The sequence below is a fragment of the Inquilinus sp. CA228 genome (assembly GCF_052078665.1).
GTDB lineage: Bacteria > Pseudomonadota > Alphaproteobacteria > DSM-16000 > Inquilinaceae > Inquilinus.
On sequence record NZ_JBQJIK010000052.1, the window covers coordinates 1 to 56,254 of the forward strand.

Sequence of the window (56,254 nt, forward strand, 5' to 3'; positions counted from 1 at the left end):
TGCTGCGGATCGTCGGCCCGGCCTGGACGCCGGGGCCGGGGGATCGCGGGATCGACGTGGGCCTTGGCGGCGTGGCGGCCGACTGGCTGGCCGGGGCGGTGCCGGCCGGCTCGGCCGTGCTTCTGACCCTGGGACGGCAGGAGGTGGCACCGTTCAAGCGCTGCCCGGAGCTGCGCTTCGTGCTGCGCTCGATCGAGCCGCCGGCGGCAGAGGACCTGCCGGCCGACTGCCTGCTGCTGAGCGAGCGCGGGCGGTTCACGCTGGACGGCGAGCGGGCCCTGATCGCCAGGCACGGCATCCGCGCCGTCGTCGCCAAGAATGCCGGCGGCGACGCCACGGCGGCGAAGCTGGCGGCGGCGCGCGAGGCGGCGATCCCGGTGGTCATGATCCGGCGCCCGGCGCCCCCGGCAATGTCGGACGCCACTGGGGCGGTGGCCGACATCGCCGGGGCGCTGGACTGGCTCAGCCGGCCGCGATGACCACGCCGGCCACGGCAATGGCGGCGCCCAGCGCGCGCTCCACCGGGGCGAAGCGCAGCCGGTTCAGGCCCAGCGCCGCGCCGATGCCGATGCCGTGCAGGATCGCGGTCGCGGCGATGAAGCCGAGTCCGTAGGTCACGGCCGAGGCGTCCGGGTGCATCTCGGCGCCATGGGCGTAGCCGTGGAACACGGCGAAGACTCCGGTCACCGCCATGCCGAGCCAGGCCACCGGCCGCACTGCCAGGGCGATCAGCGCGCCGAAGACGATGATCGACCCGGCGATGCCGAGCTCGACCATCGGCAGACCCAGGCCCTGGATGCCGGCGATGCCGCCCACCGCCATCAGGGTCAGGAAGGCCAGCGGCGCCTGCCAGATGTAGCGGCCGCCGACCTGGCCGGCCCAGATGCCGACCGCGACCATGGCGAGGATGTGGTCCAGGCCGGAGAACGGGTGCTCGAAGCCGGCGGTGAAGCCGGTGACGTCGTGTCCCGGATGGGCATAGGCGGCCACCGGCAGCAGGGTCGCCAGGGCGGTCAAAGCGAGGGTCTTGGCAAGTCTCATCGCGGGGTCTCCAGGGTCAGAGTGTCGATCTACGCAGAAGCAACTTTCGTGCCGCGCTTCGGGCGCAGCACATGGACATGCGCCGGGTCGTAGAGGGCGCTGTCGGTGAATTCGGTGTCGCCCAGCACACGGCCGACCAGGATCAGGGCGGTGCGGGTGATCTTCGCCTCGCGCACCTTGGCGCCGATATCGGCCAGGGTGCCGCGGATGATCTGCTGGTCCGGCCAGGTGACGCGGTAGACCACCACCACCGGGCAGCCGGCGCCGTAATGCGGCTCCAGCGCCCGCCGCACCGCCGGGATGTTGCGGATCGAGAGATGGATCGCCAGCGTCGCGCCGGAGCGGCCGAGCGTCTCCAGCTCCTCACCCGGCGGCATGGCCGAGGCCTTCATCGTCGTCCGGGTCAGGATCACGGTCTGGCTGACGTCCGGCAGGGTCAGCTCGGTGCCCAGCGCGGCGGCAGCGGCCGCGAAAGCCGGCACGCCGGGGGTGATGGTGTAGGGGATGCCCAGCGCCTTCAGCCGGCGGATCTGCTCGGCGATCGCGCCGTACAGCGACGGGTCGCCGGAATGCACCCGGGCGAGGTCCTGGCCCTGGGCGTGGGCGGCTTCGATCTCGGCGATGATCTGGTCGAGATGCAGCGGCGCGGTGTCGATCACCCGCGCGTCCGCCGGCGCATGCGCCACCACCGCCTCCGGCACCAGCGAGCCGGCGTAGAGACAGACCGGGCAGCGGGCGATCAGGTCGCGGCCCCGCAGGGTCAGCAGGTCCGGGTCGCCGGGGCCGGCGCCGATGAAATGCACGGTCATGCCCGCTGCGCCTCCGGCTTGTCGCCATAGCCGCGCGGCGTGTAGACACGCGGGGTGCCGTCGCCGAGCACCAGCGCCCGGCTTTCCGAGGAGCCGACCAGCACCAGGGTCAGCATGTCGACCATGTCGACGGTCAGGTCGCCGAGCGTGGTGACGGTGAGCGTCTCGCCCTCGCGGCCGAGATTGCGGCCCAGCACCACCGGCGTCGCCGCCGGGCGATGCGCCAGCAGGATCTCGCGGGCCCGCGCCAGCTGGCTGCGGCGGCGCTGCGACACCGGGTTGTAGAAGGCGACGACGAAGTCGCCCTGCGCCGCTGCCGCGATCCGCCGCTCGATCGCCGGCCAGGGCGTCATCAGGTCGGACAGCGAGATGGCGCAGAAATCATGGCCCAGCGGCGCGCCGATCCGGGACGCGGCTGCCTGCATCGCCGAGATGCCGGGCACGGTGGTGACCTCGACCCGCCGCCAGTCCGGCCGGCCGCCGCGCTCGATCAGCTCCCATAGCAGGCTGCCCATGGCGTAGATGCCGGCGTCGCCGGAGCAGATCAGGGCGACGTCCCGCCCCTCCGCCGCCAGGTCCAGCGCCGCGCCCACCCGCAGCTCCTCCTCGCCCAGCTTGTAGTCGTGCCGCGCCTTGCCGGCGGCGGTCGGGCCGAGCAGGTCGATGTACAGGCTGTAGCCGACCAGGTCGGTGGCGCGAGCGATCAACCGGTCAGCCTCCGGCGCCCGCCAGTCGGCCCGGCCCGGGCCCATGCCGATCAGCGCCAGCGTGCCGCGCTTGCGGCCGATCCGGTCGGGGTCGAGGATGGCCGGCGCTTCGGCGACGGCACAGGTGGCGCGGCGCGACTTGTGCTTCTCGACGATGAGACGACCCTCGGATCCGGACGCGGCCAGCGCCGCCGCCTCGGCCACGCCGTGGCAGCCGATCTCGCGGAACACGATTTCGGACGGGTTGGCGAGGCGCGGCGTCTCGGCCTCCAGCGTCGCCGGATCGAACACCCGCAGTTCCAGGCCGAGCGCCCGCGCCGCCGCCTGCAGCCCGGCCTCGTCGGCCTTGAGGTCGACCGAGACCAGGGCCGCCACGGCTTCCAGCGCCAGCCCGGCGCCGGCCAGGGTGTCGCGGATCAGCGTCTCGATCTCCGCTGCCTCGGCGCCGCGCTCGCAGCCGATTCCGACCGCCAGCGTCGCCGGATGGAACACCAGCCGGTCGGGATCGGCCGGCAGGACCCGGATGTCGGCAGCAATCACCTTGCGCGCGGTCGGGTCGAGCGGGAGATCGGCCTCCGCCAGCCAGGGCAGGTCGCCGTCGAGGCGCACGGACTCGCCGGCCAGAAGATCGGCGGCGAAGCTCTTGTAATCGCTGGACTCCGACAGCCGCCAGCCGACCGGCGGATCGTCCAGCGCCACACCGAAGCGCAGGTCGCCGGCGGTGGTGATCGCCGGGGCGATGCCGAGGATCTGCGCCACCTGCCGGGCCAGGTCGTTGGCGCCGTGATGGCCGCCGAGCAGCGGCACCACGGCGCTGCCATCCTCCGCCACCGCCAGCACCGGCGGCTCGGTGCGCTTGTCGGACAGCAGCGGCGCCAGGATGCGGATCAGGGCGCCGGCGGCGCAGAGGCCGATGATCGGCTCGCCCGCCGCGAACAGGGTTCGCAGATGGTCGGCCAGCTTGCCGAAGGCGATGTCGGCGCCGGTGACGCGGCAGGACGGCGCGTGGATCGCCGCGCCCGGCAGCAGCGGCTTGAGCCGCTGGGCGGTGGCGAGCCCGCCCGAGGTCAGGGTGATCAGCGCCGTCATCGCCACGCCGCCCCGCGCCGATGCGCCAGGATCATCGAGAAATAGGGCACGGTGTCGGGATCGACCTCGCTCAGCTTCAGCACGCGCTGATGGCCGAGCGTGGCCCGTTCGACGTAGCGCGCGCTGTCGTACAATCCAGTTTCTTCAAGCAATTGCGATATCTTCTTGAAGTGTCGGCTGAGCTTCATGATCGCCACGGCATCGGCGGCCTGCAGCCGCGGCCGCAATTCCTCCTCCGGCAGCGGCGCCGGCAGCACCGTCAGCACGTCGTTGCGGGCGGCCAGCGGCAGGCCGGTGGCGGCGGCGCAGGCGGTCAGCGAGGAGACGCCGGGCACCACCTCGACCCGGTGGCGCTCCGCCAGCCGGCCGAACAGATACATGAAGGAGCCGTAGAAGAACGGGTCGCCCTCGCACAGCACCGCCACGTCGCGGCCGGCCTCGAGATGGCCGGCAATCTCGATCGCCGCGGCGTCGTAGACCGCCTGGGCCGGGGCCGGATCGATCCGCATCGGCACGCGGATGGCGATCTCCACCTGGCCGCCCTGGAGATGCGGCGCCACGATCGAGCGGGCGAAGCTGTCGCCGACATCCGGCGCCGGATAGGCCAGGACCGGCGCGGCCCGCAGCAGGCGCAGCGCCTTCAGCGTGACCAGCTCCGGATCGCCCGGCCCGACGCCGAGACCGTAGAGGGTGCCGCTCATGCCGGCCCCCAGGGCTTCACCGCGGCCCATTGCGTCACCGGCATCAGCGGGCGCCAGCCGTGATAGCCGCCGATCGGCTCGGCCCGCGACACGGCGATGCGGGACAGGCTGCCGCCGAGCCGGGCCTGGTGGCCGATCACGACCGCCTCGCCCTCCGCCGTCACCACATTGGCGACCAGTCGGCCACCCGGCGGCAGCGCCGCCCAGCAGGCCTCGACCAATCCTTCGACGGTGATGCCGCCGCCGATGAACACCGCGTCCGGCCGCGGCAGGTCGCCCGCCAGCGCGGCCGGCGCCTCGCCGCGCACCACCTTGAGGAAGGGCGTGCCCAGCGCCGCCGCGTTCTGGGCGATCAGCGCCAGGCGGCCGTCGTCGCGCTCGACCGCCACGGCCCGGCAGCGCGGGTCGCTGCGCATCCATTCGATCGCGATCGAGCCGCAACCGGCGCCGACATCCCACAGCACCTTCCCGGGCGACGGCGCCAGCGCCGCCAGGGTCATGGCCCGGACCTCGCGCTTGGTCAGCTGGCCGTCATGGGCGAAGGCATCGTCCGGCAGGCCGGGCACGGCCGGCAGCACGCGCGTCTCCGGCCCGGCGACGCAGTCGATGGCAATGGTGTTGAGGTCGTCGACCTCGCGATCGTCCCACTCCGCGGTGGTGGCCCGGGCGATACGCTCGCCCTCCCCGCCCATCCGCTCCAGCACCGCGAAGCCGCTGCGGCCCCAGCCGGTGCGGCGCAGCAGCTCGGCCAGACGGGCCGGCGTGGTGCGGTCGGCGCTGAGCACCAGGATCTTCGCCCCGGGCTGCAGATGCGGCACCACCAGCTCCAGCGGCCGTCCGTGCAGCGTCACCATGCGGGCCTCGACCAGCGGCCAGCCCAGCCGGGCGCAGGCCAGGCTGAAGGCCGAGGGCGCCGGCAGCACCACCATCTCCGCGATCGGGATGCGGCGCGACAGGGTGACGCCGACGCCGAAGCACATCGGGTCGCCGCTGGCCAGGACGCAGACGCGGTGGCCGCGCAGCGCCTCGATCTCGGGCACGAGCTCCATCAGCTGCGGGGGCCAGGGAATGCGGCGGCGGCCATCCTCCGGCACCATCGCCAGATGCCGCTTGCCGCCGACCACGATCTCGGCGGCATCGTAGAGGGCGCGGGCGGAAGGTGACAGGCCGTCCAGACCGTCCTCGCCGATGCCGATGACGCTGAGCCACGGGGTCATCAGATACCCTCCCGCGCCAGGGCGTTGACCGCGGCCGAGGCCATGGCGCTGCCGCCGCGCCGGCCCGGCAGGGTCAGGAACGGCACGTCGCTTTCGGCCAGCGCCGCCTTGGATTCGGCGGCGCCGACGAAGCCGACCGGGAAGCCCAGGATGGCGGCGGGTTGCGGCGCCCCCTCCTCCAGCAGCTCCAGCAGCCGGAACAGGGCGGTCGGGGCATTGCCGATCACCACCACCGCATCCTCCAGCCGGTCGCGCCACAGCTCGACCATCGCCGCCGAGCGGGTGGTGCCAAGGCGGCGGGCCAGGTCCGGCAGCGACGGATCGCCGATCAGCGATATGACCTCGTTCTGAGCCGGCAGGCGCGAGCGGATGATGCCGACCTCGACCATGCGGCAATCGACCAGCACCGGCGCGCCGGCGGCCAGGGCAGCCCGGCCGCGCGCGGCGACGTCGGGGGTGAAGAGCAGGTCGTCGACCACCTCGACCATGCCGCAGGCATGCGCCACCCGCACCGCGAGCCCGGCGACGTCCGGCGGAAACCGTTCCAGCCGCGCCTCGGCCCGGATGGTGGCGAAGGACTGGCGGTAGATCGCCTCCGGGTCGCGGAGATAGGCGTGCGCCATCCCTGCCCTCACCCGGCCTTCTTCAGGCTCTTTGGCCCCAGCGGATGGTCGGCATGGGGATAGGGATGGTGGTGATGGCCATGCTCGTGACTGTGCCCGTGATCGTGGCCATGGCCGTGCGCATGATCGTGATGATGGTGATCGTCGCCATGAAGATGGTCGTGATCGCCATGGTGGTGATGATCGTGCCCATGGTGGTGATCGTGGCCGTGGTCGTGGTGCTCATGCGCCGCCCCGCCGCCGATTCCCTCGACATGGTGGTGGTGGCTTTCCTGCGGCAGGCCGACCTCGGCCTCGAAGCCCAGCACCTGCATCCGGTACTTGCACATCTGGCAGTTCATGTTGCCGGTGCCGCCGAGGATCTCGGCGATCCGCTCCTCCAGCGTCTCCAGCACCAGCGGGTGGTCGTTCAGGTAGCGTGCCTTGACGAACTCGATGCCCGGATGGCGGGTGGCGACGGCGTCGGTGGCGTCGTAGATCCGGTCGACCAGGATGCCGGTGAACAGGAAATACGGGAACACGACGATGCGGCGGTAGCCCAGCTTCGCCGCATGCTCCAGCGCCGGCTCGACCAGCGGGAAGGTGACGCCGGAATAGGCGGTCTCGCCCCAGCCGAAGCCGATGCCCTCCCACAGCATCCGCATGACCTTGGCGACGTTGGAGTTGGCGTCGGGGTCCGAGGCGCCGCGGCCGACCACGACCAGCATGGTCTCGTGCAGCGGCACCGGTCCGTCCTCACGCCGCGCGTCGGCGATCTCCACCGCCTCCTGCACCCGCTCGCCGGCGGCGCGCAGCATCTTGACGTCGATGCCCAGCTCGCGGCCGTAGCGGATGGTCAGGCCCGGATGCTGCGCCTGGTAGGTGTTCAGCACCGAGGGGATGTCGTTCTTGGCGTGGCCGGCGGCGAACAGCATGCCCGGGATCGCCAGCACCTCGGTCACGCCCTTGGCACGCAGCCGGTCCAGCCCGTCGCGGATGATCGGCCGGGCGAATTCGAGATAGCCGTAATCGACCTCGTAATGCGGCAGGCGGCGGCGCAACTGCAGGGACACGGCGGCGAACTCGTCCACGGCCCCCTGATCCCGGCTGCCATGGCCGCAGATCATCACGCCCAGCTTGCCCGCCATCATGCCCTCCTGGCTCCACGCCATGCCGGCACGGCCGGGACGGATCCCGGCAGCGGACGGTGGGCGGCACGCGCGGATATCGCTTGGATCTATCCGTCCGATGGAACCCCGTCGCAGATGCGTTCCGGGGGCGTCGCGGGACGCACCGTCGACGTCCCGGCCGGCACATTGCTATACGCTTCCCCTGGAAGGCAACAGCGACGCGACATCCCATGCACGATCTGCGACCTGGCCGGCTCTTCGTCTTCGGCCTCGGCTACAGCATGACCCGGCTGGCGCGGCGGCTGCGCGACCTCGGCTGGCAGGTCGCCGGCACCACGCGTGATGCCGACCGGCTGGAGCGGCTGCACGATGAGGGATTCGAGGCCCACGCCTTCGGCCCGGACCAGCCGCTGGACACAACCGCCCTGGCGGGAACCACGCATCTGATCCAGTCGATCTCGCCGGAGGACTCGGGCGACCCGGTTGTGCCGGCGCTGGCGGAGGCGCTGCGGGCGCTGCCGCAGCTGCGCTGGGTCGGCTACCTGTCGACTCCCTCGGTCTATGGCGACCGTGACGGCGCCTGGATCGACGAAAGCGCCGACCCGACTCCGGGCTCGCCGCGCGGCTGGAAGCGGCTGGAGGCGGAGCGCGCCTGGTTCGGTGCGTTCCAGAGCACCGGCGTGGCGGTGCAGGTGTTCCGCCTGGCCGGAATCTACGGGCCCGGGCGCTGTGCCCTCGACCAGCTGCGGCACGGCCGGGCCCGCCGCATCGACAGGCCGGGCCAGGTGTTCAACCGCATCCATGTCGACGACATCGGCTCTGTGCTGATGGCGTCGATGCGCCAGCCCAGGTGCGATCTACAACGTCGCCGACGGCCACCCGTCCAGCCCGAACGACCCGATCGAGCATGCCGCCCGGCTGCTCGGCATCGATCCGCCGCCGTTGATTCCGTTCGAGCAGGCCGGCCTGTCGCCGCTGGGCCGCGAATTCTATTCCGAGTGCAAGCGGCTGAAGGTCGACCGGATCATCGACGAGCTGGGGGTCCATCTCGCCTATCCGGGCTACCGCGAAGGCTTGGACGCGATTTGGGCGGAGGAGCAGGCCTGAGCCTGCTCCCCACGAGCCCTCAAGCCGCGTCGGCCAGGCCGCGCTTCTTCAGCAGCGCCGCCGGGTCCGGCGGCCGGCCGCGGAAGGCGCGGTAGGCCTCGGCCGGGTCGCGGCGGTAGCCGGCGGAATAGACGAACTCCGCCAGCCGGCTCGACACCGCCGGGTCGAAGATGTCGCCCGCCTCCTCGAAGGCGCCGAAGCCGTCCGCGTCCAGCACCTCGGACCACAGGTAGCTGTAGTAGCCGGCGGAATAGCCGCTGCCGGCGAAGACATGCTGGAAATGCGGCGGCCGGTGCCGCATCACGATCGCCGACGGCATGCCGATCCGCTGCAGCGTCGCCCGCTCGAACGCCGCCGGGTCGGAGGCATCGGCGCCCGCGGCGTGGAAGTCGAGATCGGCCAGGGCGGAGGCGATGAACTCGACCGTGGAAAAGCCCTGGTTGAAGGTGCGCGCCGCCAGCACCCGTTGCAGCAGTTCCTCCGGCATCGGCTCGCCGGTGCGGTAGTGCAGCGCGTGGCGGCGCAGGATCTCCGGCCGCTCCAGCCAATGCTCGTACAACTGCGACGGGAACTCGACGAAGTCGCGCGCCACATTGGTGCCGGCGATCGCCGGATAGGTCAGGTCCGACATCAGCCCGTGCAGGGCGTGGCCGAACTCATGGAACAGGGTGCGGGCGTCGTCGAAGCTGAGCAGGCTCCCCTCCGCCGCCTTGGCGAAGTTCATGACATTGACGACGATCGGGCGCACCTCGCCGTCGAGATTCTCCTGCTCCCGGATCGGCTCCATCCAGGCGCCGCTGCGCTTCGACGGCCGGGCGAAGTAGTCGCCGTAGAACAGGCCGACGAAGCGGCCGTGCCGGCCCGTCACCTCCCAGGCCCGGACGTCGGGATGCCAGACCGGCACGTCTGGCCGCTCCTTGAAGGACAGGCCGAACAGGCGATGCGCCGTGTCGAAGGCGGCCTCGATGATGCGCTCGAGTTGCAGATAGGGCTTGAGCTCGCTCTCGTCGAGGTCGAATTCCTGCTTGCGCTGCTGCTCGGCGTAGTGGCGCCAGTCCCAGGCGGCGACCTCGAAATTGCCGCCTTCCGCCGCGACCAGAGCCTGCAGCTTGTCCTGCTCGCGCAGGGCGCGAGCCCGGGCCGGGGTCCAGACCGAGTTCAGCAGGCCCAGCGCCGCCTCGGGCGTCTTGGCCATGGTGTCGGCCAGGCGGAAATGGGCGTAGCTGGGATAGCCCAGCAGCCGCGCCTGCTCGGCCCGCAGCGCCACGGTCTCGGCGATGATCGGCCGGTTGTCGGCGGCCGCGCTCTCGCCGCGGGCGAGCCAGGCCTTGAACACCGTCTCGCGCAGGTCGCGCCGGGCGGAGAACTGCAGGAACGGCTCGACGCTGGAGCGGCCGAGCGTGATCGCATGCTTGTCGGGCTGGCCACGATCGGCCGCGGCGGCCGCCGCCGCATCGCGCAGCTCCTGCGGCAGGCCGGCCAGGTCGGCCTCGCCGTCCAGCACCAGGGCATAGGCCTTCTCGTCGGCCAGCACGTTCTGGCCGAAGCTGGTGCCGAGCGTGGCCAGGCGCTCGACGATCTCGGACAGGCGGCGCTTCGCCGCCTCGTCGAGGCCGGCGCCGCTGCGGGTGAAGCCGAGATGGTAGCGCTCCAGCACCCGGTCCTGCTCCGGGGTCAGGCCGGGCTCGGCGCGGCGGGCGAACAGGGCGTCGACCCGGCGGAACAGCGCCGGGTGCTGCTGGATCGCGTTGTGGTGCCGGGCCAGCAGCGGCGCGACGTCCCGCTCCACCGCCTCCAACTCGTCACTGCTGTGCGCCGAGGTCAGGTTGAAGAAGGCGGCGGCGACCCGGCGCAGCGCGCGGCCGCTGCGCTCCAGCGCCGCGACGGTGTTGTCGAAGCTCGGCTCGGCCGGGTCGCCGGCGATCGCCTCGATCTCGCGGAGGTGCTCGGCCAGCGCGGCGTCGAAGGCCGGGCGGAAATGCCGGACCGCGATCCGCTGCCAGGGCGGGCTGCCGAACGGCGTGTCCCAGTCCGCGAGCAGCGGGTTGGCGGAAGTCTGCGTCTCGGAGCTCATCATGGCACCGCTGTGATCTGGATCCTTGGCCGCCAGACTAGCCAGGATCGCCTCCCCATGTCAGCAGCCGTGTCGCCGACCTGGGCAGGCAGGATTGCCGAGCCGCCTCTGGCTTCAGAAGGTTTAAAATCTGATAAATTTTGCATTGCAACAAAATATCCGAGATTTTGAATCTTGGTCATAAAGATTTAACGGCAGGATTACTGCATTCGCGATGGCGATTCCTGATCGGCCTCGCTAGCATACCCCCGTATTCCAGACCAAAGCCCCGGATGGCCGGGGCCAGGAGGGGTTCGCAGATGACGACGCTGACGGTTGCGCCGAACGGCATCAATGGCGCCGGGTTTTCCTTCGACGCCCTGGGGCAGCTCGATTTCGACAATCCAAGGGTGACCTCCCTCACCTCCACTGCCGGGCACATCAATTTCGACGGCGTGTCGGTCGACCTCACCGGCACCGGCCTCGGCGTCGGCCTGTTCGGCATCACCGGCATCGTGACCGGGCTGGTGCTGTCGCAGAACGGTGTCGCCATCGCCACCATCACCGGCACCTCGCTCAGCGCCGCGACCACCTACTCGCAGATCAGCAACGGCGACTTCACCGGCCTCGCCAACAGCCTGTTCGCCGGCAATGACAGCCAGACCGGGTCACAGAAGGGCGATGCGCTGTACGGCCTGGCCGGCAACGACACCCTCAGCGGCCTTGCCGGCAACGACACGCTCGAGGGCCGTGTCGGCAACGACGTGCTGCGCGGAGGCGCCGGGGCCGATGTGCTGGACGGCGGCGCTGGCATCGACACGGCGAGCTACTACACCAGCTCGGTCAGGGTCTCGGTCAGCCTGACCACCGGCATGGGCAGCGGCGGCGAAGCGCAGGGCGACACCCTCTCCGGTATCGAGAACCTCTCCGGCAGCCAGGGCAGCGACACCCTCACCGGCAACAGCCGGGCCAATGTGCTGCAGGGCTGGAACGGCAACGACGCCCTCACCGGGGCCGGCGGGACCGACATGCTGACCGGCGGCGCCGGCGCCGACCGCTTCGTCTACAGCAGCGTGGCGCAGAGCCCGACCGGGTCCGGCGCCGACCGGATCACCGATTTCAGCCACGCCCAGGGCGACCGCATCGACCTGTCGGGGATCGACGCCAATGCCGAAATCTCCGGCAACCAGGCCTTCCGCTTCATCGGCACCGGCCTCTACACCCACCATGCCGGCGAGCTGCGCGCCGCCGTCACCAGCCCAGGCGTCACCACCATCGCCGGCGATGTCGACGGCGACGGCACCTCGGACTTCCACATCCTGCTGACCGGGGCGGTCCACCTGGTTGCTAGCGACTTCGTGCTGTAGCGGCACGAGGGGGGCGGACGTCAGAGACCGTCTGAGAGTGCGCTGGCGTGAGTCGGCTGGTGGTGGTTTCGAGAACCGGCGCGCAGCGGACGTTTGAGTCCGTGAGCACCGGAAGCGCAGAAACCGCCATCAGACGGCCGCGCCAGTAGCGCTATCACACGGTCTCTCAGCAGCCGGTCAGGCGCGGCGTCCGCTCGACCTCCAGCCCGAAGGCCGGCCGCAGATACGTGCCGGCGACATTGCCGAAGAAGGCGGCGACCAGCCACAGCCAGCCATGCAGGCTGCCGGAGGCGATGCCGGAGAAATAGGCGCCGATGTTGCAGCCATAGGCCAGCCGGGCGCCGTAGCCGAGCAGCAGCCCGCCGACCACGGCGGCGGCGACCTGGCGGGCGGGAATGCGCCAGACCGGCGCGAAGCGCCCGGCCAGGCCGGCGGCCAGCAGCGCGCCGACAACGATGCCGATATCCATCACCGAGGTGACGTCGGTCAGGATGCTGCCGTTCAGGGCCGCGGCGCTGGCCGGCTTCGACCAGTAGGGCCAGCTGGCTGGATCGAATCCGACCAGCGCCGCCGCCTTGGAGCCCCAGAGGGCGAAGGCCGAGGTGATGCCCCAGGGCCGCCCGGCCAGGGCCAGGGTGACGAAGTTCAGCACCGCCAGGGCGACGCCGCCCCAGACCAGCGGCCAGGGGCCGCGCAGGAGGCGCTGCAGGCCGCGCGTCGCCGGCGTCTCGGGCGCCACCAGGGCCCCATGTACGCGGCGCTCCCGCAGCACGGTCAGGCCGGCGATCGCGGCGAAGACGGCGAGGTTGAGCAGCAGCGCCGGCCACAGCCCGAGGCTGGTGACCAGCGATACGGCGGGCAGCGAGGGCTGCGCCGTCCACCAGTGCAGATGGGCCGCGCCGATCGCCGAGCCGGCGATGAAGAAGACCAGGGTCAGCACCATGCGGGTGGAGCCGCCGCCGACCGTGTAGAGCGTGCCGGAGGCGCAGCCGCCGCCGAGCTGCATGCCGATGCCGAAGAGGAAGGCGCCGACCACCACCGAGATGCCGAGCGGCGAGATGTTGCCGCTGACCGGCTGGCCGAACAGCGTGCCGGCCGACAGCGCCGGGAAGAACAGCAGGACCGCGACCGCCAGCATCACCATCTGCGCCCGCAGCCCGGCGCCGCGGCCATCGGCGATGAAGACGCGCCAGGCCGAGGTGAAGCCGAAGGCGGCGTGGTACAGCACCACACCGAGCGCCGCGCCCAGGGTGTAGAGCGCCGCCTGGCGGGCATCGATCACCGCGGAGAGCAGCAGCACGCCGGCGAGCAGCACCAGCCCGGCCAGGCCGGCGACGCGCAGGTTGATCGCCGGGGCAAGGCGGGAAGCGGCGGGCGTCGGCCCGCCGGGAAGGGTAACCGTCGACATCGCGTGAATCCGGCAGCGGCCGCCGCGATGGCGGCCCGGTACGGAACACATAGTCGTGTAGTACAAGATGTCAATTCGATGAAAATTACATATTCAGATCGATAAATCTGGCGCGCGCTGCCCGCAGCCGCACGACCGCACGCAAGTGCCATTGTGAAGGATCGCCATCCGAGCCAGATTGATCTCCATGATTTCAGATGACGATTTGGACGGGTGAATTCATGCATCGCTTCATCAGGATCTTGGCGCGCGGGCTGGCGTTTGCGGTCCTGCTGGGCGGCTTCTCCAGCACGGCCCAGGCCGAGACGGTCTTCAACAAGGGCAATGGCGCCGACCCCACGACCTTCGATCCGCAGCAGATGGCGGTCTTTGCGGAAGCCGTCGTCGCGGTGGATCTGTTCGAAGGGTTAATGACCTATGGCGCCAACGGCAACGCCGTGCCGGGCGCGGCGGAAAGCTGGGCGGTCTCCGATGATGGCCTGACCTATAGCTTCAGGCTGCGCGCGGACGGAAAATGGTCGGACGGCACGCCGGTCATCGCGGCCGATTTCGTCTTCGGCTGGCAGCGCCTGGTCGATCCGAAGACTAGCTCGCCCTATGCCGCCAATCTGGACGCGGTGGTGAATGCCAGGGACATCCGGACCGGCGCCCGACGGCCCGCGGATCTCGGCGTCCGTGCGATCGACGCCCACATCATCGAGGTGACGCTGGCCGCGCCGACGCCATACTTTGTCGCATCTCTTGCTCACCACGCCACCTCGGCGGTCAGCCGCGCCAATGTCGACAGGTTCGGGGCCGATGCCTTCAAGCCCGGCCACCTCGTCTCGAACGGCGCCTACAGCCTGGCCGAGGCGATGCCGCGGGATCACGTCAAGCTGACCCGGAACCCGTATTTCCATGATGCTGCGTCGATCCGGATCGACACGGTCATGCTCTATCCGACCGTGGACACCGAGGCGGAACTGCGCCGCTTCCGAACGGGCAGGCTGGACATGACCTATGATCTGCCGGGGCAGGAGATCCAGGCGCTGCAAGAGGCGATCCCGGACCAGATTCACGTCACGCCGTATCGCGGCACCTACTACTATGCCTACAACCTGACGCATGAGCCGTGGCGCAGCAGCCCGGAGCTGCGCCAGGCCCTGTCGCTGGCGATCGACCGTGACATGCTGGTCAGGAACGCCACGCGCTCCCACGAACTGCCGGCCTACACCTTCGTGCCGCCGGGCACCCTCGACTTCCCAGGCTGGCAACCGGATGCCGCCAGGCTGACCCAGGCCCAGCGCGACGCAAAGGCGAGGGAGCTGTTCGCCAGGGCAGGCTATGGTCCCGACAAGCCCCTGAAGCTGGAGCTCATCTACAACGTCAGCGAGAACCACGAGCGGATCGCCCGCGTGATCGCCGAGATGTGGAAGAAGAAGCTGGGGGTCGTTGTCGACTTCCGCACCGAGGAATGGGGGCCTTTCCAGGCCACGCTCGATGGTCGGAGATTTTCCGACATCGCGCGGAACGGCTGGCTCGGCGACTACGACGATGCCTATAATTTCCTGCAGCTGGAGCCGGGCGGATCAGGCCCCTTGAACGCGACGGGCTATGCCAATCCGAAGTATCGCGCCCTGATGGCCCGGGCGGCACGGGAGACCGACCCTGCAACGCGCGGCCGGCTGATGCAGCAGGCCGAACGGATCATGATCGACGACATGCCGCTGATCCCGATCTACCGCTACATGAGCAGGCACGCAGTCTCGCCGGCGGTGAAGGGCTGGGTGGACAACGTGCAGGATGTCCACCTGACACGCTGGCTGTCGATCGAGCGCTGAGCGCCGCCCCGCCGGGCCGGCGGACCCGACGCCCAAGCCCGGCCCATCCCTCACCCGATCGTCATCAAGCTGGCATTGCCGCCCGCCGCGGCGGTGTTGTTGCTGACCGACCGCTCCAGCAGCAGCCATTCCAGCGCATAGCCGGCGCGGCCCTCGGCGAGGTCGGCGCGGGTCACGCCCTGGACCGGCACCAGCGGGCCCGGCCGGGCCGCGACCGCCTGGTTGACCGCATGCAGCGCGTCGCTGTCACCCTCGAACAGCACCGCGTCGGCCGGCGCCGCGGCCCAGTCGTCGGCGCGGGACAGCAGCGGCTTCAGCGACGGAGGCACGGCGCCGAGCAGGGCATCGGCGACCTCCTTCGGGGCCGACAGCACCGCTTTGTTGCCGGTCGCCAGCGCCGCGCCGATCTGCAGCGCCGCGCCGGCCGCGGTCTGGGCCAGGCACAGCACGGTGCCGCGCGGCTCCACGCTGTAGCTGTTCCTCTCGCCGACCGGGCCGGGCAGCTCGAGCGTCACGCCGAGCGGGCTGCGCGCCTCGAAGGCGGCGACGCGGTCGGCCTCCGCCGTCCGGCCGGCCTTGCGCAGGGCGGCCGCCCAGTCGCGCAGCGGTTGGAAGCGCTTGTCGCCCGCGTCGGCATCGGGCGCCACCGGTCCGACCTCGGGCCGGACCGAGAGCAGCCGGTACAGGTACATCGGGCCGCCGGCCTTGGGGCCCGTGCCGGACAGGCCGTGGCCGCCGAAGGGCTGCACCCCGACCACGGCGCCGATCAGGTTGCGGTTGACGTAGACATTGCCGGCCGTGGCGCGGTGCGAGACGCGGGCGATGGTCTCGTCGATCCGGGTGTGGACGCCGAAGGTCAGGCCGTAGCCGGTGGCGTTGATCGCGTCCAGCAGCTGGTCCAGCTGGCTGCGGCGCCAGCGCAGCACATGCAGCACCGGCCCGAACACCTCGCGCTTCAGCTCGGCGATCGAGTCGAGCTCGATCAGAGTCGGCGGCACGAAGGTGCCGTGCTTCGCCGCCTCGGGCAGCGGCAGGGCCTGGACCTTGCGGCCCTTGGCCTGCATCGCCTCGATGTGCGCGGCTATGATCCCCCGCGCCTCGTCGGTGATCACCGGGCCGACATCGGTGGCCAGCCGGTCCGGGTTGCCGACGGCCAGCTCCGCCATCGCGCCCTTCAGCATGGTCAGGACGCGGTCGGCCACATCCTCCTGGATGCACAGGATGCGCAGCGCCGAGCAGCGCTGGCCGGCGCTGTCGAAGGCCGAGGCCAGCACGTCGCCCACCACCTGCTCGGGCAGGGCCGACGAGTCGACGATCAGCGCGTTCTGGCCGCCGGTCTCGGCGATCAGCGGGATCGGCCGGCCCTCGGGGTCGAGGCGGTCGGCCAGCACCTTCTGGATGATCTTGGCGACCTCGGTCGAGCCGGTGAACATGACGCCGCGGGTGCGGCCGTCGGCGACGAGGCGCGCCCCGACCGGGCCTGCGCCCGGCACCAGCTGCACCGCGCCGGCCGGCACCCCGGCCTCGCGCAGCAGCCGCACCGCGGTCGCGGCGATCAGCGGCGTCTCCTCCGCCGGCTTGGCCAGCACGGTGTTGCCGGCGGCCAGCGCCGCCGCCACCTGGCCGGTGAAGATCGCCAGCGGGAAGTTCCAGGGGCTGATGCAGACCACGGGGCCGAGCGGCCGGTGGGTGTCGTTGGAGAAGCCGTCGCGCACCTGGGCCGCGTAGTAGCGCAGGAAGTCGACCGCCTCGCGCACCTCGCCGATCGCGTTCGACAGGGTCTTGCCGGCCTCGCGGATGATGGTGCCCAGCAGGGCCGGCATCCGTGCCTCCATCAGGTCGGCGGCGCGCAGCAGGCAGGCGGCGCGGTCGGAAGGCGGGGTGGACTGCCAGATCGGCGCGGCCGCGGCGGCCTGGGCCATCGCCTCGTCGACCTGCTCGACGGTGGCCTCGACCACCTGCCCGACCACGTCGCGCCGGTCGGCCGGGTTGCGGATCTCCCGCGCCGGGCCGTCGCGGTCGCCATCGCCCAGCATCGGCACGGCGCGGACCACCACGTCGACGCCGCCGAGCAGCGCGGCGGAGAGCGAGGCCAAGCGCTGCTCGTTCGACAGGTCGATGCCGGCGGAGTTGTCGCGGCTGTCGCCGAACAGGGCGCGCGGCTGAGCGATCTTGGCGTGCGGGGCGCCGAGCGGCTGCACCTTGCGCGCCGCCTCGACCGGATCGGCGATCAGCTCGTCGATCGAGACATCGGGGTCGCCGATGCGGTTGACGAAGGAGGTGTTGGCCCCGTTCTCCAGCAGGCGCCGGACCAGATAGGCCAGAAGCGTCTCATGGGTGCCGACCGGGGCGTAGATCCGGCACGGCCGGTCCAGCTTGTCGCGGCCGACCACCTCCTCATACAGCCCCTCGCCCATGCCGTGCAGGCACTGGAACTCGTACTGGCCGCGATAGTAGTTCTCGCCGGCCATCTTGTAGATGGTCGCCAGGGTCTGGGCGTTGTGGGTGGCGAATTGCGGGAACACCGCGTCCGGCGCCGCCAGCAGCTTGCGGGCGCAGGCCAGGAAGGAGACGTCGGTGTAGATCTTGCGGGTGTAGACCGGGAAGCCTTCAAGGCCGTCGACCTGGGCGCGCTTGATCTCGCTGTCCCAATAGGCGCCCTTGACCAGCCGCACCATCACCCGGTGGCCGCTGCGCCGGGCCAGGTCGATGACATAGTCGATCACGAAGGGGCAGCGCTTCTGATAGGCCTGGACGACGAAGCCGATGCCGTTCCAGCCGGACAGCGCCGGGTCGAAGCACAGCGCCTCCAGCAGGTCGAGCGACAGCTCCAGCCGGTCGGCCTCCTCGGCGTCGATGTTGAGGCCGATATCGTAGCTGCGGGCCAACACCGCCAGGGCCGTCAGCCGCGGCAGCAGCTCGCTTTTCACCCGGTCGGCCTGGGCCCGGGAATAGCGCGGATGCAGGGCCGACAGCTTGATCGAGATGCCCGGCCCCTCATAGATGCCGCGCCGCTCCCCGGCCTTGCCGATGGCGTGGATCGCCTGCTCGTAGTCGCGGTAGTAGCGGTCGGCGTCGGCCCCGGTCGTGGCCGCCTCGCCGAGCATGTCGTAGGAGTAGCGGAAGCCCTTGGCTTCGAGCTTGCGGCCGTTGGCCAGCGCCTCGGAGATGGTCTGGCCGGAGACGAACTGCTCGCCCATCATCCGCATCGCCATGTCGACGCCCTTGCGGATCAAGGGCTCGCCGCCGCGGCCGATCAGCCGGGTCAGGGCGGCGGACAGGCCGGCCTCGCTGTTGGTGGTCACCAGCTTGCCGGTCACCACCAGGCCCCAGGCGGCGGCGTTGACGAACATCGACGGGCTCTGGCCGACATGGGACTGCCAGTCGCCGGACGAGATCTTGTCGCGGATCAGCGCGTCGCGGGTGGCGCGGTCGGGGATGCGCAGCAGCGCCTCGGCCAGGCACATCAGGGCGACGCCCTCATGGCTCGACAGCGAGAATTCCTGGATCAGCCCCTCGACGCCGGCGCCGACGCCCTTGGCGCGCAGCGCCTCGACCAGCGAGCGGGCGATGCCCCGCGCCCCGTCGGTCACCGGCTTCGGCAGGGTGGCGCCGGCCAGGATGAAGGGCAGGCACTCCTCCTCCGGCCGGCGGTAGGCGGCGGTGATCTTGGCGCGCAGCACGGTCTGCGGCTGCACCGACTGGGCGAATTCGAGGAAGGGCTGCGGCCCGGATTCCTCGGCGGCCGGGCCGTCGACGAGATCGACGCCCTCGGCTTCATCCGGGCCGCCGAAGCTCTCGCCGCGCTCGACCCGGTCGAGCATCGCCAGCATGGCCTGCTTGACCAGCCAGTGCGGGGTGCGGCCTTGCTTCTCCGCCGCCGCCTTCAGCCGCGCCCGCAGCTCGTCATCGATCTTCACGCCGAACGTCGTGCTGCCCATGGCCCTGCCCCCCGCGAGTTTGTATCGCGGGAGTAGTACCACCAGAGGGGCGATAGGTGCAACCCGATCCAAAAAAGGTTGCACCTCTCTTGATCATTCGAGCGGCATGAAAAATTGACCGGTTTGCTCCGAGATCCCATGGCGAGGCCGCAGCGCCATGAGCACGAAGGATGTGATTTTAGCAAAGTTGTTGATTGCGCTTGAATGGGCGCCGATTCCGAATTATTGAATCATTTGTAGTATTATATTACAATAAAATAATATGTATTACCTCGAAATAGTTGATCGTCTTCCAATTTTTAGTCCAAGCTTTGATGGCTTGTAAAAAGCTTTGGTTTAAACGCGCCTGCCCAACTCGATTTCAGAGGCGCCGTGGCAAACAGTTTGGTTTGAAACGCATATGGGGGGCGGGGAAATCAATGCTCCATCGTCTGACCACTGCCCGCGGCGCCGCCCTGATCTCCGGACTGGGGGTCGCCCTGATCGCAGGCGCTGCGACCGGGGCGGAGAATGCGGCCGGTATTTACCTGCTGGGCTTTCGCGGCCCCCTGGCCGGCGTCACCCCGCCGCCGGGCATCTATGTCGAGAACGATCTCTACATTTATGACGGCAGCGTCGGGGGCGGGCGCCGGCTGCTCCTTGGCGGAACCCTGGCCGCCAATGTCGACGGCGAGGCGCAGCTCGACGCCCCGTCGGTGATCTGGGTGACCCCGGCGCAGCTGCTGGGCGGCCAGCTTGGCCTCACCGTCACCTGGCCGCTCGGCCGCACCTATGCCGCTGCAGGGACGACCCTCGACTCGCCGATCTTCGGCCGCAACAGCGGCTTCATCAGCGACGAGACCAATGCCATCGGCGACCCGCTGCTGTCCGGCTTCCTGGGCTGGAGCGCGGGCAAGTTCCACTGGCAGGCGGTGGCGATCCTGAACATCCCGGTCGGCGACTACCGCAAGGATGCGCTCAGCAACGTCGCCTTCCACCGCTGGGCCGGCGACCTGACCGGCACCGTGACCTGGCTGGACCCGGAGTCCGGCATCGACCTGTCCGCCGCGGCCGGCTTTACCTTCAACGGTGAGAACCCGGAGACCGACTACTGGACCGGCACCGAGTTCCACATCGAATGGGCCGCGAGCAAGAGCTTCGGCAAGTTCTCGCTCGGCCTCGTCGGCTACCACTACCAGCAGGTCACCGGCGACGGCGGTCCCGGCGCGACGCTGGGCGATTTCGAGGGGCAGGTCACCGCGCTCGGCGGCACGGTCGCCTACAACTTCAACCTCGGCACCACGCCGCTGACCGCCCGGCTCAAGGTCTATCGCGAATTCGCGGCGGAGAACCGCCTGGAAGGGACCTCGGCGCTCCTCACGCTCTCGCTGCCGCTGAGCATCAACGCCCCTCACGCGGAATGAGCGCGATGTCCGGCTGCTGCAGCGCCCACACCCCTTCGACCGAGGAGCCATCGGGTCGTCAGGCCCGCCCGGGCATGGTCTGGATCCGCGGCGGCGAGTTCGCCATGGGCTCGGACCGGCACTATCCGGAGGAGGCGCCGGTCCACAGGGTGCAGGTCGACGGCTTCTGGATCGACGAGACGCCCGTCACCAATGCGCAGTTCCGGGCCTTCGTCGAGGCGACAGGCTACGTGACCTTCGCCGAGATCCCGCCCGATCCGAAGGACTATCCGGGCGCCAAGCCGCATATGCTGCGGGCAGGATCGGTGATCTTTGCGCCGCCCAACCGGCCGGTCGACCTGCGCGGGCCGCCGCAATGGTGGGCCTTCCGTTTCGGCGCCGACTGGCGCCACCCTTACGGCTCCGGCAGCAGCATCGACGGGCTCGAAGACCATCCCGTGGTCCAGCTCGCCTACCAGGACGTGCTCGCCTATGCCGCCTGGGCGGGCAAGGAGGTGCCGACCGAGGCCGAGTGGGAGTTCGCGGCCCGCGGCGGGCTGGACGGCGCCGAATTCGCCTGGGGCGATGAGTTCACGCCCGGCGGCCGCCACATGGCCAACACCTGGCAGGGCCGGTTCCCGCACGAGAACCTGATTTTCGACGGCTATCCCCGGACCTCGCCGGCGCGGGCCTTTCCGGCCAATGGCTACGGCCTTTGTGACATGATCGGCAATGTCTGGGAATGGACCGCCGACTTCTGGTCCAGCCGCCATCCGCCCGCCGCCGGCAAGGCCTGCTGCGTGGCCCGGAACCCGCGCGTCGCGGCGGAGCAGGACAGCTTCGACCCTGGCCAGCCGCAAATTCAAATCCCCCGACGTGTGGTCAAGGGCGGGTCCCATCTCTGCGCCCCGAACTACTGCCGGCGCTATCGCCCGGCGGCCCGGCACGCCCAGCCGGTCGACACCTCGATGAGCCATATCGGCTTCCGCTGCGTGGTGCGCGGCGGCGGCTCCCCCGTTTCATCGCAAGCGTAATGAGGAGGCATTCTGATGCAGAATATGGACTCCCCGCAGGCCCCGGTCCCCGGCGCGAAGGCCGACTCCGGTGTCAGCCGGCGCCGGCTGTTGTCGGGAACGGCTGTCGCAGCGGCAGCGGCGGCGATGGGGATCGCGTCGCCCTCGTCGCCGGCCGCGGCCCAGACCGCTGCTCCCGCGGCTCAGCCGACGGCCGGCGGCAAGCCGAACATTCTCGTGATCTTCGGCGACGACATCGGCATCGCGAACATCAGCGCCTATTCGAACGGCCTGATGGGCTACCAGACGCCGAACATCGACCGCATCGCCCGCGAGGGCGTCAAGTTCCAGCATTACTATGCCGAGCAGTCCTGCACCGCAGGCCGCGCCGCGTTCCTCACCGGCCAGCACGGTATTCGCACAGGTTTGACCAAGGTGGGCTTCCCTGGCGCCCCAATGGGCATGAGCCAGCTTGACCCCTCGATTGGGGGCTTGCTCAAAAATCTCGGCTATGCCACCGGGCAGTTCGGCAAGAACCATGTCGGCGACCGCAACGAGTCGCTGCCGACGGTGAACGGCTTCGACGAGTTCTTCGGAAACCTCTACCACCTCAATGCCGAGGAAGAGCCGGAACTGCCGGACTATCCGAAGGATCCCGCGTACTTTGCCAAGTTCGGACCGCGTGGCGTGCTGAGATGCAAGGCAACCGACGTCGACGACCCGACGGAAGACCCGCGCTTCGGCAAGATCGGCAAGCAGACCATCGAGGACACCGGCGCGCTGACCAAGAAGCGCATGGAGACGGTCGACGACGAAACCTCGGCCGCAGCCATCGACTTCATGACGCGGCAACAGGCAGCGGGCAAGCCGTTCTTCTGCTGGTTCAACTCGACCCGCATGCATTTGCGCACGCATGTCCGCTCCTCCCATCGCGGTCGCTACACGCATGGCGACAGCGAATATATCGACGGCATGATGGAACACGACGATACCATCGGCACCATCCTCAAGGCGCTGGACGACATGGGCATCGCGGACAACACCATCGTCGTCTACACGACCGACAACGGCCCACACATGAACACCTGGCCGGACGGCGCCATGACCTGGTTCCGCTCGGAGAAGAACACCAATTGGGAGGGCGCCTTCCGCGTGCCCTGCTTCGTGCGCTGGCCGGGCGTGATCCAACCCGGCACGATGACCAACGAGCTGATGAGCCACAATGACTGGGTGCCGACGCTCTGCTCGATCGCCGGCGAGCCGGAAATCGTGGAGAAGCTGAAGCAGGGCTACAGGGCAAACGGCCTCGACTACAAGGTGCATCTGGACGGCTACGACCAGTCGCAGCTCCTGCGCACGTTCCGCGGCACGGCCACGGTCAACAATGGCGTGAAGAGCGCCCGCGACAAGTTCTTCTACTCCGACGACGACGGATTGCTCGTCGGCATGCGGCAGGGCGACTACAAATACGTGTTCTCGGAGCAGCGCATGGAAGGCACCTTGGGCCTCTGGGCCGAGCCGTTCACGACGCTGCGGCTGCAGAAGATCTTCAACCTGTTCCAGGATCCGTTCGAGCGAGCCGACATCACCTCCAACACCTACTGGGACTGGAACCTCAACCATGTCGGCGCCGCCTACGGGATGATGGACGAGGTGTTCCAGTTCGTGGCGACGTTCAAGGATTTCCCGCCGCGTTCGTTCCCGCCGAGCTTCAACCCGGCCAACATCATGGAATCGACGTTGGACGCCATAAAGCGGCGGGAGGCTTTCAGGGAGAATCTCGATCTCGACAAGGTTCGTGGCGCCTTGGACAGAATGATCCACCAACAGTTGCAGAGTGGCGGTCAATAATATCCAGCCCCTGGCAGCCGGCCGGTTGCGGCGGCTGCCAGGGTGGTTGCCGCCCAAAGCCGTCTGCGGCGGCGGTCGTGATGTTGGGTCCCTTGGCAGGGAGAGCGCGAATGACCCTGATCTCTCAGAGAAGTATCCGGCTGCTGTTTGGCTGCGGTTGGCGATCAGGTCGCCAATTGCTGTCGATGCTGCGGATCGCGGTCATCCTTTTCTTCGCGTTCACTATGAGCGCCCTCGCACAAGACTCGCTGCCCTCATGGAACGATGGCGCGGCGAAGCGGGCGATCGTCGACTTTGTGACGCGCGTGACCACGCCGGGCGGGCCGGACTTCGTGCCGGTCGAAGAGCGGATCGCGACCTTCGACAATGACGGCACGCTGTGGGCCGAGCAGCCCATGTATTTCCAGATCGCCTTCGCCATGGATGAGGTCCGGGCGCAGGCGGAGAAGCACACCGGATGGCGGACCACGCAGCCGTTCAAGGCAGTGCTGGAGAACGACAGGGCGGCCTTGGCCAAGCTTGGAGAGCAGGGCCTTCTCGAAATCATGGCGGCGACCCATGCCGGCATGACGGTCGACCAGTTCACCGAGACCGTGTCCCAGTGGATGCGAACGGCGCGCCATCCGCGCTTCGACAGACCATACAACGAACTCGTCTACCAGCCGATGATCGAGCTCCTGGCCTATCTCCGCGCCAACGGCTTCAAGACCTTCATCGTCTCCGGCGGCGGCATCGAGTTCATGCGACCCTGGGTCGAGCAGGCCTACGGCATCCCGCCCGAGCAGGTGGTGGGGTCCAGCGGCAAGACTTCCTTCACCCTCGACGGGGAACGGCCGGTCATCCTGAAGCTGCCGGCGGTGGAATTTGTCGACGACGGCCCCGGGAAGCCGGTCGGCATCAACCGCTTCATCGGGCGCCGGCCGGTCTTCGCCGCCGGGAACTCCGACGGCGACCTGCAGATGCTGCAATGGACCACCATGACGGACGGGCCGCGCTTCGCCCTGATCGTTCACCACACCGACGCCGAGCGCGAATGGGCCTATGACCGGCAGTCCCCGGTCGGCAAGCTCGACAAGGCGCTCGATCAGGCGCCGCAGCGCGGCTGGCTGGTGGTCGATATGAAGCGCGACTGGCGTACCGTCTTTCCGTTCCAGAAGGCGGCGCCATGAGCGAGGCGCGCGACGCCGTCCTCGGCTGCGCCAGGGGCCGGGTGCCGCCGGATGGGGCCATGACGGTGAGCACCTCGGATCACACCAGGTCGCGCGGGATGTCCTCGGACCAGGACCGCTCGGTCACGACCTGGCCGTTCTCCTTCGCCGTCAGCTCGGTGGTCAGGTGCCAGCGGTCGAGATCGGCGGTCAGGACCGACCGGCTCTCGATCAGGATGCGCCAGCCCTCGCGCCCCATCTCGTAGGACTGGGTCAGGACGTAGCGGGTCGACAGCGGGTCGTCGTCGCGGATGACCAGCTCGCGCTTCAGGCTGTGCGAGGCCACGGTGTCGATCTCGTCGAAGCGCAGGATGCCCTCGCCGAACAGGCCGCCGATGCCTTCGGTGACATAGGTGGTCTCGCCGGTCACATGGTCCTGGACCGAATATCGGCGGATGGTGCCGGACGACAGCTGGGTGGCCGGCGCGGCCGGGCCGCGCACCGGCGGCTCGAAGGCGACCCCTGCCCCGCCTTGCCGCACCGGCAGGTCGAGATGGCTGGGGCCGGCCCGTAGGGTCAGGGTGGCGGGGTACGGCGCCGGCCAGACCGTCGGCCAATAGCCGGTGGCGACGGCGATGCGGATGCGGTGGCCGGCCGGGAAGCGGTGGCCGCAATCGTTCAGCTTCACCCGAACCTGATAGCGCTTGCCGGGCTCCAGCGGCGCCGGTGCCTCGTGCCCGTCGCGATGGGTCAGGTTCAGCACGCCGTAGCTGACCCGAGCGGAGCGCCCGTCCGGCGCCACGTCGCACAGCCGCACCGCCAGCTGCGCCACCGGCGAATCCGAGGCGAGGTCGAGCAGCAGCTCCGGCGCGCCCAGGATCTCCACCGGCTTGTCGAGCGGCGCGGTGTCGAACAGCTGCGCGGCGCCATCATCGAGGCGCTGGTCGACCGGCAACTCGCCGGAGCAGCCCGTGGCCATCCATTCGCCGGCCGCCTTGCCGTGGCTGAGCGGCGAGCGGACCAGGATCTCGGCCTCCGGGCCTGCGGAATCGGCCAGCGCGCCCGGCGCGTTCAGCATCCAGCGTCGCGGCGCGATGGCCGGGCTGGGCCACTCCGCCTCGCCGACCCAACGGCCCTCGGTCTCGGCCCGGCTGCCTGCCGGCGGGTTCCAGCCCTCGACGAAGGCGCGCAGCATCGGCTCCTGCATCACCCCGGTGTCGTGGCCCTTCAACCACTGGTCCCACCAGCGCAGCGCCTCCTGCAGGAAGCCGATCGCCGGACCCGGCGCGCCGTCCTGCGGATAGACATGACCCCAGGGCCCGATGATGCCGCGGCGCGGCACCTGCAGCCCGGCCAGCAGGCGCGGCACCGCGTTGGTGTAGCTGTCGGCCCAGCCGCCCACGGCCAGGACCGGGCACTGGATCGCCGACCAGTCCTCGCAGACCGAGCCGTGCTTCCAGTACTCGTCATAGCGCTGGTGGCGCAGCCACAGGGCGGGGAAGAAGGGCAGCCGCTCCAGCCGCTCCAGCCATTGCCGGCGCCAGTCCTCGCCGACGATCGCCGGGTCGGCCGGCCGGGCCTGATAGGCCAGCATGATGGCGCCCCACCACAGGTTGTCGGTCAGCAGGCAGCCGCCCTGGTAGTGGATGTCGTCCGAGTAGCGGTGATCGGTCGAATAGACGGTGATGATCGCCTTCAGCGCCGGCGGCCGGCGCGCCGCCACCTGCAGCGCGTTGAAGCCGCCCCAGGATTTGCCCATCATGCCGACGGCGCCGGTGCACCAGGGCTGCGCCGCGATCCAGGCGATCACCTCCAGCGCGTCGTCCTGCTCCTGCTTCAGATACTCGTCCGCCATATGGCCGTCGGACTCGCCGCTGCCGCGCATGTCGACGCGGATGGCGGCATAGCCCTGGCCGGCGAACCAGCCATGCATCGGCTCGTCCCGGCCGCGGGTGCCGTCGCGCTTGCGGTAGGGGATGTATTCCAGCACGGCGGGCGCGGGCGCCGTCTCCGCCCCCTCCGGCAGCCACAGCCGGGCGGCCAGGCGGGTGCCGTCGGCCAGCGGGATCCAGATGTTCTCCTCGACGCGGATCGGCATGTCGGGGTCTCCCATGAAGGCGGTCAGGCGGTGGCGCGCGCGGCGAGGACCTGGTCCAGCCAGTCGCGGCGCAGCTCGGGGACGGAGGCGAGCAGGCGGCCGGTGTAGTCGTGGAAGGGCGGCGTGAAGATCTCCGCCGTCGGCCCCTGCTCCACCACCCGGCCGCGCTGCATCACCGCGGTGCGGTCGGCCAGGCGGCGGACCACGCCGAGATCGTGGGTGATGAACAGATAGGCGACACCCAGCTCGTCCTGCAGCCGGCGCAGCAGGCGCAGGATCTCCTCCGCCACCAGCGGGTCGAGCGCCGAGGTCACCTCGTCGCAGATCATCAGGTCGGGCTTGGCCGCCAGGGCCCGGGCGATGCAGACGCGCTGCTTCTGCCCGCCCGACAGCGCGCCGGGCAGACGCTCGGCGAAATCCGGGTCGAGGCCGATCAAGCCCAGCAGCCGGCCGACCTCCTGCTTCTGCTCCCGTCCCTTGAGGCCGAAATAGAAGCCGAGCGGCCGGCCGATCGCCTCGCCCACATTCTGGCGCGGGTTCAACGCCACGTCGGGCAGCTGGTAGACCAGCTGGATCCGGCGCAGCAGGTCCCGCTTGCGGGCGGTGTAGGAGGACGGCAGCGGCTGCCCGTCCAGCCGCACCGAACCGGCGGTCGGCGGCAGCAGGCCGGTGATCACTCGCGCCAGGGTCGACTTGCCCGAGCCGGATTCGCCGACCACTGCCAGGGTCTCGCCCCGGCGCAGCGACAGCGAGATGTCGGCCAGCACCGGCACCTTGTGATAGGCGGCGGAGATGCCGTCGACGGTCAGCAGCACTTCGCCGCCCTCGTGCCGGCGCGGCTCGCCGGACAGGCTGGCCTGACGCTCGCCGACGAGGCGGCGCGTGTAGTCCTCGCGCGGCGCTTCCAGGACCTGCTCGGTCGGGCCGAGCTCGACCGGCTTGCCGTGGCGCAGCACCTGGATCCGGTCGGCGATCTGCGCCACCACGGCGAGGTCGTGGCTGATGTAGAGCGCCGCCGTGCCGGAACGCTGGATCAGCCGGCGCAGCAGGACCAGCACCTCGATCTGGGTGGTGACGTCCAGCGCCGTGGTCGGCTCGTCCAGCACCAGGATGTCGGGGCGGCAGGACATCGCCATGGCGACCATGGCGCGCTGCAGCTGCCCGCCCGAGACCTGGTGCGGATAGCGGTCGCCGAAACGCTCGGGCTCCGGCAGGTCGAGCGCCCGGAACAGCTCCAGCATCCAGGCGCGCGCCTCGGCCTTGCCCATCGTCCGGTGGTGCCGCGGGCCCTCCAGCACCTGGCGGCCGATGGTCAGCGCCGGGTTGAAGGCGGCGGCCGCGCTCTGCGCCACATAGGCGATGCGGGCGCCGCGCAGCCGGGCGCGGCCGGCCGAGCTCTCTCCCGTCACCTTCTGGCCGCCGATCGCCACGGTGCCGCCGGCGATGCGGCAGCCGCCGCGGCCCCAGCCCATGGCGGCCAGGCCGATGGTCGACTTGCCGGCGCCGGATTCGCCGATCAGGCCCAGCACCTCGCCCTGCTTCAAATCGAGGTCGATGCCGTGCACCAGGACAGTGCCGTCCGGCGCCTCGACCCGCAGGCCACGGATGGTGAGGATGTCGCTCATCGCCCCTCTCCCTGCGGCCGGGTGCGGCCGGCCAGCAGCCAGTCGACCACCAGGTTGACGCCGATGGTCAGCAGCGCGATCGCCGCGGCCGGGTACAGCGGCGCGTAGAGCCCGTAGAGGATGCCCTGCTGGTTGTCCTTCACCATGCCGCCCCAATCGGCATAGGGCGGCTGGATGCCGAGGCCGAGGAAGGACAGGCCGGCGACGAACAGGAAGGTGAAGCAGAAGCGCATGCCGAATTCGGCGATCAGCGGCGCCGCGGCGTTCGGCAGGATCTCCTTGCGGATCAGCCACCAGGCGCCCTCGCCGCGCAGCCGCGCAGCCTCGGCATATTCCATCACATTGATCCCCTGCCCCAGGATCCGGGCCAGGCGGAAGACGCGGGTCGAGTCCAAGAGCGCGATGGTCACGATCAGCACCGGCAGCGAGGAGCCGAGCGCCTGCAGCACCACCAAAGCGGAGATCAGCACGGGCACGCACATGATGGTGTCGACCAGCCGCGACAGCACGGTGTCGACCCAGCCGCCGCGCAGGGCGGCGAAGAAGCCGAGCGGCAGGCCGATGGAGAAGGAGATCAGCGACGCCGCCAGCGACACGCCGATCGACATCTGCGCGCCGTACAGCAGGCGCGAGACCATGTCGCGGCCGTTCTGGTCCAGGCCGAACCAGTTCAGCGCGGTGGCCGGGTCGAACGGACCGCCGAGGATGTCCTCCTCGCCGAACGGAGCCAGCAGCGGCCCGAACAGGAGGGCCGCGAGGTTGAGGGCGATGATCGCCAGGCCGATCCAGGCCGTCAGGGGAATGCGTCTCATGGCCGTCTACCGGGGGTGCCGCAGGCGCGGGTTGAGCGCGATGGCGGCGATGTCGGCCGTCATGTTCAACAGCACATAGGCCGCGCCGAACACCATGGCGCAGGCCTGCACCATCGGCAGGTCGCGCTTGGCCACCGCGTCGACCATGAAGCGGCCGAGGCCGTTGTAGTTGAACACCGCCTCGACCAGCACCACGCCGGTGATCAGGTAGGCGACGTTGAAGGCGACGACGTTGACGACCGGCGCGGCCGCGTTGGGCAGCGCGTGGCGCAGCACCACCCGGCCGGTCTGCAGGCCCTTCAGGTAGGCGGTCTCGACATAGGCGGAATCCATCACCGCCAGCACCGCCGTCCGGGTCATGCGCATGATCTGGGCGACGGTGACCAGCAGCAGGGTCAGCATCGGCAGCGTCGTCGCGTCCAGCCGCTCGGCGAAGCCCATGCCGGGATAGACGTCGGCCAGGCTGGGGAACACCGGGTTCTGCACCGCCAGGACCAGGATCAGCACCAGGCCGAGGAAGTATTCCGGCAGCGACACGGTGCCGAGCGCCACGATGTTCACCAGCCGGTCGAACACCCCGCCGCGGCGGACGGCGGTCAGGATACCCAGCCCCACCGCCAGCGGCACGCCGATCACGGCGGCATAGGCGGCCAGGAACATGGTGTTCCAGAAGCGCGGCCACAGCAGCTCCGCCACCGGCTGCTGGTTGGCCAGGGACCGGCCGAGATCGCCCTGGACGAAGCCCCACAGCCAGTGGCCGTAGCGGAGCAGCGCCGGCACCTCGAGCCCGAGGTCCCGGCGCAAAGCGGCCAGCGATTCCGGCGTCGCCGACTGGCCGAGGATGGCCGAGGCGACGTCGCCGGGCAGCAGCTGGGTGCCGGCAAAGACCAGCACCGACACCAGCCACAGGGTGAAGATGCCGAGCGCGATCCGCTTGAGGATCAGGCCCGTCATCAGGCCGCCAGCCAGACGCGCTCCGCCAGCCGGCCGCCCATGAAGTTGAACATCGGATGCGGGGTGACGCCCTGCACCTGGGTCGACACGCCGTCGAGATAGTCGCCGAACATCGGGATCATGGCGCCGCCGTCGTTCGAGATCATCTCCTGCAGCGTCCAATAGATCTCCTTGCGCTTGGCGTCATCCAGCAGCGACCGGGCCTCCAGCAGCAGCTTGTCGAACTGCTCGCTCTTCCAATGGGTGTCGTTCCACTTGGCGTCCGAGGCATAGGCGATGGACAACATCTGGTCGGCGGTCGGGCGGCCGCCCCAATAGGCCATGCAGAACGGCGCCTGCATCCACACCTTCTCCCAATAGCCGTCCGGGGATTCGCGCTTGATCGAGACGTCGATCCCGGCCTTGGCCGCCGCCGTGCGGAAGATGGCGGCGGCGTCGACCGCGCCGCCGAAGGCGGCGTCGGAGGCCGACAGCTCGACCTTCAGGTCGCTCATCCCAGCCTGCTGCAGATAATGCTTCGCCTTGTCCGGGTCGTAGGCGCGCTGCGGCAGCTCGGAGTTGAAGAAGCGGTCGGTGCGCGGGATCGGATGGTCGTTGCCGAGCTGGCCGTAGCCGCGCAGCGCCACCTTCAGCAGCTGCTCGCGGTCGATCGCGTGCTTGATCGCGAGCCGGACATTGACGTCGGCGAACGGCGCCTTGGTGCAGTCCATCAGGAAGGTGAAGTGCTGGCCGCCGGCCGACTGCACGATCTGCAGCTTCGGGTTGCGCTTCAGCAGGTCGACCGTCTTGAAGTCGAGCCGGTTGATGGCGTGGACCTGGCCCGACATCAGCGCGTTGGTGCGGGCGGCAACGTCGTTGATGACGATGACCTCGACCGCATCGACATTGGCGCAGCCCGGCTTCCAGTAGTTCGGGTTGCGGGTGAAGCGCGAGCGCACTCCGGGCTCGTAGCTCTCATAGACGAAGGCGCCGGTGCCGACCGGCTTCGACCAGTCGGTGAAGCCCTCCGGCACCACCAGGAAGTGGTAGTCCGACAGCAGAAACGGCAGGTCGGCATTGCCGCCGGCGAGCTCGATCGCGATCTGGCTGTCGGAGAGCTTGCGGACGTCCTTGATCTGCTCGGCGATGGCGCGAGCGGCCGATGTGCTTTCGCCCCGGTGCAGGTTGATCGAGTAGATCACATCCTCGACCGTCAGCGCCTTGCCGTTGTGGAAGGTCACGCCCTGGCGCAGGGTGAACACCCATTCCGCCGCGCCGGGCTTGGCCTCCCAGCTCTCCAGCAGCTCCGGCACGGCCTGGTTGTCGCGGTCGATCTCGACCAGGCCGTTCATCAGCATGAACGCCTGGTTCAGCGGCACCCAGTCGGTCATCACCCGCGGGTCGAGATTGTCGGTGGTGCTGCCGCCGCCCATGCCCAGCTTCAGCACGCCGCCCTTGCGCGGCGTGTCCTGGGCGAAGGCGCGGCCGGCCAAACCGGCGGCGAATCCGAGGCCGGCGGCGCCCAGCAGCAGGCCGCGGCGCGTGGTTTCGAATTGCGGGAAGTCCCTGCGTGTCATGACCGATCCCTGTTGTGCGGAGAAGTGGACGGCCTTTGCGGCCTGTCCGATCACGGCGGCGCTTCTGGAGATCAGCGCTGCCTTGAGCGAACCGGACCCTAGTGGATGACGGCAATAAGTCAGACATGATTTTTGGGCATGACCTCATGAGCAAGATTCGATGCCGCTCCTCGAGGCAGCCCCTATCCAGGGCGCTTTCGTTGCCCCGAGGTCGAATCGTGAGTCTGCCGGATGTGGTCGGCTTGGTGAAGGCACAGCGGATGCGGGCGCGGCCGGCCGACGCCTAGCCCGGCGACATGGACAAGGCTGTCCGTCCCCTCTACGGTCGGCGTCGATCGGATCGATTCGATACCGGGGGGACGCATGGCGGAGATCGCTGTTTTCTCTGGCACCGCGCATCCCGCCCTGGCGGCCGAGATCTGCGCCGCGCTGGGCGTCCCGCTCCAACCCTCCCGGGTCCAGCGCTTCGCCAATGACTGCCTCGGGGTCCAGCTCCAGGCGAATTGCCGCGAACGCGACGTCTTCCTGGTCCAGACCCTGAGCCCGCCGGTGCAGGAGCATCTGGTCGAGCTGCTGCTGATGATCGACGCCGCCCGCGGCGCGTCGGCGTCGCGCATCACCGTGGTGATGCCGCATTACGCCTATGCCCGGTCGGACAAGAAGGATGCGCCGCGGATCTCGATCGGCGGGCGGCTGGTGGCCGACCTGCTGGTCGCGGCGGGCGCCGGCCGGGTGCTGACCACCACGCTGCATTCGCCGCAGGTGCACGGTTTCTTCAGCGTGCCGGTCGACCATCTGCATGCGCTGCGCGAGCTGGCCGGCCATTTCCGCCGCTACGACATGGCCAACACCGTCGTGGTCTCGCCGGACCTCGGCTATGCCAAGGAAGCGACCGCCTTCGCGCGGCTGCTGGGGGCGGGCGTGGCCATGGGCGCCAAGCAGCGCTATGAGAACGACCGGGTCGAGATCAGCGCCATCATCGGCGAGGTGCGCGGCAAGGACGTCATCGTCATCGACGACGAGATCGCCAAGGGCAGCACGATCCTGGAGCTTTTGGGCCATCTGCGCCGCCAGGGCGCCCGATCGATCCGCGTGGCCTGCACGCACGGCCTGTTCTCCGGCGGCGCGCTGGACCGGCTGGGCGGCCAGGACGACATCCTGGAGATCGTCTGCACCAACACCGTGCCGGTGAACGGCGCCGCGCACCATCCCAAGCTGACCGTGCTGTCGATCGCGCCGGCGATGGCGGAGGCGATGCGCAGGATCCATGCCGGTGAATCGGTCAGCGAACTGTTCCACGCCTAGCGTCTAGCCGGCGTTGCTGGCGACCAGCCAGTCCATCGCCTGGCGCACCACCCGGCGGACATGCCGGTCCAGCGGCCGCATCAGGTAGAACGACCCCTCCGAGCGCAGGTGGAAGCCATGCGCCGGCACCAGCGCGCCCGACGTCAGTTGGTCGCGCAGCAGCCAGGTCCAGCCCAGCGTGGTCCCCAACCCCTGCGATGCCGCCTGCACCGCCAGGGCGTAGGAGCCGAGCCGCCAGATCCGTGCCCTTGCCGGCATAGCCATGGCCGCGGCACCGAACCAGTGCGGCCAGCCCATCCATTCGCGCAGCGAATCCTCGATCGCCAGCAGGGTCGGCGCCGGGTCGTCCTGCAGCGCCGGCCGGCCCGGCGCCGCGACCGGCACGATCTCCTCGGTGCCCAGCACATGCAGCGCCACGCCGGACGGCCGCTCGCGCCGGTAGAAGATGGCGAGGTCGAACTCGTCGAGCCGCAGATGCTGGACGTCGTCGGTCACCCGCAGCCGCAGTTCGATCCCCGGCAGGGCGGCGTCGAGCGCCTGCAGCCGCGGCATCAGCCAGAGATCGGCGATGCCGTGCGAGCAGGCCAGCGTCACCTGGCGCGGCCCGGCCGAGCCGCGCACGCCATGCGTCACCGCCACCAGGTCGCCGAGGATGCGGCGGACCTCGGCGACATAGCTCTCGCCCAGCGGGGTCAGGCTGACGCCGGACGGAGCGCGCTGGAACAGCTTGCCGCCGATGAAGGCCTCGAGCTTCAGGATCTGGCGGCTGACCGCGCTCTGGGTCAGGCCGAGCTCGGCGCCGGCGCGGGAGAAATTGGCCAGCCGGGCCGCGGCCTCGAACACGACCAGGGCGTTGAGCGGCGGCAGGCCGAGATGGGAGGACGCGGGCATTCCTGCACTCAAGGGGAAGACCGCCCACGGCACAAGCCGGGGGTGTCGGGATTGTCACTCGGACGGCAGCAGAATCGTCATCGAACTTGTCTAGACCTCTATACGACACCCGTCCGGAGAGCCTGATGAGCAGCAAGACCCTGGGGCCTGAGCCCTTGATCAACCCGACCGCCCGAGTCTCCGGCAGCCGCCTCGGGATCTACACCGAAATCGGCGCCCATGCCGTGCTGAACGAGGTCACGCTCGACGACTACAGCTATCTGATGGACGGGTCGATGGCCTGGTGCGTCGAGATCGGCAAGTTCTGCTCGATCGCCGCCTACACCCGGCTCAACGCCCCGAACCACCCGACCTGGCGGGCGACGCAGCACCACTTCACCTACCGCTCCTCCGCCTACGGCCTGGCCGACACCGACGACACCGACTTCTTCGCCTGGCGCCGCGACCACCGGGTGACGATCGGCCATGACGTCTGGATCGGCCATGGCGCCATCGTGCTGCCCGGGGTCACGGTCGGCACCGGCGCGGTGATCGGCGCCGGCGCCGTGGTCACCCGCGACGTCGCCCCCTACACCATCGTCGCCGGCAGCCCGGCCCGGCCGATCCGCCGCCGGGTGACCGAGGCGGTGGAGGCGCGGCTGCTGGCGCTGGCCTGGTGGGACTGGCCGCATGACCGGCTGCGCGCGGCGCTGCAGGATTTCCGGACGCTCGACGCCGAAGGGTTCTGCGCCAAGCACGACGGCTGACGGAACCGACTGCCTCGACATCCGGTTGTTGCTACGCCTGCTGCCGCAACCGGGAGGACCGGCCGATTCCGTCGATCATCGCCGCCGCCGCGCCGACGCTGCACGACCCGCAGGCCGAGGCGTTCTATGCCGACGCCTTGCGCGAACTGGCGGCGACCGGCCTGCCCTTCCTGCTGGCCGGGACCTACGCCGTCAGTGCCTATACCGGCATCTCGCGGCCGACCAAGGACCTCGACATCTTCTGCAAGGCCGGCGACAGCCCGCGCATCCTCGGGGTGTTCCACGACCTCGGCTATTCGATCGAGATCGAGGACGAGCGCTGGCTCGGCAAGGTGCACAAGGGCCGGCACTTCTTCGACGTGATCTACGCCTCGTCGAACGGCACCATGCCGGTGAACGACCAGTGGTTCGAGCACGCCCGCGAGATCGAGGTGTTCGGCAGCCAGGTCCAGATCGTCGCCCCGACCGAGCTGGTCTGGTCCAAGGCCTTCATCCAGATGCGCCACCGCTATGACGGCGCCGATGTCATCCATGTCATCCTGAAGCAGCACGACCAGATCGATTGGCAGCGGCTGCTCGGCTACATGGAGCTGCATTGGGAGATGCTGCTGGTCCATCTGCTCAACTTCCGCTGGGCCTATCCGACCGAGCGCAACCGGGTGCCGCGCTGGCTGATGGACGAGCTGATGGACCGGCTGCGCCACCAGCTCGACCTGCCGCCGCCGCAGATGAAGGTCTGCCGCGGCCGGATGCTGTCGCGGATCGACTACGCCACGGCGGTCGAGGAATGGGGTTTCGCCGATGTCGGCGGCGAGGGCGACTGGCGTGACGCATGACACGAGACAGAGAACGGGACCGACCCATGGCGGAGAACGGCAAATTCACCGTCGCCGCGATCGGCGACATCCATGTCAAGGAGCAGTCCGATCCCCTGCGCGAGATGTTCGGCGAGATCGCCCAGGCGGCCGACGCGCTGGTGCTGTGCGGCGACCTGACCGACACCGGCACGATCCGGCAGGCGGAGCGGCTGGCGGAGGACCTGCGCGCCTGCCCGATTCCGGTGATCGGCGTGCTGGGCAACCACGACTATGAAGGCGGCGAGGTCGACGAGGTCCGGTCGGTCCTGACTCAGGCCGGGCTGCACCTGCTGGATGGCAGCGCGGTCGAGCTGGACGGAGTCGGCTTCGTCGGGGTCAAAGGCTTCGCCGGCGGATTCGGCCGCCGGATGCTGGGCTCCTTCGGCGAGCCGGAGACCAAGGAGTTCGTCGCCGTGGCCGTCTCCGAGGCGATGCGGCTGGAGAACGCGATGCGGACGGTGAAGACGCAGCGGGCGATGGTGGTGCTGCACTACGCCCCGATCGCCGAGACGATCGAGGGCGAACCGCTGGAGATCTATCCCTTCCTCGGCTCCTCGCGCCTGGCCGAGACGATCGACCGCTTCACCGTCAGCGCGGTGGTGCATGGCCACGCCCATCGCGGCGTGTATCAGGGCCACACCCCCGCCGGGGCGCCGGTCTACAACGTCGCCTGGGCGATCGAGAAGCCGAGCGGCCGGCCTTACGCGCTGATCGAGCTGTGAGCGGGTCCCAACGGAAAGGGCCGCCCTGCGGCGGCCCCTGCCCGTCGATTACTGCGGCGTCACCAGGTGCGGAGGTCGCCGGTGTCGACGTGGACGAAGTTCGAGCGCGGATAGTAGCCGACACCGCCGGCCTGCAACCCGACCGCGTTCCGGCGCAGGCTGGACAGGCTCATATTCGGCATGAAGATGTCCGCCGCCTGGCCCTGGATGTGCAGGGAGTTGCGCGCGACGCCGCGGCTGCGGCGGGCCAGCATGGCGTTGGTGGCGCGGGAGCGGTAGCCGCAGACGACATGGATCGGCTCGTCCGACCCGCCCTTGCGCTGCAGCGAATTGAGAATGTCGAGCAGTTTCGGGTCCATCACCCGGACCTCGTCCGATCGCCAGTCGCGCAGGAAGTAGTTGAACTTGGCCAGGACGTCCGGATTGTACCAGCCGTCGACGAAGTACTCTTCCTTGATTTCAACCAGATTGTGGGCGTCGTAGAGATGGAGTGTTCGTCGATTGGTGGCGGCCAGGGCTGAGAGTGGTGCGATTGGCGCGACGGCGACGGCTGCGACAGCCCCGGCCGACATCCTCAGGAATTGCCGTCTCTGCATCGTTCCCGCTGCTCCTAACCTTCACTAACCGCGCATCCGGCATTTCTGACGCTTTACACGCCTATACTGGGCGCCGGGCGTTCGATGGCGTCCTTTGTGAGGCAGGGCGAAGCGGGAATCAACAGTTTCTTCTCAGATTTACAAAGAAACTCTGTGACATAACGGCAACATTGTGGTAGATCTGTCGCACTTTTAGTGAAAGGCAAAGTAAAACTGCCGAAAAACATAATACAGATTTTACACCCATTCGAAATCATCAAGGACAAATAAAAAAGGGCGACCGAAATTCGGCCGCCCTTTGGAGCAACGCTTGAATCGTACGAGGATTTCAGCGTGAAGATGCGAGCTGTTCGCGCCGGGTTTCACGGGCCTGGAGCGCTGCGATGACCTTGGCGTCGATGCCGTAGATGTCGTCGCGGAACGCCACCTCGCCGCTCTGATCGATCCATGCGGTCTGGTAGACGAGGTAGAGCGGCATCGGAGCCGGCAGGTTGATCCGAGTCGTCGGGGTCCAGCTGCCCATCACCCGCTCCCGCCGTGCCGGCGACCAGTCGGGCGATCCGTCGAGCAGATAGTCGGCCAGCCAGATCGGGTCCTGCAGCCGCACGCAGCCATGCGACAGGGCGCGGTCGGCGCGCTGGAAGAGGCTCTTCGACGGCGTGTCGTGGAGGTAGACGCTCCAGTTGTTCGCCATCATGAACTTGACCTTGCCGAGGGCGTTGCCCGGCCCCGGATCCTGCCGGATGCGCAGCGACCGCATGGTGCCGGACCCGATGCCGTACCAGTCGACATAGTCGGCGCTCATCTCGCGCGAGCCGCCGCCCCAGCCGGAGAACAGCCGGTAGTTGCGGCTGGCGAGGTAGCCCGGGTTGTTGCGCAGCCTCGGCAGATACTCCTTGGCGGCGATCGAGGGCGGTATGGTCCAGGTCGGGTTGAACTCGAGATAGGTCAGGGCGCTGTTGAACAGCGGCGTCTGGTTCTTGGACTGGCCGACGACGACGTCCATGCTGCGCACCAGCTGGCCGTCGGCGACGACGTCCATGGTGAAGGCGGCGATGTTGACCATCAGGTAGTCGGGGCCGAGATCGTCCGGCAGCCAGCGCAGCCGCTCCATGCTGGCGACGATCTGGTTCATCCGATCCGGCCCCTGCCGGTTCAGCATGGCCAGGGTGCCGCGGCCGAGGATGCCGTCCGGCTTCAGCCCGTGCTTGGTCTGGAACTGCTCGACCGCGGCCACCAGCTGCGGGTCGAAGAGCCGGCCCTGGTCGGCCGGATCGCCGACGAGCTCGCCGGTGGCGGCGAGGCGGGCGCGGAGCACCGGCACCCGGTCGCTCTCCTGCCCCGGCCGCAGGCTCTCGCCGGCCGGGATGGTCGGCCAGCCGGCCTCGGCCAGCGTCTCGAAGCCGCTGAGCGCGCCCTTCAACTGCTGATACAGCGCGTGCTTCGGCGCCAGATCGGCCAGGAACCTGTCCGGATCGGGCAGCATCGACGCGGCGGTGGCCAGGGCCGCCCGGTCGACCGGCTTCGGCGTGATGTCGAAGGTCTTGTCGATCTCGCGCGGCACTAGCCGGCCGGCATGGACGTCGACGCCGTAGCGCATCACCGCGGCGCTGAGCAGGATCTCGGTCGCGACGACGTCGTCGGCATCGGCGGAGCGGACCAGCTCCCGCAGCGAGTCGACATGGTAGTCGGACGGGACCAGCCCCTCCTCCCGCGCCTTGGCCAGGCGCGCCACGATCGGCCCGACGCGCGGGTCGAGCCGCCCGTCCATGTCGATCCACAGCGGGAACCAGCCGCGGCCGGCATAGAGGCCGCGCAGTTCGCGCGCCTTCAGCACCACGCCGCCGATGGTGATCGTGTCGCCGTCGCCGTCGCCGATCGCCGCCTCGATGGCGGCGCGCGGGTCGGAGAGGGAGGATGCGTCCAGCGACGCGGCCGCCGGCGTCAGCCCGGCCTGTGCCGCGGCCGGCAGGGCAGCCGCGCCGAGCAGCAGGGACAGGATCGGGACAACGAGACGTCGCATCGGGACTCTCCAGCAATCTTCAGATACGTAGCGCGGCACGGGGTGTAGAGGAGTCCTTTTGCCGTGATGCGATCGTGAAAGTCACACAGCGTTGCCGCATAGCAACATAATCATTCAATTTTATCAATATGCACCTAAAGGCTAGCGGTGGCTTTGCCCTTCCCGCCCGCCGGCCGCCCGCTTAGGGTACGCACCATGAACGCCGCCACGCCCCCTTCCGTCATCGACGCCGCCAAGGGTCGACACCCCTTGCGCTCGCTCGCCCCCTATCTCTGGCCGGCCGGCCAGTTGGAGATGCGGGCCCGGGTGGTGCTGGCGGTGCTGCTGCTGGTCGCGGCCAAGGTCGCCAGCGTCTACACCCCGATCTTCTACAAGGACGCGATCGACGCCCTGTCGGTGAAGGGCGGGCTGCCGCTGATCCTGCCGGTCGGTGTCATTTTGGCCTATGGCGCGGCCCGGGTGCTGAGCCTGGCCTTCGGCGAGCTGCGCGACGCGATCTTCGCCAAGGTGGCGCAGCGCGCCATCCGCCGCACCGGCCTCGCCACCTTCCAGCACCTGCACGCCCTGTCGCTGCGCTTCCATCTCGACCGCCAGACCGGCGGCCTGTCGCGGGCGATCGAGCGCGGCAATGCGGCGATCGACACGCTGCTGCGCTTCATGCTGTTCAACATCCTGCCGACGCTGGTCGAGATCCTGTTCGTCGTCGCCGTACTGTGGTGGATCCTCGACCTGTGGTTCGCCCTGGTGACGCTGGCCACCGTGGTCCTCTACATCGCCTTCACCCTGTGGGTGACGGAATGGCGGACCAAGTACCGCCGGCAGATGAACGAGACCGACCAGGAGGCCAACACCAAGGCGATCGACAGCCTGCTGAACTTCGAGACGGTCAAGTATTTCGGCAACGAGGACCATGAGGCGCGGCGCTACGAGGCGTCGCTGATCCGCTACGAGCGCGCGGCGGTGCGCAGCCAGGTGTCGCTGTCGCTGCTGAATATCGGGCAGGCCGCGATCATTGCCATCGGCCTGACCGCGGTGATGTGGATGGCGGCCCAGGGCATCGTCGAGGGCCGGCTGACCCTCGGCGACTTCGTGCTGGCCAACACCTATCTGATCCAGCTGTACCTGCCGCTGAACTTCTTCGGCTTCGTCTATCGCGAGGTGAAGCAGGCGCTGGTCGACATCGAGAAGATGTTCTCGCTGCTCGGCGTGCCTCAGGAGGTGACGGATGCGCCGGGCGCCCAGCCGCTGCAGGTGCAGGGCGGCACGGTCGGCTTCACCGATGTCGAGTTCGGCTACGACTTTCGTCGGGCGATCCTGAAGGGCGTCACCTTCACCGTGCCGGCCGGCCACACCGTCGCCATCGTCGGCCCGACCGGCGCCGGCAAGTCGACCATCAGCCGCCTGCTGTTCCGCTTCTACGACGTCACCGCCGGGTCGGTGCGGATCGACGGGCAGGACATCCGCGAGATCACCCAGTCCAGCCTGCGCGCCGCCATCGGCATCGTCCCGCAGGACACGGTGCTGTTCAACGACACCATCCGCTACAACATCGCCTATGGCCGGCCGGGCGCGAGCGACGAGGAGGTGGTGGCGGCCGCCCAGATGGCGCGCATCCACGACTTCGTGCTGCGCCTGCCGGACGGCTACGAGACCAAGGTCGGCGAGCGCGGCCTGAAGCTGTCGGGCGGCGAGAAGCAGCGCGTGGCGATCGCCCGCACCATCCTGAAGGACCCGGCGATCCTGCTGTTCGACGAGGCGACCTCGGCGCTCGACACCAACACCGAGCGCGAGATCCAGGCCAATCTGCGCGAGGTCAGCCGCGGCAAGACCACGCTGGTGATCGCGCACCGACTGTCGACCGTGATCGACGCCGACGAGATCATCGTGCTGGCCGACGGCCGCATCGCCGAGCGCGGCAGCCACGCCCAGCTGCTGGCCGAGGACGGCCGCTACGCCGAGATGTGGCGCCGGCAGCAGGAGGCGGCGGAGCGCGGCGAACTGGTGGTCCCGGACCGGCCGAACCGCGACCCGGAGATGGTCGCGGCGTCGTGACGGCGTCGGCGAGCCTCAGCTCTCCTGCTTCGCCTTGGCCAGGCGCGCGCTCTCCCGCTTCAGCGGGCGGCTGACCGGGCAGACCTCCTGGACGAAGCCGTTCAGCGTGTTGGCAAGGTTGTCCTGCAGCAGCCGGTAATAGACGTACTGGCCGCGCTTCTCCCCGGCGATCAGCCCCGCCGCCTCGAGCACGCTGAGATGCTGCGAGATCGACGGCTTCGACATCTCGAACCGGGCCGCGATCTCGCCCGCGTTCAGCTCGGCATGGGCGAGATAGGCCAGGATCTTGCGGCGGGGGGCCGAGGACAGGGCTTCGAAGACGCGCTGCATGAGTCATCCTGCTGCCAAACGGGCGCCACTATTTAGGTAGTTAACTAATCATTGACAGGTTCGTCGCCACATAGTTAGGTAAGTACCTAAATACCGAACTCCAGCGCATGGCGCAACCCTGCAGGAGGATCCGATGGCTTGCGTCTCCACCGCCCGGATGATCGCCGGGGCCGATACCAGCGCCGTGCAGGGCCGGGTGGAATGGGCGCCGGCGCGGTCGCTGTGGACCGGCGGCATGACCGTCGCGGCGCTCGGCCTCGCCCCCTTCGCCACCAGTTGGAGCGCCGTGGCGCTGTTCGTCGCCACCACCGCCGTCACCATCTGCGCCGGCCATTCCGTCGGCATGCACCGGCTGCTGATCCATCGCAGCTTCTCGGCGCCGCTGTGGCTCGAACATCTGCTGGTCTATCTCGGCACGCTGGTCGGCATGGCCGGGCCGATCGGGATGATGCGGCTGCACGACACCCGCGACTGGGCGCAGCGCCAGGCGGACTGCCACGACCTGCACGCCCACCGGGCCGGGATGCTGCGCGACGCCTGGTGGCAGATGCATTGCCGGCTGGTGCTCGACCGCCCGCCCCGCTTCGCGCCGGAGACTCGGGTGCTGCGGGACCGCTTCTACCGGGTCCTGGAGCGCAGCTGGATGCTGCAGCAGTTGCCCTGGGCCGTGCTGTTCTGGAGCCTCGGCGGCCTGCCCTGGCTGGTCTGGGGCGTGCCGATGCGGGTGGCGGTGTCGCTGACCGGGCATTGGCTGGTCGGCCATTTCGCCCATCGGCGCGGCGACCAGGGCTGGCGGGTCGAGGGCGTGGCGGTGCAGGGCTTCAACATCCGCTACTGCAGCCTGGTCACCTTCGGCGAGTCCTGGCACGGCAACCACCATGCCTTCCCGGACTCGGCCCGGCTGGGCGTCGAGCCGGGCCAGGCTGATCCGGGCTGGTGGCTGCTGCGCGGGCTGGAGCGGCTCGGCCTGGTCCGCGACCTGAAGCAGCCCGCCGACCTGCCGCCGCGGCCAGGGCTGCTACGGGTGCAACCGCAGCCGGCGATCGTCTGACCTCAAGAACAGGAGGACGCCATGCAGTTTGCTTGGGTCGGGGCCATCCTTCTCGGCGCGCTGGTGCCCGCCGCCCTCATCTCAATGACATTGGGAGGCCCAGGACACTTGGCGCTGTCGCTCTTCGCCTTTGTCGTTACGCTCGGCCATGCGCTCATCCTCGGCCTGCCGATCGCACTTCTCTACCGTGCGAAGCGCTGGCACCGCCCCGACCTTTCCATCGCGACGGGGTTCCTGATCGGGGCGATCCCGATGGGTGTCCTCATCTGGCCGCTTAAGCACTCGCCGGGATCTTCGACCCGGGTCAACGGCGTCCTCGTCAGCGTCGACGGTATCCCCACGCTGGCCGGCTGGCTGGAATTCCTCCGCATCCTGGGCATATTCGGAGCTCTCGGTGCCGCCGGGGCGTTGGCTTTCTGGCTGATGCTGCGCTGGGCCGGCGCTCTGGATAGTCCGTCCTCCGAATAGGCACGCCCGGCCAAATCGCCTAGCCTTGCCGACGCAGAATCAGCGCAAGGGACTGCGAGTGACGGCGGAGACGATCGAGGCGATGGCGGCGCAGATCCGGGGTGGCGACCGCCGTGCCCTGGCCCGCGCCATCACCCTGGTCGAATCCCGCCGTGCCGACCATCGCGAACGGGCCGAGGCGCTGCTGGAGGCGCTGGCGCCCGTCGCCGGCGGCGCCATCAGGATCGGCATCTCCGGCCCGCCCGGCGTCGGCAAGTCGACCTTCATCGAGGCCTTCGGCCTGCACCTCACCGGCCAGGGGCACCGCGTCGCGGTGCTGGCGGTCGACCCGTCCTCGCAGCGCTCCGGCGGCTCGATCCTGGGCGACAAGACGCGGATGGAGCTGCTGACCCGCGACCCCGCCGCCTTCATCCGCCCCTCCCCGGCCGGTTCCACTCTGGGCGGGGTGGCTCGGCGCACCCGCGAGAGCCTGCTGCTGTGCGAGGCCGCCGGCTATGACGTGGTGATCGTCGAGACCGTCGGCGTCGGCCAGTCCGAGACCGCGGTGGCGCAGATGGTCGACGTGTTCCTGCTGCTGCTGCTGCCCGGCGCCGGCGACGAGCTGCAGGGCATCAAGCGTGGCATCGTCGAGGTCGCCGATATCCTGGTGGTGAACAAGGCCGACGGCGGCCAAAAGGGCGCCGCCAACCACGCCGCCGCCGAGTATCGCCACGCTTTGGCGCTGCTGCGCAGTGCCGGCGGCTGGACCCCGCCGGTGCTGCAATGCTCGGCGCTGGAGAACCGCGGCATCGACAAGGTCTGGGACACCATCGGGTCGTTCCGCGCGCAGATGGGCGAGGCCCTGGCCGGGCGCCGCGCCGAGCAGGCCCGGTCCTGGCTGTGGCGCGAGCTGGGCGACGGCCTGCTGGACGCGCTGCGCGGCCACCCCGCGGTGGCCAAGGCGCTGCCCGGGCTGGAGGCCGAGGTCGCCGCCGGCCGCCTGCTGCCGACCGCCGCGGCGCGGCGGCTGCTGGAGCGGTTTCTGGAGGGGTGAAAGAGACGCCCTGCGCCGGCCGGGTCGGTCGAACGCGACCCGGCCGGCGCTGGATGTCAGGCCTTCTTGGACGTCAGGCCAACCGAAGACGGCGCACCGGCTTTCGCCTTTTCCGGGGCGTTCTTCTTCGGCTTCTTGGCTTCCTTGGGCTTGCGCACTTGACCCTTGGCCATGGCAGGCCTCCTTCGCTTGTGGGCCCGCACATCATAGCGAAACGCCACCGATCGTCATAAAAATTCAATCCGGGCCGGCGGAGCGGGAGATCCCGTCTCCGGCCGCCGGATAGGCTATCCTCTCCCTCGGCAACAGGGAGGCGGCGATGACCAGCTACGACGCCATCATCATCGGCACGGGCCAGGCCGGACCGGCGCTGGCGGACCGGCTGAGCCGGGCCGGGCAGCGCGTCGCGGTGATCGAGCGCGCGCGCTTCGGCGGCACCTGCGTCAACACCGGCTGCATCCCGACCAAGACCATGGTCGCCAGCGCCTACGCCGCCCGGATGGCGCAGCGCGCCGCCGAATTCGGCGTCGTCCTGCCCGGCCCGCCCCGGGTCGACATGAGGCAGGTCAAGGCGCGCAAGGATGCCGTGTCCGGCCAGTCGCGGGTCGGGGTCGAAAGCTGGGTGCGCGGGATGGCGGACTGCACCGTGATCCAGGGCCATGCCCGGCTGGCCGGGCCGCGCAGCGTCCAGGTCGGCGACGAGACCCTGACCGCCGAGCGGATCTTCCTGAATGTCGGCGGCCGGGCCACGGTGCCGCCGATGCCCGGCATCAAGGACGTGCCGTTCCTGACCAACAGCACGATGATGGATCTGGACACGCTGCCGGAGCATCTGGTGATCGTCGGCGGCTCCTATATCGGGCTCGAGTTCGGCCAGATGTTCCGCCGCTTCGGCTCCGCCGTGACGGTGATCGAGATGGGCCCCCGGCTGATCGGCCGCGAGGACGAGGATGTCTCCGCCGCCGTCGCCGGCTTCCTGGAGAAGGAGGGCGTTGCGATCCGAACCAACGCCACATGCCTGAGCGTGGTGCGGCAGGGCGACGGCGTGGCCGTGACGGTCGACTGCACCGCCGGCGCACCGGTGGTCGCCGGATCGCACCTGCTGCTGGCGGTCGGGCGCCGGCCGAACACCCACGATCTGGGCCTGGAGGCCGCCGGCGTGGCCGTCGACGAGCGCGGCTACATCACCGTCGACGACACGCTGCAGACCAGCGTGGCCGGGATCTGGGCGCTGGGCGACTGCAACGGCCGCGGCGCCTTCACCCACACCGCCTATAACGACTTCGAGATCGTCGCCGCCAACCTGCTGGACGGCGACAGCCGCCGCGTCAGCGACCGCATCCCGGCCTATGCCCTGTACACCGATCCGCCGCTCGGCCGCGCCGGCATGACCGAGGCGGAGGCGCGCCGCTCCGGCCGCCGCATCCTGGTCGCCAAGCGGCCGATGACCCGGGTCGGCCGAGCCGTCGAGAAGGGCGAGACCGAAGGCTTCATGAAGGTCGTGGTCGACGCGGGCTCACGGCAGATCCTGGGCGCCGCCATCCTCGGCACCGGCGGCGACGAGGTGGTGCACGGGCTGCTCGACCTGATGTACGCCAAGGCACCCACCGACGTGCTGCAGCGGTCGATGCCGATTCACCCGACGGTGTCCGAACTGCTGCCGACCCTGCTCGGGTCGCTGGAGCCGGTTTCATGAGCGGGCGCGACCGGGCCGAGGCCGAGGTGCTGCGGGTGCTGGGCACCGCGGCGCCGGCGGGCCGCACCGTCACGCCGGACGACCGGCTGCTGGAGGATCTCGGCCTCGCCCCCGCCGACGTCACGCGGCTGGCCTGGGACATCGAGCAGGCGCTGGGCATCGACCTGCCGCGCGACGACCTGGCGTCGGTCTTCACCGTCCGCTCCCTGATCGACCTGGTCGACCAGCATTACGACCCGGCGACGGCCGATCCGCAGCACGGGTGGCATATGTGACCGGCACCGGTCACGGTTACGACTAATGGATGAGTGCACTGCAGCGCGGGATCGGCTCTCCGGCGTTGCGGGATCAGGAAGCAGACACCAAGCTGACACAGCAGCTGGAGACGTCCGCCCATGAATCCCCAGCGCCGGCTGACGGTCATCGTCTCGCTCGACGTCGCCGGCTTCACAAGGCTGGTGCAGGAGGATGAGCGTGCCACCCTGGCAGCGCTGGCTTCGATCCGCCGCGACCTGCCGGGAGCGCCGCTGCGGGCCCGGCATGGTCATGTCTTCAAGACCATGGGCGACGGCGTGCTGATCGAGTTCACCAACATCGAGGACGCCGTGTGCTGGACGGTCGACTTCCAGAAGGCGATGGCGGTCCGCAATGCGCAGAAGCCCAAGCGGCCGATGCTGGTGCGCGCCGGCATCGCGATCGCCGATGTCTTCGTCGAAGGCGACGATCGCTTCGGGGCCGCCGTCGCCTTCGTCGTCCGCCTGCAGCAGGCGGCACCGCCGGGCGGCATCGCCATCACCCACTCCGTGCGCTGGCAGCTCGGCAAGTCGCTGTCGGCCCCCTTCGTCCGGGAGATGAAGACGCTAAGGGATATGGGCGACCCGATGGAGGTCTGGGTCTGGACTCCTGCCGGCACCGACATCGACCGTGCCGCAGCGGCGAACCGCGATGCCGGCGCGGCGGAGGAGGATGAGGATCTGCCCTCGATCGTCATCCTGCCCTTCGACAATCTGTCGGGCGATCCGGCCGCGACCGCGCTCGCCGATGGTGCGGTGGAGGAGATCACCGCGACGCTCTCCCGCATCCGCGACTTTACCGTCATCGCCCGCCATTCGGCCGTGGCGTACCGCGCCGCCGGGCGTCCCCTGGACCCTCGCGAGATCGCCCGCACCTTCAAGGTCCGTTACGCGCTCGAAGGCAGCGTGCGGACCTCCGGCAGCCGGGTGCGGATCTCGGCGCAGCTGATCGATGCGGCCAGCGCCCTGCACCTCTGGTCCGGGCGTTTCGACGGGACGGCCGAGGACATGTTCGACCTGCAGGACCGGATCGCCGAGGGCGTCGCCGGCGCGTTGCACCCCTCGATCCGGGCGGCGGAGATCGCGCTGGCGCTCAGCAAGCGGCCCGACAGCCTGGCGGCCTACGACCTGATGCTGCAGGCGCTCCCACATCTCTGGGCCCACCGGAAGCCGGAGAATGCCGAGGCGATCCGGCTGCTACGGGAGGCGTTGCGGCTCGATCCGGAGTACAGCCGGGCCGCGGCCCTCGCCGCCTGGGCGCATGGCCAGCAGGTCACCTACAACTGGGCCGCGGACTATGCGGCCGAGCGGGCGGCGGGGGACCTTCTGATCAAGCAGGCCTCGGAGGGGTCGCAGGACGACGCGACGGCGCTGAGCGCCCTGGCCACGGCGACCATGCTGCTGTTCGGCGACATCGGCCGGGCCGAGCAGTTCGTCGACCGCGCGCTGGCGCTCGACCCGAACCATGCCTGGGCCTGGACGCGCCGCGGCTTCCTGCACGTCTATCGCGGCAATCCGGCTGCGGGCCGGCCCTGCTTCGAACGGGCGATCCGCCTGAGCCCCCTCGACCCTTTCAGCTTCAACTGCTTCATCGGCCTGGGCCTGGCCACCTTCGCCGAGGGCAGTCCCGAGGAAGCGGCCGGCTGGACCCGCAAGGCGCTGCATCAGAAGCCGGCAGCGACCTGGATGTTCCGCGACCTCGCCACCTTCCTGGCCCATGCCGATCAGATCGAGCCCGCACGCGCGGCGCTGGCGCAGTTCATGGCCTCCAGGCCCGGGATCACCGTCTCGACCGTGGCCGACGCCCTACATTATTTCGAGCCGGATCTGCTGCGCCGCTATCTCGACGGCCTGAGCCGTGCGGGCCTGCCCTCCGAGCCGGCAGCCGCGCCGACCTCATGACCTCCGACGGCCTCACCTTCCATCCGGTCGACGCGGCGCGCTGGCCCGATTTCGAGCGGCTGTTCGAAAGCCGCGGCGGGCCGAAATACTGCTGGTGCATGGTGTGGCGCGCGACGCCGCAGGAGGTCAAGCTCGACGGCGCCGGCCGCAAGGCGGCGCTGCACGCCAGGGTGCGGGACGGGGTGCCGATCGGCATCCTCGGCTATCGCGACGGTGAGCCGATGGCCTGGTGCTCCATCGCCCCGCGCGAGAGCTACCGCCCGCTCGGCGGCCCCAAGGACGAGAAACGGGTCTGGTCCCTGGCCTGCATGTTCGTTCCCCGCCGGCTGCGCGGCCAGGGACTGGCCGACGGGCTGATCGCGGCGGCGGTGGAGCATGCTCGGGCGCAGGGCGCCGCGGTGGTCGAGGCGTATCCGGTCGATCCTGACTCACCCAGCTACCGCTTCATGGGCTTCGTCCAGGCCTTCGCCCGGGCCGGCTTCATCGAGATCGGCCGGGCCGGCAGCCGCCGCCACGTCATGCGGTTGCGCCTGTCGGAATAGCCGGCTTCCGTCAGGCCGATGGCGGATGCAGTCAAATCCGCCGGCTCTCCGACCCTAGAGTGGGACCAAACCACAGGGAGAGCGCGATGCGATCGTATGTGCTGGCCGCCACCGCTGTCCTGGCGCTCTCCGGCCCTGCCGCCTTCGCCGCCGATCCGGCGCCGACGGTGCCGGCTTCCGATCTGGCGGACATCCAGACCGCCTTCGACCCGATGGGCCCGGCGGTGCAGGCGCTGACGCTGCCGGACGGCCGGGTGGTGCACTATATCGACGAGGGCGAGCCCGGCTGGCGGCCGGTGCTCTATGCCAGCGGCACCGGCACCAGCGCCCGCGCCTTCGGCATGACCGAATACCTGCGCAGCCTGCGCATCCGGCTGAAGCTCCGCTTCATCAGCGTCGAGCGCAACGGCTTCGGCGACACCGAGTTCCGGCCCGGCTGGACCACCAGGGACTACGCGGCCGAGGTCCGCGCCGTGCTGGACCATCTCGGCATCCAGCAGGCGGCCGCCCTGGCGATCTCCGGCGGCGGGCCCTACCTGGCCGAGATCGCGGCGGAGATGCCGGACCGGCTGATCTCGCTGCACTTCCTGGCCGCAACCTCCGGCTTCGGGCCGGAGCGCAAGGCCTGCACGGTGTCGGAGGCCGAGCTGACCGAGATGATGAAGGTGGCGCAGAATCCGGAGGCCTGGTGGGCCTATCCGGAGACCAGCCCGACCCGCAAGATCCCGGGCTTCGCCGACCGGGCCTATGAGGAGGGCGCGCGCACCTATTTCATCCGCGGCCAGATGGGTGACCTGCGCGGTCAGGTCGCCGAATACCGCCGCTACTGCACCGAGCCGAAGGCCGATGTCTCGAAGGTCCAGGTGCCGGTCTATGTCTATCACGGCACCGCCGACAAATCGGTCCCGCTCGACCAGGCGCAGTACTGGCAGTCGCAGTTCCCGAACCTGCGCAAGGCCCGGATCTACGAGGGCGAAGGCCATGACGTGCAGTACCGGCACTGGGACCAGCTGCTGCTGGACGTCGCCGGCCATGCCGAGCTGACCATGCTGTGCGCCGACAGAAAGTCGCAGGCAGTGCCGGACGCGGACGCCCAGGCGCTGCTGGCGAAGGGCGCCACGCTGGGCATCTGCGCTTGGCAGTGAAGGCCGGGTTGCGGGTAGACTGGGGGCCAGCCCTCGCAGCGAAGGATGCGCGCCATGGCCACCACGCCCCCGCCCCTTGCCCTCGACCTGCCGGCCCCCGGCTTCAGCCTGCCCGCCACCGACGGCCGGACCTATTCCCTGGACGACGTCGCCGGGCCGCGCGGCACGGTGATCGTCTTCATCTGCAACCACTGCCCCTATGTGAAGGCGGTGATCGACCGCATGGTGGACGACGCCATGTCGCTGCTGGCCGAGGGCATCGGCTTCGCCGCGATCTGCTCGAACGATGCCGCCGCCTATCCGGAAGACGGCTTCGAGCGGATGCAGGCCTTCGACGAGGCGCATGACCTGCCCTTCCCCTATCTGTATGACGAGGACCAGTCGGTGGCGCGCGCCTATGGCGCGGTCTGCACCCCGGACTTCTTCGGCTACGATTCGCACCGCCAGTTGAAGTATCGCGGCCGGCTGGACGAGGGCCGCACCGGCCCGCTCCCGCCCCATGCGCGGCGCGAGCTGGTCGAGGCGATGATCCGGATCGCCGAGACCGGCCAGGCCCCCGCCGACCAGGTGCCGTCGATGGGCTGCTCGATCAAGTGGAAGGTGGCCTGAGCGACGGCACCGATGCGGCCCCGACAACGACTTCGCAGGAGGCCGGGCTCTTTCATATCGCCGGAGCCGCTTCGGGTCAGCGGCATGCAGCGCCAACGCCGATCGACGGCTGACGCATCCCGGCGTCAGCCGTCGTGCACGGGGCCGCGATCCACTCAAGGCGGGTGTGGTGTCAGCCCATAGAGCCGGCACTGGGCCTCGTACTCGCGGCGCCGGCGTTCGGCGTCGGTCTCGGGCGGCGCGGTCTCGGGCGGCTCAGGCTCGGGCGGCGCGGCGCTTTCGGCCGGCGGTGGCCAGACCGGCGGGTCGAGCTCGGAACAACCGATCCGCCAGGGCTGGTCGGGCACGGGCAGGGTGCGGACGACCTTGCCGGTCTTGTCGGTGACCTCGCCGGTGGTGACGTCGTGGATCCAGCGCTCGCCTTCGGGTCCGCCGACATCGCTGGCCCAGATGCCGCGCGCAACCACGCAGCTGGGGCGGGACGGGTCCCGCGGGGGCGGGTCGGCGGCGGGCGGAGGCCCGCTCTCCGGGCCGCTGCCCGGATCTTCGTCCTCTTCGTCTTCCCCGGCGGGGCCGGCGGCGAGGGCGGCCCAGTCGGGCGGGATACCGAGGTCGCGGCAGAGGCGCAGGACCAGGGTCTCGAGCGGCAGGGCGGTGTCGGCCAGGTCGGCGTCGATGCGGTCGTTCTCGGTCAGCCGGTCCCAGAGATCGGCGGTCAGCCGATCCCGGGCCTCGGCATCAGTGTCGGGGGCTGCGGCGATGGCGCGGCCGACGCTGCGGGAGACGGACAGGCGCCGGTCGTTGCTGAGGATCCGTCGCATCCTGCGGCCGTGCTCGGCCTCGCGCTGCGCCTCCTGCCGCCGCTCACGCAGCCGGGCTCATCCGGCCGGTCGGGCCTGCTCCGGCCGAGGGACTGGATGGCCACGCTTCGCTCGCCATGACGGTGTGGGGGCCGGTGTCTGCTCTCTCTTCAAATCGGGATACGGACCCCGGATCCTGTGCGCCAGCCCGGGCTATCTCGCGCGCCGCGGCGTGCCGGCCGCGCCGGCCATGACTGCGTCATCACGGGCTCGTCGGCAACCGGCGCTTCATGGGTGCTGGACGGGCCGCAGGGCCGGGAAACGGTCGCGGTCTCCGGGCGTTTCGCCGCGAACGAGATGCAGGCGGTGTTTGCCGCCGCGATCGCGGGCCACGGCATCGCCCAGTTGCCGCTCGGCTTCGCCGGAGCCCCGGTCGCGGACGGTCGGCTGCGCCGAATCCTGGCCGACCACACGACGCCGGCCGGCGGCCTCTACGCCGTCTATCCGAGCGGCCAGCACCTCTCGCCCCTGGTCAGGGCCTTCGTCGAGCTCGCGGTGGAGCGGATCAGCGCGGCCGGGGGCCGGATCGGCGGGCCAGCGGGCTGCCAGCCCTAGCCGAACGCGGCCTGGTACTGCTCCGGCTTGAAGCCCACCAGCAGTTTGCCGCCGAGGTCGAGCACCGGCCGCTTGATCATCGCGGGCTGGTCGAGCATCAGCCCGATCGCCCTGGCCTCGGTCAGCCCCTCGCGGGTGGCGTCCGGCAGCTTGCGGAAGGTGGTGCCGGCGCGGTTCAGCAGCACCTCCCAGCCGGCCTTGCGCGCCCAGCCCTCGAGCGTGGCGCGGTCGATCCCCGCCGCCTTGTAGTCGTGGAAGGCATAGGCGACGCCGCGCTGGTCGAGCCAGGCCCGCGCCTTCTTCATCGTGTCGCAGTTCTTGATGCCGTAGATCGTGACCGCCTTCGCCATGCTTCCGCTCATCCTCTGCCAAATCGTGTCCAGGCAGCGGACCATAGGCGCCGGCCTAACCCCCGTCATCCGTTCAGCGGCCAGCGACCCAGGACATCATACTGGGTATGTCCGTACAGGCTGTGTATCAGAGCGAAGTCGCGGACGGTGATTGTAATCGGCTCGTCGAGGGGTGTCTCGGGAATGACCTTGCGGTCATAAAGCAAAGTAAGATGTGGCTTGAACCGCAAACGAGACCCGTTCCGACGCAAGCCCACTTTCTCCAACGCTGGACCGAAGGCGTTGTGCAACTCGGTCAGCTCGTCCTTGCCGTCGCTGCAGAGGAGGACGATCGCAGAGGCCATGTCGCCGCCCCTTTCGAAGCTTGTCACCCGGTCGAAGGTCACTTTGAATGGTCGAGCCCGGATGGTCTCGGCCCCTTGCTTCAGCCTTGCCAGTGTCTCCGCCGAGAGCTTCGCATAGGGACCGGCAGCATATAGCGAGATATGGAGAACTCTCGGCGGGCGAGGCCGACCTTGCAGCCCGTATTGATACCGGATATCGATGATCCGGTCGGAGACAGAAGCCGCATCCCCTTCAGCAAGAAGATGGGCAAAGAACACCGGATCCTCAATTCGTCCGGTCGGTGGTCCCGGCGGGGAAGGCGGCCGTGAAGGCAATCTCAAGTAAGCAATGCCGAGATCCAGTGATAGTTGCCTCGGGTCTTTTGATCGTGCCCCGAATATCTTGGGTTTCAGCATGACAAAGGCCTTGGCGGGGCCGCCTCCGTCCGTCTTTTTGGAGGCATGGATCTTCCTATAAAGATGGAATGCGGCCAAGCCCCAGCAAGGTATCACTTGGTCCGCGGATACCGACCGACGACCGCGCTCCGACCCGCTGACCACTACCTGACAGCCGATGTCAGGTAGTGCCTGATACGCTCGCCCTCGCATTCAGCATTTCGGGGTTGGAGATGAACACCACAACGGTCGGGAAGAAGATCCGGAAGGCGCCGGCGGAGGTGGCGGAAGGCCGGTGCCTGTGCGGCCGGGTGCGGATCGAGATCGGGGTTCCGGCGCGCTGGGCCTGGCACGACCATTCCAGGGACAGCCGGCTGGCCCATGGCGCCGCCTATGCCACCTATGTCGGGTGCTGGCGCAGTCGCGTCCGCATCGTCAAGGGCGAGGCCGCCCTGACCCGCTTCACCGAGGAGGACACCGGGCGCACGCGCAGCTTCTGCCGCCATTGCGGCACGCCGGTGCTGTATGAGCGGCCGCATGCGGCGCAGATGGTGAACATCCCGCGCGCCCTGTTCGAGACCCGCACCGGCCGCGAGCCGCTGTACCACATCGCCATCGAGCAGGCGCGGGAATGGACCTGGCGCGGCGAGCCGCTGCGTCCGCTGAAGGGCTTTGTCGGCGTGGTGTGGACCGGGCCGAAGAAGAAAAAACGGCCGCTGATGGACGAGGAGTTCTGAGAACCCGTCCGCAGGCCTCAAGCCGCACCCTCACCCTCGAGCACGATCAGCCGTTCGATGAACTTCCGCTTGGTCTCGTGCGCCGACCGGATGGCGGCGAGGCGTCGGCCGAACTCGCTCCGGCTTCCGTCCTCCGCGGCCAGCGCCTGAAGGTCGACGAGCAGGCTGACGGCATGGTCATAGCCGGCGGGATTGCGGCGCTGGATCTCGACTTCGACCTCGCGCCAGACGGCGGCGCCGCGCTGCCTGAGCGCAACGAGCCGGATGCGGCGCGCCTTTCCCGCCTCTTCGGCCTGGCGGCGTCGTTCCTTCTCCAGGCGCTCGGCCTCGGCGCGTTCGCGTGCCTCCGCGATCTCCTGCGCCCGAATCCGCAATGAGCCGGCTGTGCGGCGCGGCGCAGATGACGCCGGGCGCCTGCGGAACCTGCGCAAGAGCTCGGCGGCGACATGGCTGTCGCCCTCGACGACACGCAGCAGCAATTCAGACTTTTCGTCCTCGGCGATCGACGCCAAGGCGTCCCGCAGATCGTCCTTGGACATCGCCGCCTCGGCCGTGCCGGATTCGGCGGCCGCCTGGACCAGATCGGGATCGACGTCGAAGAACCGGGCGAAGACTTCGAGCGCCGCGGTCAGCGGTCCGATGCCCGGCAGCGGCTCGACGTCGCCGTCGGACACCGACTCGTCCTGCACTGCCGCCAGCCACAAGAGATAGAACACCCTGAGGTCGGCCGAGAGCACATCCGCTCGCAGCGGCGCGAGCGCGGCCAGCCGGCCGGAATCGTCCTCCCAATGATCCTCGATCTCCACCTCGTCGCGGAGAATGTCGACGATCAGGTTGTCGCCAGCGACCCAGACCTTGACCCAATCGACCTCGCCAAGAAAGGGATCGAGGCTTGCAAGGCTCAACAGACGCTCGGGCACCCGCATCATCAGACGCCGCGTGCCCCAGTTCGCGAGATAGAGATGGAGGTCGAACCAGCGCTCCATGAACTTGCGCGGATCGCCTCTGAAATCGCCCCAGTTGTATTCATTCGTGAAGCTCGTCGCGGTGATCCGCGCCCGTGACGACACCGCCCGCACCGCGTCCTGCGCCGCCCGGTCGAGGGGCCGATCGACCGCCTGGAACTCGTAGTATTGGTATTCGCTCATGGGTGAGAACCCAACCGCGATTCGGGCGCAGATTCAAGGGAGCGGGCAGGCCCGCGTGATCAAGAGCGCGCGAGAACGGCGACGGTCGCCGGCTTGTCGTCGATCGGGAAATGCAGCGCCGCCGCCACCAGCCCGGCGATCGCGGTGGCGATCCAGACCAGGGAATAGGAGCCGGTGACGTCGAACACGAAGCCGCCGGCCCAGGCGCCCAGGAACGATCCGATCTGGTGGCTGAGGAAGCAGACGCCGAACAGCGTGCCGAGATGGCGCGTGCCGAACACCTTGGCCACCAGCCCGCTGGTCAGCGGCACGGTGCCCAGCCAGGTCAGGCCCATCACGGCGGCGAAGAGCACGACCGACGCCTCGCTCTTCGGCGCCAGGAAGAAGGCGGCGATGGCGGCGCCGCGGATCAGGTACAGCCAGCCCAGCACCTGCTGCTGGCGATACCGCCCGCCGAGCCAGCCGCAGCCCCAGCTGCCGATCATGTTGAACAGCCCGACCAGCGCCAGCGCCGTGGCGCCGAGCCCGGCCGGCATGTGGCACAGCAGCAGGTAGTTCGGTAGATGCGTGCCGATGAAGGCGAGCTGGAAGCCGCAGGTGAAGAAGCCGAGGGTCAGCAGGCGGTAGCCGCGATGGCCCAGCGCCTGCGCCACCGCCGCCCGCAGCGGCATCGGCGGCTCGGCCTGCGCCGCCACACCGCTCCGGCCCTGCCGGTCGAGGACCAGCCCGAGCGGCGCCACCGCCAGCAGGCAGCCGGCCAGCACCAGCAGCGACGCCGCGGTGCCCGAGAGATCGGTGACCCATTGCGACAGCGGCACCAGCAGCACCTGGCCCAGCGACCCGCCGGCGCTGGCCAGGCCCATCGCCATGCTGCGCTTCTCCGGCGGCGCGGCGCGGCCCAGAGCGGTCAGCACCACGCCGAAGGTGGTGCAACTGATGCCGATGCCGACCAGCACGCCGAGGCCGAGCACCAGCGTCAGGCCCGACGAGGCCAGGGCGGTGAGGACCAGGCCGGCGGCGAAGGCCACGGCCCCGAAGGCGACCACCGGCGCCGCGCCCCAGCGGTCGGCGGCGGCGCCGGCGAAGGGCTGGGTGAAGCCCCAGACCAGGTTGTGCAGGGCGATGGCGAAGGCGGTCAGCGTCACCGGCATGCCGCGGTCGAAGGAGAACGGCCCGATGAACAGGCCGAAGGTCTGCCGCGAGCCCATGGCGGCGCTCATGATCAGCGCCCCCGCCAGGATCACCAGCCCGGCCTGGACCGCGGGGGATGCGAGTTGCCTGCCTTCGATCGCCGCCATCATCCGGGCCCTCCTCGCCCGGCCCCACAATGGCGAGCGGCGAGGAGGCCGGCAAAAGAGAAGGTTTCGACGACGGGTGAAGGATCTTCATCCATTCGTCTGGTCTTCCATGTCGGCAAGCAACCCCCAACCGTCATTGCTGTGCAAGTTCATTAATTCGTTGATCGATGCTGCGGACGAGAGGAGGCGGCATCGATGCGCGACAACAGCTACGACCGGACGATCGAGCGCAACTATCTGCAGAAGTGGCGCTTCCTGATTCCAGAATACGAGGCGGTGAAGGCCGGGACGTCACCGACGTTCCGGCGGGTCGGCGAGTTCTACCGGCACCACGGCACCTGCTCACAGACCTTCCGGAAGTATTACAACCGCTATCTGCAGAGTGGCTCGGAGCAAGACCTGCTGCCGCAGCGGCGCGGACCGAAATGGCGCGAACGCCGCGACCCGACCGGCATCGAGGCCGAGATCCTGGCCTGCCGCCACCGCGGCCTCAACCGCTACGAGATCCATGCCGTCTTGCGGGAGACGCGCCAGGATGTATCGTCCCTGCCGTCGACCTCCACCATCTACCGCCGGCTCCGGCAGAACGGCCTGAACCGCAAGACCAAGGCCATGGTCGAGGAAAAACGCAGGATCATCAAAACCATGCTCGGCGAGATGGGCCATGTCGACCTGCACCAGCTGCCCCGGGACATCTTCCTGCAGCCCCCCCGACAAGCCCGCCTACCTGGTCTGCCTGATCGACGCCTGCTCTCGCCTGGCCTGGGCCGAGATCCTCGCCAGCAAAAAGGCCCTGCCGGTGATGTTCCGCACCCTGAAGATGATCAACACCCTCAACGCCAGCTACGGCCTGCAGTTCAAGGACATCCTCACCGACAACGGCGCCGAGTTCGCC

General features: G+C 69.5%; 50 protein-coding genes (1 of these 50 cut by a window edge). 25 read left to right on the forward strand and 25 right to left on the reverse strand.

The features are described 5' to 3' along the window. On the forward strand, nt 1–479 hold a 479-nt coding region (locus ACTOWL_RS24115), incomplete at its 5' end, for a precorrin-6A/cobalt-precorrin-6A reductase (RefSeq protein ID WP_441323827.1). Here ACTOWL_RS24115 and ACTOWL_RS24120 read toward each other — a convergent pair. From ACTOWL_RS24120 to ACTOWL_RS24150, 7 genes are read right to left on the reverse strand one after another with little or no spacing between them, the layout of a single operon-like run. Further along, nucleotides 463–1,041, reverse strand: a complete 579-nt coding sequence (locus ACTOWL_RS24120) for a HupE/UreJ family protein (protein ID WP_441323828.1) — start codon at nt 1,039–1,041, stop codon at nt 463–465. The two genes, ACTOWL_RS24115 and ACTOWL_RS24120, sit on opposite strands and share 17 nt — an antisense overlap. Before the next feature lie 29 nt (nt 1,042–1,070). Then, nucleotides 1,071–1,850: a precorrin-4 C(11)-methyltransferase gene (gene cobM / locus ACTOWL_RS24125; RefSeq protein WP_441323829.1), complete on the reverse strand. Its 780-nt coding sequence runs from the start codon at nt 1,848–1,850 to the stop codon at nt 1,071–1,073. Beyond that, nucleotides 1,847–3,646: a precorrin-3B C(17)-methyltransferase gene (gene cobJ, locus ACTOWL_RS24130; protein WP_441323830.1), complete on the reverse strand. Its 1,800-nt coding sequence runs from the start codon at nt 3,644–3,646 to the stop codon at nt 1,847–1,849. The genes cobM and cobJ overlap by 4 nt, the downstream gene beginning before the upstream one ends. Continuing rightward, entirely contained in the window at nt 3,643–4,347 is a 705-nt protein-coding gene (gene cobI / locus ACTOWL_RS24135; protein WP_441323831.1) for a precorrin-2 C(20)-methyltransferase, read from the reverse strand. Before cobI ends, cobJ begins: the two co-directional genes overlap by 4 nt. Then, a complete protein-coding gene (cbiE, locus tag ACTOWL_RS24140; protein WP_441323832.1) occupies nt 4,344–5,564 on the reverse strand; it encodes a precorrin-6y C5,15-methyltransferase (decarboxylating) subunit CbiE in 1,221 nt (406 codons plus the stop codon). Before cbiE ends, cobI begins: the two co-directional genes overlap by 4 nt. Further along, entirely contained in the window at nt 5,564–6,187 is a 624-nt protein-coding gene (locus ACTOWL_RS24145; protein WP_441323833.1) for a precorrin-8X methylmutase, read from the reverse strand. The genes cbiE and ACTOWL_RS24145 overlap by 1 nt, the downstream gene beginning before the upstream one ends. Nucleotides 6,188–6,195: 8 nt before the next feature. Further along, nucleotides 6,196–7,314 carry a sirohydrochlorin chelatase gene (locus ACTOWL_RS24150; RefSeq protein WP_441323834.1) on the reverse strand — a complete coding sequence of 373 codons (1,119 nt, stop codon included), beginning with the start codon at nt 7,312–7,314 and terminating at the stop codon, nt 6,196–6,198. A 212-nt stretch (nt 7,315–7,526) separates the two neighbouring features. Between ACTOWL_RS24150 and ACTOWL_RS24155 the strand changes: the two genes are divergently transcribed. Beyond that, nucleotides 7,527–8,498, forward strand: coding sequence for a hypothetical protein (locus ACTOWL_RS24155; RefSeq protein ID WP_441323835.1), 972 nt, complete (start codon nt 7,527–7,529; stop codon nt 8,496–8,498). Here ACTOWL_RS24155 and ACTOWL_RS24160 read toward each other — a convergent pair. Beyond that, nucleotides 8,423–10,477: a M3 family metallopeptidase gene (locus tag ACTOWL_RS24160; protein ID WP_441323836.1), complete on the reverse strand. Its 2,055-nt coding sequence runs from the start codon at nt 10,475–10,477 to the stop codon at nt 8,423–8,425. The genes ACTOWL_RS24155 and ACTOWL_RS24160 overlap by 76 nt on opposite strands. 299 nt (nt 10,478–10,776) lie before the next feature. On the opposite strand from ACTOWL_RS24160, the gene ACTOWL_RS24165 reads away from it, so the two are divergent. Continuing rightward, on the forward strand, nt 10,777–11,823 hold the full coding sequence (locus tag ACTOWL_RS24165; RefSeq protein WP_441323837.1) for a calcium-binding protein: 1,047 nt from the start codon (nt 10,777–10,779) through the stop codon (nt 11,821–11,823). A gap of 166 nt (nt 11,824–11,989) precedes the next feature. On the opposite strand, the gene ACTOWL_RS24170 is transcribed toward ACTOWL_RS24165, so the two are convergent. Next, nucleotides 11,990–13,231, reverse strand: coding sequence for a YeeE/YedE family protein (locus ACTOWL_RS24170; RefSeq protein WP_441323838.1), 1,242 nt, complete (start codon nt 13,229–13,231; stop codon nt 11,990–11,992). A 221-nt stretch (nt 13,232–13,452) separates the two neighbouring features. Between ACTOWL_RS24170 and ACTOWL_RS24175 the strand changes: the two genes are divergently transcribed. Then, entirely contained in the window at nt 13,453–15,051 is a 1,599-nt protein-coding gene (locus ACTOWL_RS24175) for a peptide ABC transporter substrate-binding protein (protein ID WP_441323839.1), read from the forward strand. A gap of 50 nt (nt 15,052–15,101) precedes the next feature. Here ACTOWL_RS24175 and putA read toward each other — a convergent pair whose 3' ends face one another. Continuing rightward, nucleotides 15,102–18,992 carry a trifunctional transcriptional regulator/proline dehydrogenase/L-glutamate gamma-semialdehyde dehydrogenase gene (putA, locus tag ACTOWL_RS24180; protein ID WP_441323840.1) on the reverse strand — a complete coding sequence of 1,297 codons (3,891 nt, stop codon included), beginning with the start codon at nt 18,990–18,992 and terminating at the stop codon, nt 15,102–15,104. Nucleotides 18,993–19,411: 419 nt separating this feature from the next. Between putA and ACTOWL_RS24185 the strand changes: the two genes are divergently transcribed. From ACTOWL_RS24185 to ACTOWL_RS24200, 4 genes are all read left to right on the forward strand, one after another. Next, nucleotides 19,412–20,395, forward strand: coding sequence for a SphA family protein (locus ACTOWL_RS24185; RefSeq protein WP_441323841.1), 984 nt, complete (start codon nt 19,412–19,414; stop codon nt 20,393–20,395). A 74-nt stretch (nt 20,396–20,469) separates the two neighbouring features. Continuing rightward, entirely contained in the window at nt 20,470–21,408 is a 939-nt protein-coding gene (locus tag ACTOWL_RS24190; RefSeq protein ID WP_441323842.1) for a formylglycine-generating enzyme family protein, read from the forward strand. Between the two features lie 15 nt (nt 21,409–21,423). Then, nucleotides 21,424–23,238, forward strand: coding sequence for an arylsulfatase (locus ACTOWL_RS24195; protein ID WP_441323843.1), 1,815 nt, complete (start codon nt 21,424–21,426; stop codon nt 23,236–23,238). Nucleotides 23,239–23,348: 110 nt separating this feature from the next. Then, on the forward strand, nt 23,349–24,407 hold the full coding sequence (locus ACTOWL_RS24200; RefSeq protein WP_441323844.1) for an HAD family hydrolase: 1,059 nt from the start codon (nt 23,349–23,351) through the stop codon (nt 24,405–24,407). A 79-nt stretch (nt 24,408–24,486) separates the two neighbouring features. Here ACTOWL_RS24200 and ACTOWL_RS24205 read toward each other — a convergent pair whose 3' ends face one another. From ACTOWL_RS24205 to ACTOWL_RS24225, 5 genes are read right to left on the reverse strand one after another with little or no spacing between them, the layout of a single operon-like run. Then, nucleotides 24,487–26,484: a CocE/NonD family hydrolase gene (locus tag ACTOWL_RS24205; protein ID WP_441323845.1), complete on the reverse strand. Its 1,998-nt coding sequence runs from the start codon at nt 26,482–26,484 to the stop codon at nt 24,487–24,489. A gap of 23 nt (nt 26,485–26,507) precedes the next feature. After that, a complete protein-coding gene (locus ACTOWL_RS24210; protein ID WP_441323846.1) occupies nt 26,508–28,109 on the reverse strand; it encodes an ABC transporter ATP-binding protein in 1,602 nt (533 codons plus the stop codon). Next, nucleotides 28,106–28,921 carry an ABC transporter permease gene (locus ACTOWL_RS24215; RefSeq protein WP_441323847.1) on the reverse strand — a complete coding sequence of 272 codons (816 nt, stop codon included), beginning with the start codon at nt 28,919–28,921 and terminating at the stop codon, nt 28,106–28,108. Before ACTOWL_RS24215 ends, ACTOWL_RS24210 begins: the two co-directional genes overlap by 4 nt. Before the next feature lie 6 nt (nt 28,922–28,927). After that, nucleotides 28,928–29,875, reverse strand: a complete 948-nt coding sequence (locus ACTOWL_RS24220) for an ABC transporter permease (protein ID WP_441323848.1) — start codon at nt 29,873–29,875, stop codon at nt 28,928–28,930. Continuing rightward, nucleotides 29,875–31,431, reverse strand: coding sequence for an ABC transporter substrate-binding protein (locus ACTOWL_RS24225; protein WP_441323849.1), 1,557 nt, complete (start codon nt 31,429–31,431; stop codon nt 29,875–29,877). The genes ACTOWL_RS24220 and ACTOWL_RS24225 overlap by 1 nt, the downstream gene beginning before the upstream one ends. Before the next feature lie 363 nt (nt 31,432–31,794). On the opposite strand from ACTOWL_RS24225, the gene ACTOWL_RS24230 reads away from it, so the two are divergent. Next, nucleotides 31,795–32,736 (forward strand): ribose-phosphate diphosphokinase, encoded by a 942-nt coding sequence (locus tag ACTOWL_RS24230; protein ID WP_441323850.1) that lies wholly within the window; start codon nt 31,795–31,797, stop codon nt 32,734–32,736. A 3-nt stretch (nt 32,737–32,739) separates the two neighbouring features. Here the strand turns inward: ACTOWL_RS24230 and ACTOWL_RS24235 are convergent, their stop codons facing one another. After that, nucleotides 32,740–33,627, reverse strand: a complete 888-nt coding sequence (locus ACTOWL_RS24235) for a LysR family transcriptional regulator (protein ID WP_441323851.1) — start codon at nt 33,625–33,627, stop codon at nt 32,740–32,742. A 125-nt stretch (nt 33,628–33,752) separates the two neighbouring features. Between ACTOWL_RS24235 and ACTOWL_RS24240 the strand changes: the two genes are divergently transcribed. The 3 genes from ACTOWL_RS24240 (at nt 33,753) to ACTOWL_RS24250 (ending at nt 35,952) form a co-directional block, all read left to right on the forward strand. Further along, a complete protein-coding gene (locus ACTOWL_RS24240; protein WP_441323852.1) occupies nt 33,753–34,373 on the forward strand; it encodes a DapH/DapD/GlmU-related protein in 621 nt (206 codons plus the stop codon). A gap of 137 nt (nt 34,374–34,510) precedes the next feature. Further along, nucleotides 34,511–35,209, forward strand: a complete 699-nt coding sequence (locus tag ACTOWL_RS24245; protein WP_441323853.1) for a nucleotidyltransferase family protein — start codon at nt 34,511–34,513, stop codon at nt 35,207–35,209. A 26-nt stretch (nt 35,210–35,235) separates the two neighbouring features. Further along, nucleotides 35,236–35,952 carry a metallophosphoesterase family protein gene (locus ACTOWL_RS24250; RefSeq protein WP_441323854.1) on the forward strand — a complete coding sequence of 239 codons (717 nt, stop codon included), beginning with the start codon at nt 35,236–35,238 and terminating at the stop codon, nt 35,950–35,952. A 59-nt stretch (nt 35,953–36,011) separates the two neighbouring features. On the opposite strand, the gene ACTOWL_RS24255 is transcribed toward ACTOWL_RS24250, so the two are convergent. Then, nucleotides 36,012–36,548: a DUF882 domain-containing protein gene (locus ACTOWL_RS24255; protein WP_441323855.1), complete on the reverse strand. Its 537-nt coding sequence runs from the start codon at nt 36,546–36,548 to the stop codon at nt 36,012–36,014. A 328-nt stretch (nt 36,549–36,876) separates the two neighbouring features. Next, nucleotides 36,877–38,571 (reverse strand): L,D-transpeptidase family protein, encoded by a 1,695-nt coding sequence (locus ACTOWL_RS24260; RefSeq protein WP_441323856.1) that lies wholly within the window; start codon nt 38,569–38,571, stop codon nt 36,877–36,879. 195 nt (nt 38,572–38,766) lie between these two features. Between ACTOWL_RS24260 and ACTOWL_RS24265 the strand changes: the two genes are divergently transcribed. Then, entirely contained in the window at nt 38,767–40,623 is a 1,857-nt protein-coding gene (locus ACTOWL_RS24265) for an ABCB family ABC transporter ATP-binding protein/permease (protein ID WP_441323857.1), read from the forward strand. A 15-nt stretch (nt 40,624–40,638) separates the two neighbouring features. On the opposite strand, the gene ACTOWL_RS24270 is transcribed toward ACTOWL_RS24265, so the two are convergent. Next, a complete protein-coding gene (locus tag ACTOWL_RS24270) occupies nt 40,639–40,953 on the reverse strand; it encodes a metalloregulator ArsR/SmtB family transcription factor (protein ID WP_441323858.1) in 315 nt (104 codons plus the stop codon). 133 nt (nt 40,954–41,086) lie between these two features. Between ACTOWL_RS24270 and ACTOWL_RS24275 the strand changes: the two genes are divergently transcribed. The 9 genes from ACTOWL_RS24275 (at nt 41,087) to ACTOWL_RS24315 (ending at nt 49,692) form a co-directional block, all read left to right on the forward strand. Next, nucleotides 41,087–42,004: an acyl-CoA desaturase gene (locus tag ACTOWL_RS24275; protein ID WP_441323859.1), complete on the forward strand. Its 918-nt coding sequence runs from the start codon at nt 41,087–41,089 to the stop codon at nt 42,002–42,004. Nucleotides 42,005–42,025: 21 nt separating this feature from the next. Next, nucleotides 42,026–42,472, forward strand: coding sequence for a hypothetical protein (locus tag ACTOWL_RS24280; protein ID WP_441323860.1), 447 nt, complete (start codon nt 42,026–42,028; stop codon nt 42,470–42,472). A gap of 58 nt (nt 42,473–42,530) precedes the next feature. Continuing rightward, on the forward strand, nt 42,531–43,505 hold the full coding sequence (gene meaB, locus ACTOWL_RS24285) for a methylmalonyl Co-A mutase-associated GTPase MeaB (protein WP_441323861.1): 975 nt from the start codon (nt 42,531–42,533) through the stop codon (nt 43,503–43,505). 319 nt (nt 43,506–43,824) lie between these two features. Next, nucleotides 43,825–45,201, forward strand: a complete 1,377-nt coding sequence (locus ACTOWL_RS24290; RefSeq protein ID WP_441323862.1) for an FAD-containing oxidoreductase — start codon at nt 43,825–43,827, stop codon at nt 45,199–45,201. Then, nucleotides 45,198–45,476, forward strand: coding sequence for an acyl carrier protein (locus tag ACTOWL_RS24295; RefSeq protein WP_441323863.1), 279 nt, complete (start codon nt 45,198–45,200; stop codon nt 45,474–45,476). Before ACTOWL_RS24290 ends, ACTOWL_RS24295 begins: the two co-directional genes overlap by 4 nt. Nucleotides 45,477–45,596: 120 nt before the next feature. Next, nucleotides 45,597–47,396: a hypothetical protein gene (locus tag ACTOWL_RS24300; protein WP_441323864.1), complete on the forward strand. Its 1,800-nt coding sequence runs from the start codon at nt 45,597–45,599 to the stop codon at nt 47,394–47,396. Further along, entirely contained in the window at nt 47,393–47,938 is a 546-nt protein-coding gene (locus ACTOWL_RS24305) for a GNAT family N-acetyltransferase (RefSeq protein WP_441323865.1), read from the forward strand. Before ACTOWL_RS24300 ends, ACTOWL_RS24305 begins: the two co-directional genes overlap by 4 nt. An 86-nt stretch (nt 47,939–48,024) precedes the next feature. Continuing rightward, nucleotides 48,025–49,083 carry an alpha/beta fold hydrolase gene (locus tag ACTOWL_RS24310; protein ID WP_441323866.1) on the forward strand — a complete coding sequence of 353 codons (1,059 nt, stop codon included), beginning with the start codon at nt 48,025–48,027 and terminating at the stop codon, nt 49,081–49,083. Nucleotides 49,084–49,137: 54 nt separating this feature from the next. After that, entirely contained in the window at nt 49,138–49,692 is a 555-nt protein-coding gene (locus ACTOWL_RS24315; protein WP_441323867.1) for a thioredoxin family protein, read from the forward strand. 155 nt (nt 49,693–49,847) lie between these two features. On the opposite strand, the gene ACTOWL_RS24320 is transcribed toward ACTOWL_RS24315, so the two are convergent. Next, nucleotides 49,848–50,513 carry a hypothetical protein gene (locus ACTOWL_RS24320; protein ID WP_441323868.1) on the reverse strand — a complete coding sequence of 222 codons (666 nt, stop codon included), beginning with the start codon at nt 50,511–50,513 and terminating at the stop codon, nt 49,848–49,850. Between the two features lie 177 nt (nt 50,514–50,690). On the opposite strand from ACTOWL_RS24320, the gene ACTOWL_RS24325 reads away from it, so the two are divergent. Then, nucleotides 50,691–51,107, forward strand: a complete 417-nt coding sequence (locus ACTOWL_RS24325; protein ID WP_441323869.1) for a LysR substrate-binding domain-containing protein — start codon at nt 50,691–50,693, stop codon at nt 51,105–51,107. Here ACTOWL_RS24325 and ACTOWL_RS24330 read toward each other — a convergent pair. Next, nucleotides 51,104–51,457 carry an ArsC family reductase gene (locus ACTOWL_RS24330; protein ID WP_441323870.1) on the reverse strand — a complete coding sequence of 118 codons (354 nt, stop codon included), beginning with the start codon at nt 51,455–51,457 and terminating at the stop codon, nt 51,104–51,106. The genes ACTOWL_RS24325 and ACTOWL_RS24330 overlap by 4 nt on opposite strands. A gap of 65 nt (nt 51,458–51,522) precedes the next feature. Next, nucleotides 51,523–52,197 (reverse strand): 2'-5' RNA ligase family protein, encoded by a 675-nt coding sequence (locus ACTOWL_RS24335; RefSeq protein ID WP_441323871.1) that lies wholly within the window; start codon nt 52,195–52,197, stop codon nt 51,523–51,525. A 212-nt stretch (nt 52,198–52,409) separates the two neighbouring features. On the opposite strand from ACTOWL_RS24335, the gene ACTOWL_RS24340 reads away from it, so the two are divergent. Beyond that, complete coding sequence (locus ACTOWL_RS24340) at nt 52,410–52,913, forward strand: GFA family protein (RefSeq protein WP_441323872.1); 504 nt, start codon at nt 52,410–52,412, stop codon at nt 52,911–52,913. A gap of 17 nt (nt 52,914–52,930) precedes the next feature. Here ACTOWL_RS24340 and ACTOWL_RS24345 read toward each other — a convergent pair whose 3' ends face one another. From ACTOWL_RS24345 to ACTOWL_RS24355, 3 genes are all read right to left on the reverse strand, one after another. After that, nucleotides 52,931–54,061 (reverse strand): hypothetical protein, encoded by a 1,131-nt coding sequence (locus ACTOWL_RS24345; protein ID WP_441323873.1) that lies wholly within the window; start codon nt 54,059–54,061, stop codon nt 52,931–52,933. 59 nt (nt 54,062–54,120) lie between these two features. Next, entirely contained in the window at nt 54,121–55,362 is a 1,242-nt protein-coding gene (locus ACTOWL_RS24350) for an MFS transporter (protein ID WP_441323874.1), read from the reverse strand. A 339-nt stretch (nt 55,363–55,701) separates the two neighbouring features. Next, a complete protein-coding gene (locus ACTOWL_RS24355; protein WP_441323875.1) occupies nt 55,702–56,025 on the reverse strand; it encodes a hypothetical protein in 324 nt (107 codons plus the stop codon). On the opposite strand from ACTOWL_RS24355, the gene ACTOWL_RS24360 reads away from it, so the two are divergent. Further along, nucleotides 56,024–56,254, forward strand: partial view of an integrase core domain-containing protein gene (locus ACTOWL_RS24360; RefSeq protein ID WP_441323876.1) — the start only. Its footprint extends 297 nt past the window's final position; the window shows 231 of its 528 coding nt (coding positions 1–231); the start codon lies at nt 56,024–56,026; its stop codon lies off the right edge, out of view. The genes ACTOWL_RS24355 and ACTOWL_RS24360 overlap by 2 nt on opposite strands.

Coding starts and splice junctions, on each gene's coding strand:
- ACTOWL_RS24175 (WP_441323839.1), top strand. CDS start 13,453: ATGCATCGCTTCATCAGGATCTTGGCGCGCGGGCTGGCGTTTGCGGTC.
- ACTOWL_RS24215 (WP_441323847.1), bottom strand. CDS start 28,921: ATGAGACGCATTCCCCTGACGGCCTGGATCGGCCTGGCGATCATCGCC.
- ACTOWL_RS24225 (WP_441323849.1), bottom strand. CDS start 31,431: ATGACACGCAGGGACTTCCCGCAATTCGAAACCACGCGCCGCGGCCTG.
- ACTOWL_RS24210 (WP_441323846.1), bottom strand. CDS start 28,109: ATGAGCGACATCCTCACCATCCGTGGCCTGCGGGTCGAGGCGCCGGAC.
- ACTOWL_RS24350 (WP_441323874.1), bottom strand. CDS start 55,362: ATGATGGCGGCGATCGAAGGCAGGCAACTCGCATCCCCCGCGGTCCAG.
- ACTOWL_RS24305 (WP_441323865.1), top strand. CDS start 47,393: ATGACCTCCGACGGCCTCACCTTCCATCCGGTCGACGCGGCGCGCTGG.
- cobM (WP_441323829.1), bottom strand. CDS start 1,850: ATGACCGTGCATTTCATCGGCGCCGGCCCCGGCGACCCGGACCTGCTG.
- ACTOWL_RS24290 (WP_441323862.1), top strand. CDS start 43,825: ATGACCAGCTACGACGCCATCATCATCGGCACGGGCCAGGCCGGACCG.
- ACTOWL_RS24270 (WP_441323858.1), bottom strand. CDS start 40,953: ATGCAGCGCGTCTTCGAAGCCCTGTCCTCGGCCCCCCGCCGCAAGATC.
- ACTOWL_RS24220 (WP_441323848.1), bottom strand. CDS start 29,875: ATGACGGGCCTGATCCTCAAGCGGATCGCGCTCGGCATCTTCACCCTG.
- ACTOWL_RS24265 (WP_441323857.1), top strand. CDS start 38,767: ATGAACGCCGCCACGCCCCCTTCCGTCATCGACGCCGCCAAGGGTCGA.
- ACTOWL_RS24120 (WP_441323828.1), bottom strand. CDS start 1,041: ATGAGACTTGCCAAGACCCTCGCTTTGACCGCCCTGGCGACCCTGCTG.
- ACTOWL_RS24310 (WP_441323866.1), top strand. CDS start 48,025: ATGCGATCGTATGTGCTGGCCGCCACCGCTGTCCTGGCGCTCTCCGGC.
- cbiE (WP_441323832.1), bottom strand. CDS start 5,564: ATGACCCCGTGGCTCAGCGTCATCGGCATCGGCGAGGACGGTCTGGAC.
- ACTOWL_RS24230 (WP_441323850.1), top strand. CDS start 31,795: ATGGCGGAGATCGCTGTTTTCTCTGGCACCGCGCATCCCGCCCTGGCG.
- ACTOWL_RS24185 (WP_441323841.1), top strand. CDS start 19,412: ATGCTCCATCGTCTGACCACTGCCCGCGGCGCCGCCCTGATCTCCGGA.
- ACTOWL_RS24260 (WP_441323856.1), bottom strand. CDS start 38,571: ATGCGACGTCTCGTTGTCCCGATCCTGTCCCTGCTGCTCGGCGCGGCT.
- ACTOWL_RS24240 (WP_441323852.1), top strand. CDS start 33,753: ATGAGCAGCAAGACCCTGGGGCCTGAGCCCTTGATCAACCCGACCGCC.
- ACTOWL_RS24355 (WP_441323875.1), bottom strand. CDS start 56,025: ATGGCCCATCTCGCCGAGCATGGTTTTGATGATCCTGCGTTTTTCCTC.
- ACTOWL_RS24275 (WP_441323859.1), top strand. CDS start 41,087: ATGGCTTGCGTCTCCACCGCCCGGATGATCGCCGGGGCCGATACCAGC.
- ACTOWL_RS24255 (WP_441323855.1), bottom strand. CDS start 36,548: ATGCAGAGACGGCAATTCCTGAGGATGTCGGCCGGGGCTGTCGCAGCC.
- ACTOWL_RS24170 (WP_441323838.1), bottom strand. CDS start 13,231: ATGTCGACGGTTACCCTTCCCGGCGGGCCGACGCCCGCCGCTTCCCGC.
- ACTOWL_RS24160 (WP_441323836.1), bottom strand. CDS start 10,477: ATGAGCTCCGAGACGCAGACTTCCGCCAACCCGCTGCTCGCGGACTGG.
- putA (WP_441323840.1), bottom strand. CDS start 18,992: ATGGGCAGCACGACGTTCGGCGTGAAGATCGATGACGAGCTGCGGGCG.
- ACTOWL_RS24300 (WP_441323864.1), top strand. CDS start 45,597: ATGAATCCCCAGCGCCGGCTGACGGTCATCGTCTCGCTCGACGTCGCC.
- cobI (WP_441323831.1), bottom strand. CDS start 4,347: ATGAGCGGCACCCTCTACGGTCTCGGCGTCGGGCCGGGCGATCCGGAG.
- ACTOWL_RS24280 (WP_441323860.1), top strand. CDS start 42,026: ATGCAGTTTGCTTGGGTCGGGGCCATCCTTCTCGGCGCGCTGGTGCCC.
- cobJ (WP_441323830.1), bottom strand. CDS start 3,646: ATGACGGCGCTGATCACCCTGACCTCGGGCGGGCTCGCCACCGCCCAG.
- ACTOWL_RS24250 (WP_441323854.1), top strand. CDS start 35,236: ATGGCGGAGAACGGCAAATTCACCGTCGCCGCGATCGGCGACATCCAT.
- ACTOWL_RS24145 (WP_441323833.1), bottom strand. CDS start 6,187: ATGGCGCACGCCTATCTCCGCGACCCGGAGGCGATCTACCGCCAGTCC.
- ACTOWL_RS24200 (WP_441323844.1), top strand. CDS start 23,349: ATGACCCTGATCTCTCAGAGAAGTATCCGGCTGCTGTTTGGCTGCGGT.
- ACTOWL_RS24155 (WP_441323835.1), top strand. CDS start 7,527: ATGCACGATCTGCGACCTGGCCGGCTCTTCGTCTTCGGCCTCGGCTAC.
- ACTOWL_RS24320 (WP_441323868.1), bottom strand. CDS start 50,513: ATGCGACGGATCCTCAGCAACGACCGGCGCCTGTCCGTCTCCCGCAGC.
- ACTOWL_RS24345 (WP_441323873.1), bottom strand. CDS start 54,061: ATGAGCGAATACCAATACTACGAGTTCCAGGCGGTCGATCGGCCCCTC.
- ACTOWL_RS24235 (WP_441323851.1), bottom strand. CDS start 33,627: ATGCCCGCGTCCTCCCATCTCGGCCTGCCGCCGCTCAACGCCCTGGTC.
- ACTOWL_RS24315 (WP_441323867.1), top strand. CDS start 49,138: ATGGCCACCACGCCCCCGCCCCTTGCCCTCGACCTGCCGGCCCCCGGC.
- ACTOWL_RS24195 (WP_441323843.1), top strand. CDS start 21,424: ATGCAGAATATGGACTCCCCGCAGGCCCCGGTCCCCGGCGCGAAGGCC.
- ACTOWL_RS24335 (WP_441323871.1), bottom strand. CDS start 52,197: ATGCTGAAACCCAAGATATTCGGGGCACGATCAAAAGACCCGAGGCAA.
- ACTOWL_RS24340 (WP_441323872.1), top strand. CDS start 52,410: ATGAACACCACAACGGTCGGGAAGAAGATCCGGAAGGCGCCGGCGGAG.
- ACTOWL_RS24295 (WP_441323863.1), top strand. CDS start 45,198: ATGAGCGGGCGCGACCGGGCCGAGGCCGAGGTGCTGCGGGTGCTGGGC.
- ACTOWL_RS24165 (WP_441323837.1), top strand. CDS start 10,777: ATGACGACGCTGACGGTTGCGCCGAACGGCATCAATGGCGCCGGGTTT.
- ACTOWL_RS24150 (WP_441323834.1), bottom strand. CDS start 7,314: ATGGCGGGCAAGCTGGGCGTGATGATCTGCGGCCATGGCAGCCGGGAT.
- ACTOWL_RS24205 (WP_441323845.1), bottom strand. CDS start 26,484: ATGCCGATCCGCGTCGAGGAGAACATCTGGATCCCGCTGGCCGACGGC.
- ACTOWL_RS24190 (WP_441323842.1), top strand. CDS start 20,470: ATGGTCTGGATCCGCGGCGGCGAGTTCGCCATGGGCTCGGACCGGCAC.
- ACTOWL_RS24330 (WP_441323870.1), bottom strand. CDS start 51,457: ATGGCGAAGGCGGTCACGATCTACGGCATCAAGAACTGCGACACGATG.